This window comes from Sphingobacterium thalpophilum, assembly GCF_038396785.1.
GTDB classification, from domain to species: Bacteria; Bacteroidota; Bacteroidia; order Sphingobacteriales; family Sphingobacteriaceae; genus Sphingobacterium; species Sphingobacterium thalpophilum_A.
Genome location: NZ_CP151087.1, coordinates 3,979,336 through 4,037,006 on the forward strand (window position 1 = coordinate 3,979,336; position 57,671 = coordinate 4,037,006).

Genomic DNA, 57,671 nt, shown 5'->3' on the forward strand with positions numbered 1-57,671 from the left:
AGTATTCTTGATCTCATGAAATAAAACGTTAGCGTTTTTTAAAATTTTTGCAAAAATAAGAATGATATATCATTGTAACAATAGTATTTAAACAGTAGCGAAATCTAGTTGTAAAAAATGCCATTTTTCACCCACATCTTGTCGGTTGGTGGCGAGAGAAATTGGGCGGCTTAACCATCAGGATGTCAAATGGGTAAATAATTATTGTTTATGTCTTTAATTGTATTGCATATAAAAAGCAATTTATCTAAGTTTGAGGTGAAAAGAAAAAGGAAATATGATTAAAAACCTATTTAGAATTACTGTTGTTACGTTTGCACTAACAACAGCGGGGTGTGCTTTGTTTGCCCAAAACACCAAATTTGATTGGAAAGAAGCATCTGAGGGGGGGTACACCTACAAGTACGTAACCAACGATCCTACACATTCACGGTTTTATAAGCTAAAAAATGGCTTAACTGTGATTTTGAGTCCGACCAAAAAAGAACCACGTATTCAAACTTACATTGCAACAAAAGCGGGGAGCAAAACAGATCCGAAAGATCACACCGGTTTGGCCCATTACCTGGAGCATATGTTGTTCAAAGGAACCGATAAATTTGGCTCTAAAGACTGGGCAAAGGAGAAGCCTTTGTTAGATCAGATTGATGCACTCTATGAGAAATACAATGGTACAACAGACGAAACCGAACGGAAGGCAATCTATAAGGAAATCGATAAAGTGTCTGGAGAAGCTGCGAAATATGCCATTGCGAATGAGTATGATAAATTGATGGCATCAATGGGAGCGGAAGGTACCAATGCTTTCACTTCGTTTGAGCAGACTGTTTATCAGGAGCAAATTCCTAGTAATGTAATGGATAAGTATCTTGCTGTACAGGCAGAACGATTTAGATATCCGGTATTGCGTCTTTTCCATACTGAGCTGGAAGCTGTGTATGAAGAGAAAAATATCAGCTTGGATAAAGATAATCGTAAGGCTGTAGAGTCGATGTTTTCAGCAGCGTTTCCCAATAATAATTACGGAAAGCAGACGACAATTGGTACGGTAGAGCACCTTAAAAATCCGTCTTTGAAAGCGATTCGTGAATATTTTCATACCTATTATGTCCCAAATAATATGGGGGTGATAATGTCGGGGGATTTTGATCCTACCGAGGTGGTGAAAAAGGTGGATAAGGCCTTTGCTTTTATGCAGGCGAAAGAGATTCCAGCCTATACTTTTGATGCGGAGAAACCAATTTTAACTCCTGTTGTCCGCGAGGTTAAAGGTCCGGATGCTGAATTTATGTTAATGGGGTTCCGTTTTCCTGGCGCTGCGACAAAGGATGCCCGTATGCTTAATCTGATGAGTCAGATCTTGACGAATGGTTCTGCTGGTCTGATTGATCTGGATTTGGTGAAGAATCAAAAATTATTAGGTGCTGGCGCTTTCCCTTATGTGTTAAAAGACTATTCTTTGCTCCTGTTGCAGGGTAATCCTGGTCAGGGACAAAGCTTGGAAGAGGTGCAACAGCTGCTGTTGCAAGAATTGGCGAAATTGAGAAAAGGTGAATTCTCGGATGATTTGATAACAGCCATCGTCAACAATGCGAAGAAAGACGAAATCAAACAGAACGAAAGCTATGGTGACAGAGCTGAATCATTGATGGATGCCTTTACTTCGGGTCAGGATTGGGCGTCTGTTGTGGGATATTCGGATGAATTGAATAAAATCACCAAGCAAGATGTGGTGGATTTTGCGAACAAATACTTGAATGACAATAATTATGTTGTTGTTTATAAGCGTAAGGGCGTTGATAATAATGTTGTTAAAGTTGTTAAACCTGAGATTACTCCTGTAACGGTCAATCGCGACGATCAGTCTGAGTTCTTGAAGCGGGTTGAAGCAATGCCAGAGGATAAAATCCAACCGGTATGGGTCGATTATAACAAAGATATTAAGAAAGCTACAGCGAACGGTTTACCAGTACTTGCTGTAAAGAACTCAGATAATGAGCTATTTTCGCTGTCTTATCGTTTTGATGGTGGAAAATGGAGCAATAAGTTACTTTCATTGGCTGCGGGTTATCTTGAATTTTTGGGTACAAAAGACAAATCCAGTGAGCAATTCAGCAAGGATTTCTATCAATTGGCTTCTGATTTTTCGGTGTCTGCAGGAAATGAGGAAACCATGGTGTCGATTTCAGGTTTGAATTCAAATTTTACGGCTACATTGAGCTTGATTCAGGATTTGTTGCGTAATTGTGTTGCTGATCAGGAGGCTTTCAAAATGTATATTGCCCGTCTTAAAAAAGCGAGAGCAAATGCGAAAGAAAACAAGGGAGCGATCATGGAAGGCCTAAAATCGTATGCTAAATACGGCGCTAAAAATCCGTTTAATAATGTGTTTACAGATGCGGAATTGGATGCTTTAAAAGCGGAGGATTTGGTGAAGGCATTGCACGATTTGGCTAATATGAAACATACGATGCTTTATTTTGGCCCGTTAACTGCCTCGGAATTTGCAGCGAAAGCGAAACCTTTGAAACAAGGTGCCGGAGAGTATGTTCAGGCGAAAAAGGCGGTCGTGTTTGCAGAATTGCCAACAAGCAAGAACCAGGTCCTTTTTGCTAATTTCGATATGAAGCAGGCTGAAGTGTTTTGGTATAGAAGTTCAGGAATATACAACAGTGCCTTAACACCGACTGTTTCATTGTTTAATAATTACTTTGGTGGCGGAATGGGAAGTATTGTCTTCCAGACTATCCGTGAATCAAAAGCATTGGCTTATTCAACTTATGCTTATTACGGACAGCCTTATAAAAAGGAAAATCACTATACCGTTGGAGCCTATGTTGGGACGCAGGCTGATAAATTTAACGATGCGGTTAAAGGCATGAATGAGTTGCTGGATGTGTTGCCTGAAAGTGCTAAGGGTCTGGATATTGCGAAAGTAAGTCTGGAAAAATCAATTGCCAGTGAACGTGTATTGAATGCTTCTATCTTAGGTAGTTATCTGGCTGCACAACGTTTGGGGAATGCAACTGATATTCGTAAAGTTGTCTATGAGCAAGCACCAAAATTAACCTATGGCGACCTAAATACTTTCCACAAGAAAGAAATGAGTCAAAAGCCGTACGTTTACTGTATTGTAGCGAAGGAAGAAAGTCTTAAGCCAGAAGATCTTGCGAAACTGGGCGAGGTTAAAAAGCTGGATCTTAAAGAGATCTTCGGCTACTAGATATCGGATTGCTTGTCTTAAGAATTAGATTAGCGTATGAAATTAAGAAGCCTCCGGTGTTTGCCGGAGGCTTTTTTTGTATCAGGTTTTGTGATGCCCTTTGTTTTTTTTATGCTTGTTCACGCTACGGAATCCTTGTTTCACTGTTCGTGAGTAGGATTAGTTTTAGGGTGAATTCGCTATCATGGCTACTAAAACTAGCGTATTAAAACCGGATAATCTCCTCAATCTGTTCGTTGATAAATTGCAGCGTATCTTCTTTGAATAACTGCCCTTCATCATTCAGTTCGTTCTGAACATTGGGTAGAAAGATCTTGAGGGGAAGCACGTGCATTCTTAAGTAGTGGCATATGCCGGTCAGATGATCGATGCCACGGAGGTTGCCATAGCGTCCCGAAGATAGTCCGACCAATGCAACTTTCTTGTGATAAAAGCTGATCGGAAAAGTGCAGCAATCGATAAAAAGCTTGAGCGCTCCTGGTATACTTCCGTTGTATTCTGGTGCGATAAAAATAAACAGATCCGCTTTACTGATCTTTTCTTGGATAGGTTCAAATGCTGTACTTCTTTTGCCATAAAGATCTGTTTCTAAAATGTTTGCTGGTAGATCTTCCAACGAAAAGATGTCACTTTCAATTGACTTACGGTCAAGTAATTGCTGGTAGCACTTTGCTATTTTTAACGTCTTACTATTGGGACGGTTTGTTCCGGATATTATTAAAATCATTGTGTTGTTGATACTTATAAAAAGCGCAGTTTCAAAGTGGATACATATCTTGATTTTTTGTATCTTAGCATCCTGAGGATATGTGCTTTCGATCAATCAAAAGTACGAAATATGCTGAATTTGTTTTGTTAATTTGAATTACGGATAAAAAATTTGGCAAATTGATCTTCAAAAAAGTGAAATGTAGTATAAAAAGACATTTTAATTAAGAAAGGTTTTCATTCAAGATGGGAAAAGTAATTGCAATCGCAAATCAAAAGGGTGGGGTCGGAAAAACCACAACGTCAATTAATTTGGCGGCTAGTTTGGCGGTTTTAGAATATAAAACATTGTTGGTCGATGCAGATCCCCAAGCAAACTCTACTTCTGGGATTGGCTTTGACCCTCGTACAATCAGCGCAAGTGTATACGAATGTTTGGTAAATGATTTGGATCCTCGTGAGGCGATTCAATCAACAGAAACACCAAATTTGGATCTTTTACCCGCTCATATTGATTTGGTTGGGGCAGAAATTGAGATGATCAATATGCACGAAAGGGAGTACAAGATGAAAAAGATCTTGGATCAGGTGAAACAGGATTATGATTTTATTATCATCGATTGTTCGCCTTCCTTAGGCTTAATTACAATCAATGCACTATCTGCATCGGACTCAGTCATCATTCCGGTACAGTGCGAATACTTTGCCCTAGAAGGACTTGGTAAGTTGTTGAACACAATTAAAATCGTTCAAAACCGTTTAAATACAAGTTTGGAGATCGAAGGAATTTTGTTGACCATGTATGATGTTCGTTTAAGATTGTCAAATCAGGTGGTCGAGGAAGTAAAAACACATTTCACTGATTTAGTTTTTGATACGATTATTCAGCGAAATACCCGTTTGAGCGAAGCTCCAAGCTTTGGAATTTCTGTTATCATGCATGATGCTTCCTGCAAAGGGGCAATTAATTATTTGAATTTGGCACGCGAGATTTTACAGAAAAACGGGCATCTTAATGAAATGAATAAAACAGTAACCGCATAATATGGCAGCACATCAGCGTAAAACAGGACTGGGAAGAGGTTTAGGTGCGCTATTAAACGATAGTGTAGAAGTTCCTGCTAAAAGTAATCAGCAAGTGGAAGAGGCTCCTCTAGTTACATCAACTGCTGTAAAAACAACAAAAGAGAATGGCAGTATCAGCCATGTTCGTGTAGAAGAAATATCTGTCAACCCTTTTCAGCCGCGTACGGAATTTGATCCGGTTGCCTTACAGGAGTTATCGGAATCAATTATTTTACAAGGATTAATTCAGCCGATTACCGTACGTAAAATTTCGGACGGTAATTATCAGTTGATCTCCGGGGAGCGACGTCTCCGTGCTTCTCGCTTGGCCGGTATCACCGAAATCCCAGCGTATATCCGTACCGCCAACGACCAGCAGATGCTGGAAATGGCCCTGATTGAGAATATTCAGCGGGAGAACCTAAATGCGATTGAAGTAGCCTTGAGCTTTCAGCGCATGATTGAGGAATGTAATCTAAAACAGGAAGAATTGGGGGAGCGAGTCAGTAAAAACCGTTCTACTGTTACAAATTATCTCCGTTTATTAAAACTCCCACCCGTCATTCAAGCGGCAATACGTGATGGAGCATTGACCATGGGACATGCTCGTGCCTTGATTAATATTCCTGAGGTTGATAAACAGCTTTATATCTTTAAGTTGATTATTGATCAAGGTTTATCCGTTCGTAAGGCGGAGGAGTTGGTTCGTGAGTTACAAAAAGGCGGTAAGAAAAAAGCCGGGAAAGATAAAGCTCCGATGTCTTTTCAATTGCAGAAGATTGAAGATGATCTGGCTTCGAAATTTTCTTCTCGCGTCAAATTGAATCTGAAGAGCACAAAAGGAAAAGGAGCAATTGAGATCCCTTTTGAATCGGAAGATGATTTAAGTCGCATTCTTGAATTGTTAGATTGGTAATATGGCCAAGTTAATAAGCTTGATATTTGCGGTGTTTACACTGTCGGTGGTACATGGACAGACTGTGGATACAATTCCTAAGAAACAAATAACACCCGTCAAAATAGATAGCATAAAGCAAAAATCGGTACAGGATACCGTAAAGAAGGAATCTCGGAAGGAACGTAAAAAACGGGAGAAGGAGGAGGCTAAGGCGAAAGAGAAGGTTGTATTCAAGGATTCGACACGCTTGGCTATTGAAGCAAAAAATAAACAGGCTTGGGAACGTTCTTTGGTTCTTCCAGGCTGGGGACAATATACCAACGGTGGCGTTTGGTGGATAAAAGTGCCTGCAATCTATGGCGGCTTAATAACAACCGTACTTGTTTTTGATTTTAATAACCGTTATTATAAGGAATTACTGGGGGTGTTACAGGACAAAGCTCTTGGTAAGCCTATTGATCCTTATTACATCGGAATCTCAGACCAATCTATCATCCGAGCAAAAGATAATGCGCGGCGAAATCGAGACCTCATGGTGCTGCTTACTTTAGGTGTTTATGGCCTGAATGTCGCAGAGGCTTATATTGACTCGATGCTTAAATATCGCTGGAGCATTGGCGACGATAAACCCAAAAAGACTGCTTTCTTAATTGGACCTACTTTAATGGATGCGAGTCTCGCGTCGGGAACTTATTCATTGAAACCTACTGTAGGACTTAAGTTGACCATGAAATTCAATTAACTCCCGTATTCCTAAGGTGATATTTCGATTGGAAATGATTGTTGATCAGGGGTTATCTAATTTGTCTTTTAGTGAATATTGCATATACACTGCTCGTTCAGATTGATGTTTGTGGTTTTTAAACATGGGTATTTCATTGGAATTTTTTAATTTTAAAAATAAACTATACTTTTTTTCTAAATATATGAACATCATTCTCTTGGGATATGGCAAAATGGGGCAGATTATCGAAAGATACGCGCTGAAAAGAGGCCATCAAATTTTTTTAGTTGTCGATGAACATAATCGTCCTAACCTGACTGCTGATGATATCAAAGGGGCTGATGTCGCAATAGACTTTAGTGTACCTTTCGCGGCACTGGATAATATGAATCTTTGCCTTGAGGCAGGTGTACCTATTGTCGTCGGAACAACCGGTTGGTATGATCAACTGGAGGAAGTTAAGACGAAGTGTTTGGAGTCTGATGGTTCCATTTTGTATGGATCTAACTTTTCCATCGGAGTGAATGTATTCTTCCATATCAATAGAATGTTGGCGAAGGCCTTACAGCCGTACAAACAATATGATGTCCAGGTAGAGGAGATACATCACATTCACAAACTGGATGCACCTAGTGGTACAGCAATTACGATTGCTGAGGGGATATTGGATAATAGCGATGTGAAAACCAACTGGGTGAATACGGTTATTGGTGATCAGGATGAAATTATTCCAAAACCACAGGAGCTTTTAATTGAAAGTCATCGTATCGAAGAGGTTCCAGGAACACATACGGTACTTTATAGTTCTGAGGTTGACCAAATAGAGTTTAAGCATACCGCACATAGCCGCGATGGATTTGCCTTAGGAGCTGTAGTTGCTGCTGAATGGTTGAATGGCAAAAAAGGTTTCTATCAGGTTACTGAAATTTTTGATTTTAATAAATAGTATTAATAAGTAGATTATGGGCTTAATTATATTTGCGGTTTTAACAGCAATATCGGGATATGGACTGTGGCAATTGTTTGTTAAAGCGGGCAGAAATGGCTGGGAAGCAATCGTACCTTTTTATAGCCAGTATATTCAGGCGAAATTGACAGGAAGACCTACATGGTGGGTAGTTTTATTGCTCGTACCGATTGTCAATGTCTTTGTTTTCTATAATCTTTACCTTGATTTTATCCATTGTTTTGGAAAACGCCGTTTTTGGGAGAATGCTGCTGCAGTTTTAGTACCTTTTATTGTTCTGCCAATGTGGGCAAAGGACAATAACGTACGTTTTTTGAATGGCTTATATGCTAAGAATTTAAAGGCTGCAAGCCAAGAAGGTCTTGAATTGACTGAAGAGAAGCGTGCCGAAATTGCACTCGAATCTTATAAAGAATATAAAATTAAATATCCGTACAAGAAATCGATGGTACGCGAATGGGCAGATGCCATTGTATTTGCAACCGTAGCGGCATCGCTTATTCGTGGCTTCCTGATCGAAGCTTATATGATTCCAACAGGATCTATGGAGCGTACCTTGTTGATCGGGGATTTCTTATTTGTGAGCAAGTTAAATTATGGCCCCCGTGTTCCTAATACGCCGATTGCCTTTCCTTTTGCGCATCATACGATGCCCATCACTGGCGGAAAAGCGTATTCTGAATTGATTGAGCTTCCTTATAAACGTTTGCCAGGATTTCAAAAAATTGAACGTAATGATGTCGTTGTTTTCAATTTTCCTGCGGGTGACACTGTTGCGCTTGAAAACCAAAATTCAAGTTATTATGATCTTGTTCGAGTTTATGGTTGGCAGACTATCAATTCTCAGTTTACAATCCAGGCAAGACCTATCGATAAGAGGGAGAACTATATTAAACGCTGTGTTGGATTGCCTGGCGATAAAATTTTCATGAAAGATGCCAAACTCTTTGTGAACGATCAACCAGGATTTGATCCTCCAGAAAGCCAATTGGACTATCTCGTATTAACGGATGGTACCCCATTAAATATGGATAGGTTACGGGAGTTGAGAATAGAAGCGGTCGGTAGCGATCAGCAGCCTGGTGTTTATCAGTTGTTCATGACAAAAGATGAACTGGCCATTGTAAAATCTTGGTCGAATGTCAAAGAAATCAGAAGAAATCCTGTTGGAGAAGGAGCTTATCCGTATGATCCACAATACAAATGGAATTTTGATAATTTTGGACCGATTTTAATCCCGAAGAAAGGATGGACAGTGGCATTAAATGCACAGACTCTGCCCATTTATGAAAGAGCTATCCGTGTTTACGAGAATAACAAGTTAGAAAAACGTTCGGATGGGATCTATATCAATGATGTGAAAGCAGACCATTATACGTTTAAAATGGATTACTTTTGGATGATGGGTGATAATCGCCATAATTCTTTGGATTCAAGGGGCTGGGGATTTGTTCCCGAAGATCATGTTGTCGGAAAGGCTTTATTTACTTGGATGAGCTGGGATGACATTGGTACCGGACTTTCGAAAATTCGTTGGAACCGTATCTTTAAAGGAATTCATTAATAATTGCAAGGTCAGCAATAGTACCGCTATTTAGGGGGGAATAAAAAGGGCTTTCGTGTAAGAAAGCCCTTTTCTATTGATGCATTTTTGTGCAATTCGCTAGATCACAAGAAGCTCATTTATAAAGTTAGCGCTCTTCGCAGAACATGCTATTATTTCAAACAAGCCAGATAACGTTTGATGGTTTCTTCTAATCCTAGGTATAGTGCATCAGAGATGAGGGCATGGCCAATACTTACTTCCAGGAGTTCGGGGATATGTTGGTTGAAATATTGCAGATTGTTGAGATCTAAGTCATGGCCCGCATTTAGACCTAAACCGACTTCACGTGCTTTTAATGCAGCTTTGAAATACGGTTTTATAGCGAGTTCCTTGTCGAAGCCATATTCCGTGGCAAAACCTTCTGTGTAAAGTTCAATGCGATCTGTTCCTGCTTCTGCCGCAGCCTCTACCATTTCTTCAACCGGATCAACAAAAATAGAAACACGTATACCTGCATCTTTGAACAATTTGCACATATCTTGTAGGTAGGCTTTGTTCTTAATGGTATCCCAGCCATGATTCGAGGTCAATTGTCCTTCGATATCTGGCACTAAGGTTACTTGTGCTGGTTTATTGGCCAATACAAGGTCAATAAATTTCTGTTCCTGGCAATTTCCTTCAATATTGAGTTCGGTCTGGATTTCTGCTTTTAAGTCAAAGACATCCTGATAGCGAATATGTCTTTCATCAGGTCTCGGGTGGACAGTGATGCCTTGTGCTCCAAAACGTTCACAGGCTAATGCTGCAGATACTAGATTAGGATTATTGCCACCTCTGGAATTTCTGAGCGTTGCGATTTTATTGATATTTACTGAAAGTCTAGTCATTTTCCTGTATGTTATGTTGTAAAAATACAAATAATATCTATTTTTTTTTAACTTGCATATATGGATGGAATCGACTATAGCCTGTTTAGCGGCTTTCGCCTATTGGACGTTATTGATATCATATTGGTAGCGATTATTATCTACTATATCTATAGTTTGATTAGAGGGACCATTGCTGTTAATATCCTGATTGGTGTAGCACTGTTTTATGGTGTTTATATAGTCGTTAAGCAGATGCACATGCGTTTACTGACCGAGATATTCGGCGGTTTTATATCTGTAGGGTCCATCGCATTGATTGTCGTGTTCCAACAGGAAATCAGGCGATTCTTACTGCACGTTGGAAAGAACATATCCATGAAACGGAAAAAAGTTTTTTGGTCATTTATCGGGAATAAGAAAGCTATACAAAAGGATTTGACGGAAGACTTAAAACCGGTTATTGAAGCTTGTAGAAGCATGTCGCGTACACGGACAGGTGCTTTATTGGTTTTTTCAAAATATTTTGATGAGGAGTATTATCAGAGCAGTGGTGAGTATATCGATGCCCATATATCGAAGCGCCTGATTGAAAGTATCTTTCATAAAAATAGTCCTTTGCATGATGGAGCAGTCGTTATTGTTGATTTTAAGATTATGACAGCATCTTGTGTGCTACCATTGTCGGATAGTGAGGATTTGCCGCTGCAATTCGGACTACGCCATCGCGCTGCTATTGGGGTGACGGAAATCTCGGATGCGATTGCTGTTATTGTCTCTGAAGAGACCGGAGAGATCTCTTTTGCGAAAGACGGAAATGTCAATATGAACGTTTCACCAGAAGAACTTGAGCAATTGCTAAAAGACGAGCTATAAAACTAAAGGCCGAGTTATAAAAAAGGCTTTAAATGCAATGCCCCCAAAAAGTGAGATACTTTCTGGGGGCATTTTTAGCTATAAATACCTATTTCTTTGCAGCGTTGATAACTTGGGTGTTCAATTTGATGTATTCACTATTTTTATCTGCTGTGGCAACTTCAAGACCTTTCGTTGCAGTTTCTATTGCACCTTTTTTATCTCCAGCTTTTAATTGAGCTTTTGCTTTCCAATAAAGGACGTGAGCAGCTTTGGGTTGAGCTTTGGCGGCTTCGTCATACCAGTTTAGCGCTTTATTTAGATCTAAGTTATTACTGAAGTAATATTGGGCTGCGGCAAAATAAGGTTTTTTCTCGCCCTTCATAGCTTCGTCGATGGAGGCTAATATTTTAGCCTGTTGATTGACTTTGAGATCAACCTTTACTGACGTTTTTTCCCAAGCCAAACTCAATACAGCACCTGTAGGCGTAACATTGTCGAAAGAAATGCTGAAAGTTTCTACTGGATTTGCTAGGGTATGAGGTTTCACATTGAAGCGTAAAGCATCTTCACTTTGTTTATAGGTATAGGCGCCCCATTGTTTTGTGTTTTTACTGATGATGATGGTCCACTCTGATTTGTTCGGGATCGTGAAAAGAGCATAGGTTCCGGCGGAAAGTTTGTGTCCATTCAGCTCAACATCACCTTCAAAAGATAATGTGGTATTTGTATTTGCACCTGTGCGCCATACTTCGTTGTAAGGAACAAGATCACCAAAAATCTTACGACCGTTCATGCTAGGTCTGCTGTAATTAAGGGTTACGTTTTCAATACCTAATCCTTGTGTAACTGTCTGTGAGCTACTTGCTGCAGGTAGTTTTAACTGAGCAAAAGATTCGTTGGCCGTAAACATCATTGTTGCGGCAATGGCAATTGCAAAAAGATTCTTTTTCATCTGTATTATTGTTTGTTTGTTGTTGTATGCTTAATCTTGTTGCTCAATATGCGCTTGAAATGCATTTGATCATGCTTTCCATTTCTCCTGTTGAAAAAACAGAAAATCTGATTATAGTATGGCTGTATATTTAATGGCTCTTACAGCATCTATCTCCTAAAAATAGGAAGAATTTTAAGAAAAAAAGGCATCTATTTTTAGATGCCTTTTTTTCTTAAAATATAAGATGGATTTACATTAATTCGTTTTGCCAACTTTATGACCTACTATAGAGAAAAACATAATGTATAGATAGCCCGGAATCATTGCATATAAGAATGCGTGTTGAAAATCAATATGTAAATGATCTTTTAATAATCCGTAGATCAAAGGCCATATAGCACCACCTGCAATACCCATAATCATGATAGCTGACCCTGTTTTCGTGAACTTTCCGAGGCCTTTAATTCCTAGCGGGAAGATAGCTGGCCACATGAGGGAGTTAGCGATTCCTAACAAGGCAACGAATATAAATGAAGTTGTACCAGTCGTAAAAACAGAAATAATGGTGAATGTGATGCCAATGATTGTGCAAATGCGCAGGGCCATTTGTTGTGATACAAATCTCGGAATAGAAATAATACCAATAATATAACCGATCAACATACAAGCGAGTGTAAATGCTGTTGCATAGGTTGTAAAGAAGGGATCAACTTTCAGTTCGCGTGCATAGACGCCAATGATATCGCCTGCCATAACTTCGACGGCCACACAGAAGAAAATTGCCAAAGCCCCCAAGAACAAATGTGGATATTGAAATATCGATGTTTTCTTTGCTGCCACAGTTCCGCTTTCTGCGCTGGTTTCTTCTTCGGCATCCACATCGACCTCAGGCAGGTGTGTGAACTTTAAGAATATTGCGAAGGCAACGAATATAATTGCAAGAGAGATGTATGGAGTGTGCACGCGTTGAAGAAGATCATCTAATATCGCATTCTTTTGGACAAGATCCGTTGTTGCTTCTAATTTTGCTGTTACTTTTTGAGCATCTTTTAAAAAGAGTGTTCCAAAAAGGATAGGTACAATGATACCAGCCGATTTATTGAAAAATCCAGCTATTGAAATACGTTGTGCAGCGCTATCAATGGGACCAATAATACTTAAGTAAGGGTTAACGGCTGTTTGTAATAATGCCATTCCTGAACCTTGGATGAAGATTCCTGTTAAAAATAGGCCGTAGCTTCTATTATCTGCCGCAGGAATAAAGATCAAAGATCCTAAACCTAATATAATAAGACTGACAACTAAACCATTTTGGAAACCAATTTTTTTAATGATGACTGAACTGGGAAGTGCTAGGAAAAAATAAGCAATATAGGAAGCAAAGGTTACGAAGAAAGCTTGCAAATCTGTTTCGAGGTTACAAGCAATTTTTAAGAATGGAATTAGAGTTCCGTTTGCCCAGGTAATAAAACCGAGGATAAAAAATAAACCACAGCAGATGGCCATAGGGCGAAAAGCTGTTTTACCAACGTTAGGATTAGTGGTCATGTTTTGTTTTATTATATTTAGTTAAGTTATCGTTCGAGGATTGGTAAATCAGTAGGAATAAGGAATGAACAAACGATTGCGCTTCATAATTACTGATTTTTAAAGTATCCATCCTACAAGACTACTTAAATTTCTTGAATATCGGAAATAAATAAAGGCATATTTTTGGGGGATTTTGATAATTAATTGACAAAAAAAAGAAGGATAAATTGTGAAATTTATCCTTCTTTGCGTATAAATATTGTCGAATTGTAATTGGAGCGAGGTGATAAATCGAGTTAGCAAGAGTCGTATAGTTATCGTTATTTTGGAACGATAGCTACTGTAAGTCTTGAGATACAATTTAATTTGTTGAAGCGATCGTACATTTTTATTTCCCAAATATGTGTGGATCGACCAATGTGTATTGGGCTACATTTTGCTGTTATTACGCCGCTACTTACCGGACGTATATGATTGGCGTTTACTTCAAGTCCAACTCCGCGGTATTTTTCTGGATCAACCACGAGATTAGATGCTATACTTCCCAAAGACTCCGCTAGAACGACAGAAGCGCCGCCATGTAAAATACCATGTGGTTGTTTGACTTTATCTGTCACGGGCATGGTCGCCGTGATGGAGTTGTCATCAATTTCTGTCGCTTGAATCTCGAGCAGACCCGATAGGTATTTGTTGAAAAATACGTTTATTTCCTCAATGCTGTAATGCTGAAACCAAATTTTTGACATCGTCTGAGTTTAAATAACGTTCTTGGATAATGATGCGATGATGATTGAGGTGGCCAGCAATGACATACAAGAGCGCTTTTACACTTGTTAGCCGTTCAGATGCCATCCCTTTACGTTCTAATTCGACCTCATTAAAACTATTGAAAAGCATCATGTTGGCTTTGCGAAGAAAAGTAAATTCTTTACTCAGGCTTTCTAAGGTGCGATCATTGTAACGGGAATACTGAATGAGGTAGTCTTGGTCGTATCCTGCTAACTCCTTAAGATCGTTACGTGAAAAACGCAATGCCCGGTAAGCCATGATACGCTCATTATCGATGACGTGGCCAACAACTTCTTTGATTGTCCACTTATCTTCGGCGTATTTAAAATTACCTCTTTCCTCTGGGATCGTGTCCAGGAATGCTGGAAAGGAGAGCGTTTGTTCTTCTAGTGCATCAAACACGTTATCGACAACGGTCTCAATATAAGGCGCGTAGACTGCTGGATATTCGTCAGATTTGAGTGGCTTCATATTTTAAATTGCTTTTTAAGATTATTCGAAATGTTGTTCCTTTACCTACTTCAGATTCTTTTACAAAAATTTGCCCCTGGTGGTACCGCACCATTCTTTTTGTCAGACTAAGGCCAAGCCCCCAACCTCTTTTCCGTGTTGTGAACCCCGGCTGGAAAACAGATTCAAAATTAGATCTCGGAATTCCTTTGCCCGTATCACTAATGTCTATAAAAATTTCTTCTTTCGCAATATTTTCTGAAATATTAACAGTTATCTTCCCTTCTGTACCAATGGCATTTACTCCGTTTTTCAATAAATTTTCGATAATCCAATCAAAGAGTGGAATATTTAGCTGTGCTTCAAGATGGGTGTCTCCTTTTAATTCGAAAGCAATTTTATTACTGGTTCGTATGCGAAAATAATCCATGTAATTTTTGATGACATCATACAGATTATGGTTAGTCAGCACGGGAGTAGATCCTATTTTTGAAAAGCGGTCGGCGACGATTTCAAGTCGCTTAATGTCATTTTCCATTTCATTTAGGGTGTCATCTTCTTCGGCATCAAATTTTATGCGAATCAATTCTAACCAGCCCATCAACGACGAAATAGGGGTGCCTAATTGATGTGCCGCTTCTTTGGTGAGCCCTACCCAAACGAGATTTTGTTCGGATTTCCGGATAGAATTGAAAACGGTATAAGCAATAATGAGAAAGAGGGCAATCAGCGATAGTTGCACATAAGGAAACACCCTTAACTGTTGTAAAAACCATGAATCTTTATAATACACATGCCATTTTTGCCCATTTTCCAATTCCAACGTAATAGGCGGATGGCTTTTCTTCATAAACGCAAGCTGTTTTTGAAAATAAACGGGATCATAATCGAGATGTTTTGTAACACTGTCGTTGTGTCCGGGTTTAATATTTGTCTTTGTTGAATCGAGGTTACGCCAAAAAATAATGTCTTCTTTGTCGTCAGTAATAATTGCGGGTAAATTTAGACTGTCTCTTACGGCGTAAATAAATGTAATGAATTCATCATCAACGTCGGGCATGGTCATGATATTTTTGGTACTCATGGCCCATACCTCAGCCTTCGAACGTTCGGCATGTGCAAGATTTCGAACGAGGTAATTGGTGTAAACCAGGGAGGCGACAGCAATGACTGCTGCAAAGATAAGCAAGATAAATTTCCAGCGTTGCTGGCTAATCTGATAGGGTTTCATGATTCCGTATTCGTGTCCTTCATTTGCAAATTACTGAATAAATGTCTGTTTTCTGCACTTTTATTTCATTGAAGAAGTTATCGTGCCGCCCAAATCAAAAATTTTGTGGTAATTTTGCGACATGAGTTCAGAAAGAAAAGTAAGAGTGCGTTTTGCACCAAGCCCGACAGGTGGTCTTCACCTTGGTGGGGTACGTACAGCTTTGTTTAATTTTCTCTATGCGCGTCAGCATCAGGGAGATTTTATTTTACGTGTCGAGGATACGGACCAAACTCGTTTTGTCCCAGGTGCTGAGGAATATATCAACGAATGCTTAGCATGGTGTGGTTTGACTCCAGATGAAAGCCCTTTAAAAGGAGGCGAGTACGGACCTTACCGTCAAAGTGAGCGAAAACCATCTTACCGGAAATATGCTGAACAGCTGATCGAGAATGGTTATGCTTACTATGCTTTTGACACAGCAGAGGAGCTGGATGAGCAGCGTAAGTTGCAGCCTAATTTTCGATATAGCCACGAGAACAGACTTCAATTACGTAATTCATTGAGTTTGTCTGCCGCTGAAACTCAACAATTATTGGATGCGGGCACGCCGCACACCATCCGTATAAAGATTCCAACAGATGAAACAGTATCATTCACTGATATGATCCGTGGAAAGGTTGCTTTTGATACAAATCTTGTCGATGATAAGGTATTGCTTAAGGCAGATGGCATGCCGACTTATCACCTCGCTGTTGTTGTAGATGATAAGGCCATGGAAATATCACATGTATTCCGTGGTGAAGAGTGGTTGCCTTCGGCACCTATCCACATCTTATTGTGGGAATACCTTGGTTGGGGGGATAGCATGCCAGGCTGGGCGCACCTTCCATTGATCCTTAAACCAGATGGAAACGGTAAACTAAGCAAGCGTGACGGTGATCGTTTGGGTTTCCCTGTTTATGCTATGAACTGGACCGATGCTAAATCTGGCGATACAACAAAAGGATTCCGCGAGATGGGCTTCTTGCCTGAGGCTTTTGTTAATATGCTCGGCGTGTTAGGTTGGAATGATGGTACCGAACAGGAACTTTTCTCCTTAGATGAATTGATTCAAAAATTTAGTGTTGACCGTATCAGTAAAGCCGGTGCGAAATTTGATTTTGAAAAAGCAAAATGGTTCAACCATGAATGGATTAAACGCTCGTCGACAGAATCCTTGTTGCCAAAGATCAAAACAGTATTGGAACATCATCAAGTAGATGCCGATGAAGCTTACGTGAGCAGGGTATTGGATGCTGTGAAAGAGCGTTTAACTTTTGTTGAGGACTTTTGGAGTCAGGCGTCGTTCTTCTTTTTGCAACCTGCGGAATATGATTTGAATGCTGTGAAGCCTAAGTGGACTGCTGAAAAAACAGCATTTTTTGAGGATATAAACCAGTCATTCGAAGGATTTGATACGTGGAAAGCTGCTGAATTGGAGCCTTTCTTTAAAGATGCGATTCAGGCATCGGGAATGAAAATGGGCGAGCTGATGATGCCATTCCGAATTATGTTGGTAGGCGGTAAATTTGGACCAGATGTCTTTCAGATTGTTGAATTGCTCGGCAAAAACGAGGTAATAGCACGTGTGAAAAAAGCTCTTAAAGAATTTGATGCTTAAATAGATTAAGTATGAGATACCAAAAAGGGGTTGTCTGCATTGATTTGCAAACAGCCCCTTTTTTTGAAAGAACCTGTTTAGTTGATTCATATTGTTTTTATTAAGGCATCAATGAGCTCGTGATACTCGGTTTATTAGGCAGAAGGAATCTCCGGTTCGCTTTCATTGCTGTTGCTGCTTGCGAAAGCATGAAAGTTGTATATAGGAGATTTAGCTGCCTCATTTACAAGTATGGCATCCTTAGGCGCATGAAAAGTGTTTTGGCTGGGCCGAATAAAAATATTAGCCCTGTTACCAGCATTCCCAGGATTCCCAGATAAGTAAATATCTCCATGTTACTGATTAGAGATGCTTGCTGACTTAGGGTTCCCGAAATACTTTTGCTTGCAATACGCCCTGCTATGTGATCGCTATATATTCCGGTATATTTGTCCATTAATGTATTCCAATAGTTTATTGTCAGTGGGTTGCTTGTATTCAGTGTCTGTTCGAGTTGAATATAATGCTTTTGATTTAGTGTATAGCTAGCATTTTGAATAAGTGCAAATCCGACATTCGTACCCCAAAACCGAACGGTTGTGCCCATGAGGCCTGCATTGCCAGCATGATGGGATTCTACACCTGTCAAAATATAAATAACCAGTGGTGTAAAAAGCCATCCTTGTCCGATTCCTTGAATAAACAAAGGAAGCCCGATTGCCCAGATTGTGGTATCAGGGTAAAATATAGGTACAAATAAAAAACATGAAGTCGCCAATATCAAAAAGCCAAAACCAAAGATATATTTAGGAGATACATCGCGGAGGAGTAAGAATCCTGAACTGCCAACACCCAGTATTGTACCAAGGACATTGATGTACTGTACATCAACAATATAATGCCAGGGCCACTTCCATACGGTAGCCATCACTGTGTATACATTATTGAGACAGCTGCGAATAATATAAAAGAGAAAAAATAGGATAACACCAAAGATCACATTTTTGTATCTGAGGATCTCAAAATGAAACAGCGGTCTTTTGACAATCCGCTGTTTAATGATGAAAAGTGCTCCGAAAATAAGGAAAAGTGCGAAGTTGATGGTGATCGTGGAGCATTCAAACCAATAGTATTTGCGACCATAAATTAAAACGTAGGCCCCGCAGCTCAATGATATCAATAAAAATAGACAGCTGGCCAGATCCAGTTGATAGAGTGGGAACTTTTTACCCAAGCGATTATTGTTGAGTAACAGCAAGGCTATTGCAATCACTATCAAATGCCAATAGAGTACGACATGGATCATATCTTGCCATCCATAGTCCATTATGCTTTCTTTGAGTAAGGATGTCGTCAAAGTTGATCCTGTAAGCATAAAGGTATATAGGAAAAAATAGGCGATCGTTCGGCTTTTGGTATGCTTAATCTGCATCATAAGCAGTGGAAGAAAGCATGCACCTTCCAGTACACAGAAAATACCTTCGATCACGCGGAGAATGCCAATAAGGAAGGGGTCTCTTGTAAGTGAAATACCGAGTAGAATCAGGATGGAGAGGCTACAAGTCAAGAGTATGTATGTCCTTACTCTAAAAAACGAAAACAGCCGTTGAAATATGAGTAAGGTAACGACAATGGCGCCATACATCAAGGATAGAAAATACTGAATATCCTCAGCTTCAATATCCAGTGCCGAAGCGGTAAATGCCGTATTGGAATGGAAGAGCGACATTAGCATGAGATGTGGGAACATCGCTACGATCATTAGCGGGAGTTTTATCCATTCGGGTACCCAGCTGTAGTATAAAGATTTGTTTGTACTCATGGGCGATTAGGATTGATGGGCGGCATGGACAACGACATTCATACCTGCGCGTAATTTCTTGAGGTCCTGTTTTGGATCAAATACAATTTTAATGGGAATCCGTTGCTCAATCTTTACGAAATTTCCGGTTGCATTGTCTTGTGGTATCAGGGCAAATTTGGAACCTGATGCTGGAGAAAATGAGTGGATTCTTCCTTTAAAACTGAGTTTGGGAAAAGCGTCGACCTGTATAGTAACGATAGTGTCTTCTGCAAGATTTTCGAGTTGAGTTTCCCTAAAGTTAGCGTTGATCCATTTCTCTTCACTAATGACATTGGCAAGTGTCTGACCTTCCTTTACATACTGACCTGCTTGGATGGTTCGTTTTCCAACAAAGCCATCATAAGGTGCTGTAACTACGGTATACGAAAGAAAAAGCTGTGCATTTGTTTTTGCGGCCTTTTTAATATTGATATTGGCTCTTGCCGGTAGTTCGCTTGCTTTTTCTTTGTTGGTGTTTAGTTGGGCTGAATTATATTCTTCGGTTATGGTGTGCAGTTGTGCCAATGCTATATCATATGCTGCTTTGGCATTATCGTACTGTTGTTGGGTCGCAGCCTCTGCTTCAAATAAATTCTTGAATCGCTTGTAATCCTGTTCGGTCTGCCATACACTTACTTTTGCCGCTTCTAATCTTGCCTTTTGAACAGAAATGCTATTGGCTATTGCATTGGCTGTTTTGCTGATTACCTCAGCATTGCTCTGGCTACTTTGGAGTTCGGCATTCGCCATATCAACCTTGGTTTGATACTCACTGGCGTCTATAATTAATAAGGTATCGCCCCGATGTACATATTGGTTTTCCTCAAATCGTACCTCCTTGATAAAACCAGAGACCCTACTGGCAATAGGTGTCAAGTATTGATCAATTTGTGCGTCATTTGTTGTTACATATTGATTGGTAAAAATAAGGTGTCTGACTAAGACGCCAATACCGGTCAATAATAATAGGCTGGCAAATATGACGAGCATTTTATTACATCCTTTTGTTTTGTCTTTTTTATCTTCTTTATTCATTGTTATTTTGATTGCGTAATTTTAATAGTCTGCTTTATGTGTTTATAGTGTGTCAACACAGGCGAACTGTGTACTTTTAGCATCATCTAAATTTACAGTTGAGCCTTTTTATTTGATCCGATGTTGTAGGAGACTTTTAAAAATTTAATTAAAGTCTGTTGTGCCAGTATTCAGTTCCGCTTATGATGTACTCGGAGTAGCAATTTTTCTGTGTTACTTAATCAGAATTAACCGGAATACGAGCAAACTTCCTCTGAGAGCATGAGCATATGGCTGTACAAAGATACTGTGGAATAGAAACGTTTTGTTTTGTATAGTCGGACGGATATATGTTCATTTGCGCCATGTTGTAGGAAAAGTGTAATTTTAAGTTATGGAAGAGGAAAAACTTGTAGCTATTGATGCTGACCAATATGATTTTTATGTAGACCATATGTATGTCGATCGTATCGATTCTCGTGAGTACAAACATAAAAAGGCGCGGCTGCTCTATGCTGACGGTGGTATTATTCATGTGTTTACAACAACAAAGCACTGGTATTTGCCAGCAAGGTTTTATATGTGGATTCCGGCAAATACAACTTATCATCTGGAAAGTACAAGCTCTCGTATTCAGCTATATAGTTTTTATTTCAAGGAGAAGCAGCATATGCCGTCCGTACTTTCAACGCCAAATATATTTCTAAGCAATGATCTGGTGCGTGAAATGTTTTTATTTGCTCAGGATTGGAGCGGAGGGATCAGCAAAACGGCTGATTATTCAAAGTACTGTCTCTTGCGTGCGATGATGGCGATTATTCCGGATACGAGTTCACCAATAGATGCTTTTCCGATGCAGCATCCTTATCCTAAAAGTGAAAAACTCAGGAGCGTAGCGAGATATCTGAATAGCAATATTGATCAAGCATTTACCATTGAACAGGTTGCTGTGCGCTTTGGTATGAGCAGCCGCTCGTTGTCACGGTTGTTTAAAGAAGATATGGGGATTAGTTATATCCGTTTTTTAAGAGCCATACGAATTGCGAAAGCCCTGGAACTGATGTCTGAGAATAGCTATTCCATTCTAGAAATAGCCATGCGTGTAGGGTACAATGAGCTGTCTTCTTTTAGCAATATTTTTACGCGTGTAACGGGTATCCGTCCATCGATATATATGGCGAAGATTAATGAATATAAACAGTAATGTTTTTATTTAGGCCAAAAGTTCCTGCAAATCTTCCTGTGATAGTGACTTGATGAAGCTTTCTTCTGTCGTGATCAGGCTTTGTGCAATCGACTTCTTTTTATTCTGTAAAGCTAATATCTTTTCTTCGACGGTATCTTTACTGATAAATTTATAGATAAACACGTTGCGCGTTTGACCGATGCGGTGTGAACGGTCTACAGCCTGTTGTTCCACAGCTGGATTCCACCACGGATCCAGAATAAAAACATAGTCAGCTTCAATCAGATTGAGTCCCACCCCACCTGCTTTTATCGATATAAGGAATAACTTGGTATCGTTGTTTTTACGAAATTGGCTGACGGCTTCATCCCGATTCTTTGTGCCGCCATCCAGGTAGGCATAATTTGTTCCTTTATGATCGAAATACTGACGGAAAATATTGAGCTGTTTTACGAATTGGGAGAAAATCAGCACTTTGTTGCCTCTTCGCATGACCATCTCAAGCGTTTCAATGACAGCTTCAAACTTGCCGGAATCACCCGAGAATTTCTCATCCACCATTCTGGGATGATTGGCTAATTGTCGGAGCTTTGTCAGGCCTTGCAACAACGCAATTTGCGTAGATTTAGGCTTGCTGTCCAATTGTCCGTCAAGAATTGCATTGCGATATTCAGATTTGACTTTTTCGTACAACTCGGATTGTTTTTCAGTCATTTCACAATAAAGGATCTGTTCAGTTTTTGGCGGTAATTCTGTTGCCACCTGATCTTTTGTACGTCTTAATATAAATGGTTTGACAATCGCTTGAAGACGCTGTGCTTTTTCTTCATCTTTTTTCTTTTCTATGGGCTGTACAAATTCCTTTTGAAAATAAGTATAGCTGCCTAGTAGTCCTGGATTGGTGAAGTGCATCTGTGCCCAAAGATCCGAAACGGAATTTTCTACAGGAGTTCCACTCAAAGCCAATTTGTTTTTGCTTTTTAGGCTTTTGATGGCTTTAAACGATTTGGAAGTTGGGTTTTTAATATTCTGGCTCTCATCGAGGATAATGTAATTAAAATAAAAGCCACTCAAGGTTTCTTCGTCAATACGCGCAATTCCGTAGGTGGTAATTACCAAATCATATTTGGCGAAAAGAGTAGCATCTTTGATGCGGTTGTTTCCGGTATGAAGGTGGATATTAAGCTGTGGCGCAAATTGCTGTGCTTCTTTCTGCCAGTTGTATACCAATGATGTTGGCAAGACCAAAAGTGAGGTACGGACATCCTGTTCGTCTTGGAGTTGTTCTTTTTGCTGTTGCAATAACGCTAAAGTCTGTATGGTTTTACCTAAACCCATATCATCTGCAAGACAGCCGCCAAATTTATACTGCTTCAAAAAATTAAACCAATTGTATCCTGCTTTTTGGTATGGGCGAAGATTTCCCTTGAAATGTTTTGGTTCGGGAATATCAGCAATCTCTTCAAAGTTGGCTAGATTCTGTAGTTTTCGTGTAAATACCAGTTTTGTATGCTCACTAATTTCAAAGAGTAGACCAATATGTACCTTATTTAGTTTGAGCTCATGTCGGTCTGCAGAAAATTGGAAGAGATGGTTGTATTTTGCAAACCATTCTGCCGGAATCATGGCAATTTCTCCATTTGGTAAGGTGAATTCCTTAATATTATTAAGGATATGGTTGCGCAGCTGAATAAATGGGATCTCATAGGGCCCAAATTTTGCGATAGCACTTATATCAAACCAATCATTGTCTTCATCAATGGAGATATCTAAGGAGGTGTGCCCTATGAAGAAGCGTTTTTCTTCACTATTTTGTATAATGTGGAATCCTAGAGCCTCCAGTTGTTCTTGATGGTTGTTCATCCAGTCAAATACTGAAAGCCGTTTTCCAGTTTGGTTTGCTGGCGTTAATAAGCCGAGTTGGAGATCAACATCCTGTAGTCCCAATTTTTTTAAGCTTTCATGTTGTTGTTCTTCCCATTGCAACGATCGTTTGACACGGTGGAATATATATTGATCATCTTGCGCATTATATTCCATACGAACAGTAACCTTATTCTCGGCTCCCGCGGTAAAGGTATGCGGTCCGTACTTGAATTGCAGTTGTAATTGCGAGGCTCCATCCTCGACATAAATCAAATGGAGGAGTGGAATTGCTTGGTGCTGGTGGGTCTGAATTTCAAATCCTTCGGCATAGACATGATAACGTTCAATCAGTCCACATACAAAGGTTTCGAAATATTTTTTTTCAGTGCTTCTACCGATAGAAATGTAACGTTTATTCAGGAAAGGGCTGAGCTTCTTGCCCTCAAGGGCCTGATCGAAATAATATAGGGTATTGTTTAAAAGTAACCATGCTTGTACATTGGTCAAGACAATGGCATTTTTGAACATAAACTCCAGACGCTGATTTTCGTATTTGATTGTCGGGAAATAACGTGTTTCTTCTTCGTTTCGTCGAAAATGAAATAGAATCGATGCCGCAGAGGTTGCCAATTTAATTTCTTGATCTGCTGGATAACCATCTTTGCTCATCATGAAAAGTGGTTTGTCTCCAATAGCTTCAAAAAATTGGATCATTTTTTCATCTATTTTAGGCCGAAGAAGTTCATACAACTTTTTATCGAAAACTTTGGAAAAGAAATCGACAGGTCTAATTGCTTTTTTATAGTATTTTTTGATGAGATGCGTTTGTTCGATTTCATCGAGCAATCGAATCAGTTTGTAATCTACTTCATCCAATTCCGCGGCGTAAGCATCGACAGTATTGCTAAATATACGCTGATAACGTAGTGAGTAAGTCCCGTTGGGATTGAGTTTGACCATGTGTGGCTCAATAAGATAGCCAAGATAGGGATGCTCACATATAGAATAAACGATTTTATATACTGGAAATGACTTTGACTGTTGCATTAAAAATAGCGGACCTTATAAATAAAGGTTTCTAATATACAATAAAATATACCATTAATTGCAATTTGCACGTTGAAATTTTAAAAATCGATTCCAAGGGATAGCCTCGTTAATATCCTGTACTAACCTTCATTATGAAGTTGTTCACAGGTATCGTTAAATGCCAAAGATAACAGGTCGTCCTTCACGGCTTGATTTACCTGAGTTGAAAATTTGAGTTGTAATTAGCTTGACTCGCTATAGGAGTAAAAATCTAATAGTTTCCTTCAAAGACAAATTGTGCTGGACCTTTTAAGAATACCTCTGAGAAATGGGAGCCCTTCTTATGGAATGAAATATAAAGCTGCCCTCCTAATACGCGAATAGGAATAGTGATATCACCTTCTAAATTTTGCTGCAGGGCAACAGCCATCGCTGCTGCAGTTGCTCCAGTGCCGCAGGCATAGGTTTCATCTTCAACACCGCGCTCAAAAGTACGGAGGAAATAACCATCTCCTTCCGCTTCAATGAAATTTACATTGATGCCTTCTTTTTCATAAGTAGCATTGTTGCGAATTGCGTAGCCATCTTGGAAGACATTTTTATCCTGCAGATTTTTTACAAACTCAACATAATGTGGAGACCCCGTTTGTAATACATAAGCTTCACCATCACGTGTATAATCTTGTACATCGATCATTTGCAGGTTGACAAGGTCTGCTGCTAGCGAGGCATGGTGTATGCCGTCTACTGCCAAAAAGACAGTTTTGTCAGTAATGATGCCTAAGTCGCGTGCAAAAGCAACGATACAACGGCCCCCGTTACCACACATGCTGCCTTCTCTGCCGTCGGCATTATAATAAATCATCTCAAAATCGTAATTTTCCTTGTTTTGAAGCAGCATTAAGCCATCGGCACCAATGCCAAACCGACGGTTACAGAGTTTTTCCACCAATGCTTCATCTGCGCGGTCAAATGCACTGTCGCGGTTGTCTACTAAAATGAAGTCATTTCCTGCGCCCTGATATTTTGAAAATCTTACTTTTGATGCCATTACGTTGATTTGTAGTAACAAAAATACGTTTTTTTGTTACAAAAAACCGGGTAAAAGTTAAGATTTGTTAAAATGATTGCATTTGTCTAGCAATTAACATTTTTTAACGTGTCGGATTTTCCGAAGGCCTTGAAATGGTATTACATTTGAACATATCCGAATAAAATCGGTAATTTTAGGAGCAAAAGTTATCAGCATATATTAGGACATTTTAAAATAGAAATAAGTTTATGAATAAGGTCGGTTTAACGCTATTAACGGCTGTTTTCGGTGGAGCGGTAGCATTAGGTGGTTACAAGCTTATTGAGAATAAGAAGTTGGATGGTATGTCTTTCGAAGACAAACAAAAAGTTTATTTTGCAAACAATCCTACAGGAGTTATGTCTTCAACAGGCAATCCTGATTTCACCCAGGCTGCCGCAATAGTGTCGCCAGGTGTAGTGCATATTAAGACAACCTATAGCCGTAAAGGATCACAGCAATCGCAAGGTTCTCCGTTGGATATGTTTGAAGAGTTTTTTGGCATGCCACAAGGTGGTGGACGTCGTCAAATGCAGGCGCAACCTGTGCAGGCATCCGGATCAGGTGTAATTATCTCGGATGATGGTTATATTGTAACGAATAACCACGTCGTAGAAGATGCAGATAAAATTGAAGTCGTATTAACAGACAAACGTACGTTTGAAGCCAAATTGATCGGACGTGATCCGAATACAGATTTAGCCTTGTTGAAAGTGTCAGGCAAGGGGCTTCCTGTGGTCAAGTTAGGTAACTCAGATAATGTCAATGTCGGTGAATGGGTGTTGGCTTTTGGATACCCGCTAGGGCTTCAATCTACAGTTACCGCAGGTATCATTAGTGCAAAGGGTCGTCAGATCGGTATTCTGAGTGAAGGTCAGCAACAACGTGGTAATCCATTTGGTGGTGGACAGGATCAAATCCCGGTGAGTTCAGCGATAGAATCCTTTATTCAAACAGATGCTGTTATCAATAAAGGAAATAGTGGTGGTGCGTTGACGAATGCTTCGGGAGAATTGATTGGTATTAACTCTGCTATCGCTTCTCCGACAGGAACATATGCGGGTTATGGTTTTGCGATTCCGGTCAATTTGGTGAAAAAGATTGTCGATGACTTTGTCGAATACGGTAATGTAAAACGCGGTTATATCGGTGTTACCTATACCGAAATAACACCTGAACTTGCTAAAGAGAAAGGTTTCACAGATGTTGATGGCTTGTATGTTCAAGACGTTGTAGCTGGTGGTGCCGCAGAGGCTGCAGGTGTTAAAAAAGGAGATATCCTGAGCAAGATTAATGGAAAAGTGATCACAGGTTCACCTGTCTTAAGTGAAACTATAGGTCGTGCGCGTCCTGGAGATAAGGTCAATGTCACCTACAAACGTGATGGTAAGGAAAAACAAGTAACCATGACATTGAAAGGGGAAGAATCCTTGAAGACCGCAAATACCGGCGGTAAAGCTTCTAAAAGTGCAACGGAGATTTACAATAAATTGGGTGCAAGCTTTATTCCTGCTTCAGCTCAGAAGAAAAAAGAGCTGGGTGTCAACTCTGGAGTTGTTGTGACCCAAGTGAATCGTGGTGGCATCTTTGATTACTTCGGTGTAGAGCGTGGATTGGTCATTACTGAGGTTAATGGAAAAGCTGTAAATACAGTAGACGATGTTGAAACTGCGCTTGGCGCAACACAACGTAATATTGTGCGATTGAAAGGGGTATCTCCTCAAGGTGGTGCTGTTCAATTGAGCTTCCCAGTAGAATATTAAGCGTTGAATTAAGAATTGGTTGATTAATATAGTTTAGGTGGTTCTAACCGTAAGGTTAGGCCACCTTTTTTTTCTGAAAGTGTCTGATCTTATTGGCCAGAAAAAACCTTCAGTTTGCTTTCATTGCTGTTGGTGGCTGCGAAGTCATGAAGGTTTTATCCTTTGTATTATGATCACGTTTTTTCATTAAGGGAGTAATGAACTCGCTATGCTTGGTTTACTAAGCATTGTTTAATTTCATTGGCTTTAATGAACTCAGTTATTGGTCAGAATGATTTTTAGGCGGGTTTTTCCGCTGTTTTTGTATGCGAAATCAGGAAAATTTGGTGGAAATGCTATGTCACTTGGTAACATGTAGGTCAATTTTAAGCTGGTTGTTTCCTTAATAATTTTAGTTTAGCTATTTTGCGGAATGAAGAGCCGAACAGCGCCAGTACTTGTTAAGCTGCGTCTTTCTGGCCTGATGATTTATTATATATTTTGCTATCGACAAGAATGAGAGCCTGATTATATGGGCTAAAGGCGTTCTTTGCGTCCTTTAGTTGGATCAGTCAACGGTATCGCGATTGCTTGATAGTTTTTTAAAATTATAGAGATGAAGATTTTAATGGTTTGTTTGGGCAATATCTGTCGTTCGCCCCTTGCACATGGTATATTAAAACAAAAAGTTGCGGATAATCAATTAAATTGGGTCGTTGAATCGGCGGGTACAGGTGACTGGCACATTGGTGAAGCACCCGACCGTAGGGCGATAGCCATTGCAAAGAAGTATGGTGTCGATATTTCCGGTCAGCGGGCCCGACATTTCAAGCCGCATTTTTTTGCCGAATATGATCTTATATTTGTGATGGATAGACAAAATTATGAAGATGTATGCGCTCAGGTGATTGATAAGGAAGACCTGAACAAAGTGAAATTGTTTTTAGGAGATGATGTTGTTCCCGATCCGTATTTTGACGATAATTTGTTCGATCCAGTTTTTCAGATGATTGATCAGCGCTGTGCAGAGGTTATTGCAAAAGGAGGGAATCTAACGGCATAAGTGTATTTATTTATCTTAGTTTGTTTAAAACAAAAAAATGAAGGCAGCAGAAGTAAATAAGAAGTGGAGTATTCTACAGGATGAAATTGCTTCACTATTCGATATGGAAAAGCCGGACATCAAAGTCTGTTTATTCCTCATTGGTGTTCAGGAATTGGGTAAAGGTGCTCAAAAGTTCTCAAAACGGGAAAAAGAAGAATTGATGCACATTGCGACCTGTCGTCTTTTCAGTGCAATGGGATTTTATAATCTGAAAGGTCTGGATGAAGAGGGGTGGCCACATTGGGAATTGGTAAAACCTATTCCTAACTATACGCTTTTGGAACAAGAACTGATTATGAAGTCCTTGATCATAAATTATTTTGAGGAATTAAACGTTATCTAGAAGATAGCACAATTGAAAAAACTGGAAGTTCTAATTGGGAGCATATAATTATTAACAGATGAAATTTTTAAAGGCTAGTTTAATAGCAGTATTCTGCTTTCTGCAGGTTTTGGCATTTGCGGCTAAACCCGAGTTTAAATATGTACAGATCGTTACTGACAAGGGAACCTGTGTGCTGCGGTTGTATAATGAGACACCTAAACATCGGGATAACTTTGTCAAATTGGCAAAAAGTAAATATTACGACGGGACTTTGTTCCATCGTGTCATCCAGAATTTTATGATTCAGGGTGGTGATCCTGATTCAAGAAATGCCGTTGGCGGCGCTCAATTGGGTAATGGAGGACCAGGGTATACAATTCCTGCAGAGATTCAGGATGGTTTATTCCATAAAAAAGGTACTATCGGAGCGGCTCGAGATAATAATCCCGCAAAGGCTTCTTCAGGTTCTCAATTTTATCTCGTTCAGGGAAAGGTATTCACCCCTGAAGACCTCGATCGTTTGGAGCAAACACGAATGAATGGTAAGAAATTTTCGGAAGTGCAACGTCAGGCGTATACGACTATTGGTGGAGCTCCGCATTTGGATTGGAATTATACCGTATTTGGTGAGCTGGTCAAAGGCGTGGATGTCATCGATCAGATTGCAGCTGTGAAGACCGATAAGCACGATAGGCCAGAAGTCGACCAAAAAATGAGCATGCACGTGCTCACAAGACGAGAAGCGTTAAACCTGGAGCGAGAACTAAAAGGTCTAAAACCTCAGACGGGTATCTTTTCTAAAATTGGTGATCTGTTCTCTTCCAAGGATTATTAATGTCGTTATGATTCGCAAATCAGGGGTTGAAGAGCTTTTTCCCTTATTATTTAGCATCTCAATATTCAAAAAATGAAAATAGTAACCTATAATGTGAATGGTTTACGTGCAGCCTTGAAGAAAGATTGGTTAGGCTGGTTGAAAACTGTAAATGCAGATGTCATCTGTCTTCAGGAGATTAAAGCTACACCGGATCAAATTCCTGAAATTGCTTTGTTGGAACAGATGGGCTATGAGCATTACTGGTATCCCGCTCAAAAAAAAGGCTATAGCGGAGTCGCCTTGTTTACGCGTATCACACCTAAGCATATTGAGTATGGTTGCGGCCATGAAGATTATGATTTTGAAGGACGTATTATCCGTGCTGATTTTGATCAGGTTTCCGTGATGAGTACTTATTTTCCATCAGGTACGACAGGAGACGTGCGACAGGATTTTAAATACCGTTTTCTGGCGGATTTTCAGTTATATAGCGATAAGCTTTTGGTCGAAAAACCGAATTTGGTCGTTTGTGGTGATTATAATATTTGTCACCGTGCTATTGATATTCACAATCCAAAATCAAATGCAAATTCTTCGGGATTTCTTCCAGAGGAGCGCGAATGGATGGAGAATTTTATTAATTCGGGCTATATCGACTCTTTTCGCCATTTAAATCCGGATCCGCACCATTACAGTTGGTGGAGTTACCGTGCTGGAGCACGTGCGAAAAACCTAGGTTGGCGTATTGATTATAATATGGTTTCAAAACCTCTGGCAGAGAAAATCAAATCGTCCAGCATAATGCCAGATGCTGTCCATTCCGATCATTGCCCGGTATTGTTGGAGCTTGCCGTCTAATTAGATGGCATCTCACAAAAAAAGGCTTTCATATGCATGAAAGCCTTTTTTTGTGAAGCACGAGGGACATTATTAACTAATTATTTCCCCTGGCTATGGATAATGGAAAGTTGCTGGGCAACTTTCTCTGCAATCGTTAAAAATGATTTCGTTACAGGATCTTCGGTATCTATGGCAACTGGGAAACCATTATCTCCAGCATCAGAAATGCCTTTTAATAAAGGGATTTCACCAAGGAAAGGAACTTTATATTCTTCTGCTAAACGTTTTCCACCGTCTTTACCAAAAATATAGTATTTATTCTCTGGCAGCTCAGCCGGGGTAAAATAGGCCATATTTTCTACGACGCCCAATAATGGAATATTGATGCTATCCATTAAGAACATTCCAATTCCTTTGACGGCGTCGGCCAGGGCAACGTGCTGCGGCGTAGTGACAATCACAGCTCCGGCAATAGGGAATGTCTGCGATACGGTGATATGGATGTCACCAGTGCCTGGAGGCATATCAACGACCAAGTAATCCAGTTCGCCCCAATGCGCATCGTTAAAAAGCTGCTTGATTGCTGAAGTGGTCATTGGACCACGCCATGGAATAGGCTGGTTTGGATCGGTGAAAAATCCTATTGAAAGTAATTTCAGCCCAAATTTTTCAAGCGGTTCAATTTTAACCTGTCCGTCTGGCATTTCTACCGAACCTGGCTTAGCGCCTTCCAATCCAAACATAATCGGAAGCGATGGTCCATAGATATCGGCATCTAAAAGTCCTGTTTTAGCACCTTTAGCATGGAGAGCAAGAGCTAGATTGGCGGCAACCGTAGATTTACCAACTCCACCTTTGCCTGAAGATACCAAAATGATATTTTTAATACCCGACACTTGTGCGCCTTGCTTCCCAATCACATTGGAAGTCATATTGATCTGAACTTCGAGATTCTTGTCGATGAAATGGGCTATAGCGTTTCGACAAGCATGCTCAATATGGTCTTTAAGCGGGCAAGCTGGCGTAGTTAAAATGACATCGAAAGAAATTTTTTGGCCTTCGATTTCGATATTTTGAATCATATTCAATGTTACAAGATCCTTTTTCAAATCAGGCTCTTCAACATAGGATAATGCATTTAATACTTGTTCTTTGGTAACCATCTGTTATTCATTTGTAATCACGGATTACAAAACTACTCATTGCAGATCAATTTCATGTCATTTCTTTGTTTTTAATGGGATTTAGAAAGCTGTATTACACTAAAAGGGATGGGACATTAATCTTCCATAGTTCAGGTTCAAAACATGAAGTGAGTATTCCTATTCTTTAAACGGACCTAATAGGGACCTGATAGGGATCTCATTCGGACTTCATTCGGATGAACCCCTATAAAACCCGTTTTAAATCCCTATAAAATAAGTTGTAAATTCCTGCTAGAAAATAAGCTTATTGGAAAGTTGTCATGCCATTGGTCGGAATGGCTTTTATCATTTTTATCCGTCTATGTGTGCTTAGAAAAACTTCATGTATATTTCCTCAATAAATAAATTCCTCAATAGGCAGAGGAGAGATCGATAAATTACGTATATATGCCACGCAATTAAATTGCATATAAAAGCAAATTTATCTAAGTTTGACTGTTGATATGCACGAATTTGCATTAAGTAATAATTATGTCCAATCGATTTATAACATCTTTTAAGTCCCGCAAATGGCGATGGCTTTATATCGCTTTAGCTGCTATTTTGGTTTTGGCGATCGCAGTAGGCACGTATGCTTATCAGAAAAGAGATGCCATGCTCATGGGAGCAATCAACAAAGCGAAAGCGAAGTTGCTTGAAAAGTATGATATGGAATTGAAGATTCAATATTATGCTTTCCAGGGGATTAATGCCGTACAGTTTAAGAATATACAGCTATTGCCCAAAAATAGAGATCAATTGGCTCAAATCAATGATTTGACAGTGTCTGTAAAATTGTGGCCTTTGTTATTTGGGGATGTGAAGTTAGGACAAGTTCTTTTAGATAATGGGAAGGTTTCTCTTGTTAAAAAGGATTCGATCAGTAACTACGATTTCCTGTTCAAGAAGCAGAAAAAGGATACTATTGAAAATGATAACCCAAAGCAGAATCTGGCGGCCTTGGCAGATCGATTGTTGAAAAATGTATTTTTTAAGATTCCAAATGACCTCGATCTCAAGAACCTTGAGCTTTCCTATCGTGACGACAGTACTTCACAACGCATTGTAATTCCTTCTGCTGTGATAGACGGCGGAGATATGGAAACCAAGTTTCTGTTAAATGACCATGAGGCGGCCTGGAATCTGACCGGAACGATTGATTCAGATAATCAAGAATGTGACCTTCGTCTTTTTTCCGATAAAAAAGAGGTAAATCTTCCACTATTACAGCGCAAATTTGGTCTCGCGGTAAGTTTTGATGAAATATCCTTCCGATTGGACAAGGCTCATCGAAGAAATAAGGAGTTGCTGGAGTTGCATGGGCAATGGGGATTTAAAAATCTGAAAGTAAATCACTGGCGTATTTCTAGTAAAGATGTTATTTTTCCTGAGGCCATCATGCAGGGGGCATTGAATATTGGAGCATCATCGATTGAAGTGAGCAAAGAAAGTACCGTTCAGGTCAAAGATTTCGTGTTTTCTCCTTATATCAAATATGTGCACAAGCCGGAAAAAGAACTCTTCCTCGCCATTCATACCGATAGGATAGAGGCTCAGCACTTTTTTGATGCCATGCCAGTTGGATTATTTCCTGGCTTAGACGGTATTCAGGTGGAGGGGCATATTCAATACGATCTAAACTTTGCGCTCGAAATAAAAAAGCCCGAAAAGCTTCTTTTCTCTTCCAAAATGGATGATAGGGATTTAAAAGTCGTTAAATGGGGAGAGGCTGATATTGCGATGCTAAATACGCCTTTCACGTATACAGCTTACGAAGATGGTAAGCCGATGCGGGAGATTGTGGTGGGGCCTCAAAACCCTAATTTTACACCGCTAGATCAAATATCCCGTTATATGCAGATTAGTTTGATCAATACAGAAGACCCCTTTTTCTTTAAACACAAGGGCTTTGAGGAGAAGGCTTTTAAGCTCTCCATTGCTACAAATATCAAGGAAAAAGGGTTTAAGCGTGGGGCGAGTACGATATCTATGCAACTGGTAAAAAATGTTTTTCTAAATCGGAATAAGACCGTTGTGCGGAAGCTGGAAGAAATTTTGCTGGTATGGCTGATGGAGCGTTCACAGCAAGTCAGCAAACAACGCATGTACGAGGTTTACCTGAATGTCATCGAATGGGGAAATAATGTATATGGTATTACCGAAGCTGCACGCTATTATTTTGGGAAAACACCAGCGCAATTAGGGCTTGGAGAAAGTATATTTTTGTCGAGCATTGTTCCACGGCCTAAAAAGGGACTCAACTTTTTTGACTGGACAGGACACCTGAAAGGGAATATGTTGCGCTATTTTAATACCTATGGTCATATTATGACCAAAACAGGGCAGATTAGTGTGGATTCAACAACTTCAAATTATGGTTTTTATGAAGTTGTTCTGCAACCGCATCTGCGGGCAGCTCGACCAGCTGTGGTAGATTCGGTTGATGTATTTGATATGGGAGATGATCCATTGTTGTTCGATCGTCTCGAAAGTAGCTCTCCTGCCGATAATCTTGAAAGTGTATCTGTTCCAAAGAAGCTAAAACAAATGGATCTAACGGAAAAGAAAGATGAGGAGGCGACTGAACCAGAGAAACCAAAACGATCGCTATTTGACAAGATATTGGGACGTAAAAAAGAAGAAAAACAAAACGACGCACACAAATAGTGTCTGTGACGAAAGAAGGATATTAACATGAAAAAGATAGAAATTGACGGATTGCTTTTCGAACCTTTATTTGAAGAAGAACAAATTCAGAAGCGAGTGCGGCTAATGGGGATTGATATAAGCCGGCGTTATGAACACAAACTGCCTGTTTTTATAGGTGTCTTGAATGGATGTTTTATGTTTATGGCAGATTTGCTTAAGCAAATTGATGTTCCTTGTGAGATGTCCTTTATTAAGTTGGCATCTTATATTGGAACGGGACAATCTGAATTAAACGAGCTTTTAGGCCTTGGTATCGACCTTGAAGGCCGTGATGTGATTATTGTAGAAGATATTGTCGACTCCGGGCATTCACTTAAATACACCTTGGATGCAGTAAAAAAATTAAATCCAGCCAGTGTGATTGCCTGTGCACTTCTGGTGAAACCTGAGGCACTGCAGTATCATTTCCAGGAATTAACTTATGTTGGCTTTGAAATAAGTAAGGAATTTGTAGTTGGGTACGGTATGGACTTTAATGGTCTTTGTCGAAATCTCCCCGATATTTATAAAAACGTAGCAATCTAATGTGCTATCAAGTGATCGTTAGATTTTAATGGTAGAATTTCGCTCTATTCAAGCGTTTGATCGCTGTATAATGCTTTCAGATTGATGAGCAAAATTTCCAGATCAGACAAGGGGAATTTAGAGACAGTTTCAAACATTTCCTTTTCATCAAATTTAATGACCAAGACACCTTTATGATCTTCTTCATAGCCCGCTTTTTGTATTGTAAAGTCTATCTTTTCAAAATCAAATTCTTTTAGACTTCCTTTAAACCATTGGTAGCTAGCTGCGTAATTAAATTTGTTTTTTTGAAAATGAATAACTTCAGTGCCATAGGTATTCCATAGTGAAACCCGGATCATATACCATGCTATTAATCCGAATATACCATAGAAGACAACACTCATAAGTGTTACCCCGTCATTGAGAACATTGGCAATGAAGCCGCCTAATGGGAGAATTATCGTCATTATGGTCAGTAAATAGATGAATATTCTGGCAACTAGCGGTCCCTTTTTTTTCTTTTAATACCAATTGGTTTTGTGTTAGGTCGATTTGATTCATAGCTGGCATTTCTGTTCTTAAAGGTTCGTTTTTTATGGGGTAGAACACTTGTTTTGATTCTTTCAAATTGATTTGCGAAATCGATGCGCATTTTACTGGCTAGCCTATTTAAACGCACAGGTTTCGATATGGTCGTTCACCATTCCAACGGCCTGCATATACGCATAACAAATGGTAGAGCCGAAAAATTTGAACCCCCTTTTCTTCATGTCTTTTGCTATCTTATCAGAAATAGCTGTCGTTGCAGGTACCTGTTGTAAACTTCTCCAGTGGTTGACAATCGGTTGTTTTTCGGGCAAAAAGCTGTATAAGTAGTCATAGAAGCTACCATATTCTGCTTGGATTTTCTTGAAATGTTGCGCATTGGTAATGGTGGATTCAATTTTATTCCTGTGTTTGATAATTCCCGAATCGACCAAAAGTCTAGCAACATGTTCGTTGGTATAAGCAGCGACTTGATCAACATCAAAATTGGCAAAAGCTTCTTGGTATGCCTTTCTTCGCCGAAGAATCGTAATCCAGCTTAAGCCAGCTTGTGCAGACTCCAGGATCAAAAATTCAAATAAAGTTTTGTCATCGCGGACTTGTCGCCCCCATTCTTTATCGTGATAGTCTACATATTGCGGATCAGAACCGCACCATTGACAACGTATGATTTCTTTGTACATGTTCTCTGAAGATTTTTTGAATGCAATATAACTTTTTATCCTAACTTTACGACCAAAATTAAAGAGTTTCGAATAGAGACGGTTCATGAGCATTTCATTACCGTTAAGAGACAATTCATTTTAATGAGCGTAACTATCTTCAAATATCATATTCTATTTGTAGTACTACTGCTGTTTTCAATTACGGGATTGAATGCGCAGCGGCGGACTTTTCGGACGGTTGTACAGGACAGCAGTACAGTTAGTACTGATAGTCTAAATATCGTAAAGGATTCTGTTGAATCGCCAAACCAGAAAGTTTTGGCATCCTTGAATCCTGCGTTACAGAATCAATATCGGATCGTAACAGTGAACGGGGAAGGTTTAAGGATTCATAACATTTATAATTTTGATGTTCAGCAGTATTTTCAGAGCAAATTAAGAAGTAGCAATTTGGATCGGCAATATGGAACGCTCAAGGCTCATCGTGAAAACTGGATTTTATTTACAGTTCTCGCATTAATTTTTGGTGTTGGGTTGATTCGGGTATTTTTCCCTTCTGATATTAAATTGGTTTTTCAGGGGTACTGGGATGATAGGGTCTTATTGTCTGTAAGCAAAGAGGATACGATCCTGACATCTTGGCCATTTATTTTTCTATTTATATTATTTTCTGGGGCAATAGGCTTATTTGTAAGTCTATTTTATGCATATGAATTAAATAGATTCGATTTTATTACTTTTCCCAATTATATGAAGACTGCGGGAATGGTTGGTGCTTTGTTTGCGTTAAAAATCGGATTTATCCGATTCCTATCCTTTGTTTTTCAAATTAGAAAGTTGGTAAAGGAATATGTGACCGTGCTGTATCTGATTTATTTCAATACACTTTTTTTAATGCTTCCTGTACTATTAATTTTGAGTCTTGTGCCTTTGACATCGGTCGGAGTTGTACTGCATTTGGCTATTGTTGGAGCGGCCTTACTCTTTTTCTATCGGTTTCTTAAGACAGCGACTCATATTATGTCTATGTATAAATTTTCAATTTCCTATTTAATTTTGTACCTTTGTTGCCTAGAAATAGCACCAATATTAATACTGTTAAGATTATTGAGCTAAAACTGGTTAATATGCAAACTTCAGACGTAGAAAGAGCAAAGAAGGTAAAAAGTGTACTGGTGACTTTACCAAAACCTGAAAACGATAAGTCCCCTTATTATGATTTAGCAAAGAAATACGGGTTAAAATTAGACTTTCGAGGTTTTATACACGTAGAAGGAGTTCCTGCCAAAGATGTGCGTAGGGATAAGGTTAATTTAGCAGATTATTCTGCTGTAATATTTACGAGCAGAAATGCTGTAGATCATTATTTTAGAATTTGTGAAGAGATGCGATTTGAAGTGTCTGCAGAAATGAAATATTTCTGTATTTCAGAGACGATTGCCCTCTATCTTCAAAAGTATATCCAATATAGAAAACGGAAGATTTTCTTTGGTAAACAGACCGCGAAAGACCTTGAAGAGGTATTGAAAAAACACAAAGGGGAGAATTTCTTGTTCCCTTGTTCGGATGTAGCCAATGAGGAAACAAGTAATTGGTTACAACAAAACGGCTATAAATTTACACCGGCTGTGCTTTTTAGAACTGTTGTAAGCGATTTGACTGATTTGAAAGATGTTTTCTACGATGTTATCGTGTTCTTTAGTCCTTCAAGTGTACAGTCCTTATATGATAACTTCCCTGACTTTAAGCAGAATAATACAAGGATTGCAGCATTTGGTGCTTCTACTCAACAGGCTCTTTTAGATCACGGATTGATTTTAGATATCCCTGCTCCAACACCAAAAGCGCCTAGTATGACGATGGCTGTTGAAGAATATATCAAAAAGGTAAATAAGTAATAGCCTAACATAAGGTAAATAACAAAAAAAGGGTTCTTAAGACCCTTTTTTTGTTATGTGTGCAGTTTAAGATCGGCAAGGATCTGTAAAGACTTTTACGGGCGTTGCTGTTGAGTTTTATCATTCCGAATCGGGAATGGTACGATGACAATTTTACGAATTGGCCGGATGATCAATTTGTGGGGTATGTTCATCTTGTATGAAAGATAGATGAATCGTATTTTTATCTGTAGGGGTATAGAAATGGTGGCGAGTCGAATCGATGATGTTAAAATGTAATAAAAGTGACGATGGTCATTGAGATTTTAAGTATATTTCTATTAAATTGCTTGGAGTAATTTATTCCAATTAAAAATAAAGCATAGGCAGTATTTTTAAAATTTGATAGAAATATTTTTTTTATGTTTGTAATTAAGCAAAATTAGTCAGTCGTGAAGTTAAAGCAAGTTGATAAAATTTCGGGCATTCAATCAGAGGACTTTTTAAAGAATTATCTGAAACCAGGTTTTCCTGTAATCATATCAGATTTTATCAGTGCAGAAAGTCCAGCGTGGAAGAAATGGAGTTATGATTACTTTAAGGAAATCGCAGGAGATATAAAGATAGATGTCTATGGAAAAGAGGAAGAATCAATGGACCGTGCTGCCAGTGCTCCTGTTGGCCATATGACATTTGCAGAATATTTGGATCTGATCACAAAAGAGCCTACAGAGTTACGGTTGTTTTTGTTCAATCTACTCAAGATACGTCCTGAACTGAAACACGATGTTATTTATAACGATGTTACAGGCGGTAAGGTATTGCAATGGTTGCCGTTTATGTTCTTTGGTGGAGAGGGGTCAAGTACCCGTAATCATTTCGATATTGATATGTCACACGTGTTTATTTCTCAATTTCAAGGATTAAAACGTATTTGGCTTTTTCCGAATGATCAATCTGATTTGATGTACAAATTGCCATACAATTTTCATAGTATTGCAAACCCCAAATATAGTAGTGAAGAGGAATATCCCGGGATAAAGTACCTAGATGGTTATGAAGCTGTCATTCATCCTGGAGAGACCTTATATATGCCAGCAGGCTGGTGGCACTATATTCAGTATGAGACAGAGGGCTATTCGATTTCTGTTAGGGCGTTAGCAAATTCGATCAGTGAGAAATTGCAGGGGGCGCGTAATCTGTTTATCACAAGGCATTTTGACAATACGATGCGAAAGATCTTCAAAGACCATTGGTTCCATTATAAAATTAATACAGCAAAGCGTCGAGCCAATAAAGCAATTAAAAGAAACAAACGTTAATATAGAAAGGGGACAGTAAAATGTCCCCTTTTGTTTTTTAGCGTATTTTATGTATCAAACCTAGCTTACCCTCACACTGCAATAAGGCTTTTTTATTCTTCTGTATCGTCCCATTTGCTAGCTTCCCGGTAGAATAGTGTATAAGGGTCGCTTGGATAAACTACCGTGTCCGGATTATGTCGAAATGGAATAGCCGGATTAAAGATTTCCTGAAGAATATCTCGCAGGAATCTGACAAAATTTTCTTTCTGGAAAGCAAGGAATTCATCAGTCAATATTCCCGATTTACCACTGAATAATGTCCCTTCTTCCCGCATTTTACGGGCGACATAGAGATGAGGTTCGAGTTGTTTCCTTCCTGTCTTTTGTTCGAATACATAGGCATAGAATAGCGTCTGCACCATGGCTTTATTTTCGGTATTTGGCGCAAATACCTGGTCGATTTCTTTGAATATGATCGAGTCTCCACCAGTCTTGTAATCAACAATTCTACTGATAATACGATCGTCGTGTGTTACGACCTCATCTACACGGTCAATAATACCGTAAAGTGTGACCTGTTGTTCTTCTCCATTGATCTCAATAGGAAAGGGCAGTACATAATCGTTGTCATTCTCGAGTTCAATAATCCGAAATGCTTTGTAGTTGTTGATGTCATATTCAAGATACATCTTGACATACTCGCAGGCAATCTTCAGCATGATCCGCTGCAGGCTGTTTAAGTCATGTGTTGTCTTTAATTCGATCTGATATTGCAGGCCTATTTCACGAATCACCTGTGCTTCTATTTTGTCGATCTCGTGCCGTAAGACAGTTGTCGGTGTAAAGTCCTGCTGCCCCTTGAAAGGTAGGAATATCTTCTCCATGACATTATGGATGACAGTTCCCAGTTTATTCATCTCAAATTCCTGAGAGATTGAAGGTGGTTCTTTGATACCGGCAATATGTTTTAAAAAAAACTGTAGCGGGGATTGCAGGTAAGTTGTTAGTGCCGTTGCAGATATCCGTTTCTGGTTGACGATAAAGTCCTGGTACATCTTTTCCCAAACCTCGCCACGCTTCTCAATAACAATCTCTTGCGCCTTATCCGCAAATTGGATGGTCTGTTGTTGAATTTTTCGGTCAAACTGAAATTTACTTTCAAACTCCAGCTGTTTGATAAAGCGACTTTCTTCGCCGGTAGAGCTTTCGTCTACTAAGCCATTGTAGAAAATATGTATTCCTTCACTGTATTGAAAATGGCGATAGAATAAATAAGCTGACAGTGCATCCTGATTCTCCAATATGGGAAGGCCATAAGCGCTTCTCAGGCTATTAGGTATAAAGGTCGGTGAATTGGACGTTTTGGGTAGAATGCCTTCATTTGCGCCTAAAATATATACGTTGTCAAAATTTAAACAACGGCTCTCCAAGAGTCCCATAATCTGAATTCCTTCTAGCGGATCTCCTTCTATCGCTGAATTTATTGGAGCGATTGCTTTTTTAATCAGGCCAATCTGGAAGCTGATGCTTAAGGGCGCAACTGTTTCAACGCCCAGTAGCAGCTGATTTAACGTTTTCTTTGTTTCGATCAAAAGGTTGTTGTCAATTTGGCGGATGCGCTCCTGAGAAGAGATGCTATGCAATAGGTCATCGACGATCAGAATGAGCGCAGGGATCAAATGTGCCGAATTTTCGATTGGCACAAAAAACTGAGGCAGGGAGCTTTTGAGATGAAGTTCCTCCAATGCGATCTCAAAGAGCTGTTTGTCGGCAATCTCTTTTTGGATCTGAAGTTTATCTGCTAAAGAAACCATGCTGAGCGGATGGTTGATAAAGGTCTCTATGACCTGATAAGGAATCTTCCGCCTCTTGAACTGTGATATCTCCAAATGTACATCCATCCATAGGTCCAGGATACCGAAAATGGGAGACTGCGTCAGTGGATATCCCGTTGTGATGTTGGGGTTGACATCGGGTAGACTCTGTAGCAAAGGAACCAGTAGGTTTTCATCTGCTAGAAGAATGGCAGAGGTCTGTTCCGCTTTATGGTGCTGTTCGAGGATATCATAGAGCAATTTTGTTTGGCTGATTTTTCCGGTGCTGGCATATAGATTTACGGTTGAGGTTCTATTGCCTATAATGTTCGGGCTATCGCCAAGCGCATTGACCAAACCTGTTTGAAAAATATTTCGACGGATAAAAAGTCCCGCCTCCTGCATAGTGTCCTCCAGGTAATAGGCATCGGCATCAAAATAGAATAGTGCGCTGCCTTTGTCCTGCCATTGTCTAAATAATTTTGCCTCAACTTTATTTAAAGCATTGAAACCGACAAAAAGGATATGCTGAAAGGAAGATGCAAACTGCTGATTTGTAGCCTTGCCTTCAACCAGATCACGGTAGATTGTTGGATAGTTGGTTTGGCCTTCTGTTTTAAGCTTTTCTTTGAATCGATCATATAATACCGGCAGTCTTTTCCAAAGTTGAAGAAAGCGCTCTTGTACTCCACTATGCCCCGCAATAGAAAAAGACTGCCAAAATTGACGGATAAACCCTTGCTGTTCTTGCGTGAGATGTTGGAAAGCAATGTCGATTTTGGTATTGTCATAAAGTTCTAAATAGATCTGCTCGATGGGAACGAGATCATAATCCAGTTGACCGAAGTCACTCAATATAATTTCGGCAATGGGATAGAACTCTTCCAGCGTTTCTGGTTGCCTGCCCTCAGCTACCAATAACTCATTATGAATATTAAACAGATGAAAAAATTGGGTTAAAGGACTGGCTTCGGTATCATCGGTCGAAAGTCTGAAAAATTCCTGAATCGTAAAAAACTGCGGCGACCAGATCGCCTGGCCATACACTTCAGAGAGATGTTTTTTGAGGTAGGTAATCGGCCGTTTATTATTAAACACGATGGCAATTTCACTCAGATCGTTTCCAAAACGTTTTTGAATGTCTGCTGCTACTAATTTTAGAAAGGCTGTCTGCATCGTGCTATTATTTTACTTCAGTTAATTGATTTGATTTCGCATAATAGAGATAGGCTTTAACGTTGTTATAACCAAGGTTCTCCAAATTCTTTTTATAGTTGTCGACTTGGTACTTGTGCCCAATATAGTCTGTCTGTGTGAATTTAAAATCCAGAACGATTGTTTCTTCCACGGAGGTGAAGACCTTATCTGGACGAATGGTCTCACCCTTGGCGGTAATAATGCTTGCTTCATTCCAGATTTTATAGTTCCCGGTGAGCCATTTATTGATTAGGGGGTGCTTCCAGATCTGATTGATCTCCTGCATGAGAAAAGGCTCTTCCTCTTTGGAAAGGATTCCTTCCTGGATCAGTTGGCCTACCAGTTTATGGATGTCTTCTTCCTTTGAAATTTGAGCCATAATATCGTGGGCCAATATGCCGTACTGCGCGGCTTTTTCCAGCATCATAATATCATTGATGTTACGCGTACTCGATTTTTCTAAGGCCATTTCCAATTCTTTGGAAATGGGGTAATGGCGAAGGGAAATAATATTGTCTTTCTGAGCCTGATGTTTTTTTTGTTCGATCGTTTGATCGATGTGTACACCTTTTTCTTCCAGTGCAAACGGAGCTATGGGGCTATCCAAGACTTGATAGAGCACATCGCTGATATATTCGTCTTTAATATCATATCCTGTAATTTCACCCGTTTTTTTGTCAACAGATTCTTTAAAGGAAGGAGCCGTAATATAGAGGTGTTCAACAGCACGTGTTGTTGCTACATAGAATGTGTTGAGGGCGTCCATGTAGTTGAACAGCATCTCTTCAAAATATTGCTTGAAAAATACAGATTTGCCGACTGTAGATGTATATTTTATTGGAATTTTTCCCAATTGGGCAAAAGGAGTATCCGAGGTCTCTATCCAAAAATCGCCATTGATCATGCCATCGAGATCCCAGGAACAGAATGGAATCATCACAACGTCATAGGCTAGACCTTTTGATTTGTGGATTGTTGTTACCTCGATCGCATTAATTTCTCCGTTGGAAGGGAGCACCGCCCGGTTGCCATCTTCTTCCCAAAACTCCAGGAACTGTATAATGCCACGTTCGCCATTGGTGGAGAAAGCTGAGATCATATCTTTGAACGCCAGGAGGTAAGGGAGGTGGATATTGTCTGTGGTTGTGAAACCGTAGATTTCAATGAGTTTTTCAATTAAATGAACTAAAGGCTGTTTCTGCGCCATTTCCCAGGAGTCAATCAGCGCCTCGGGGAGATAATCTTTAAGTGCGCGGATGTCATTGCCGGCAAATTTTAACCATGCATTCTGATCGATTGTCTTGTTTTGAATATGCTGGTAGAGATAGACCATCTTTGCTTTATGGATGGTATGTTTATCCGAATTATAGACTAAAGCCTTCAACGTTTCGATCAACAATAGTACAGCATCATTGCTTGCTAAGGATAATGCATCACCAGATATCACTTCAAATGTAAGCTGCTGCTCTTTTTTGAAGTCCATGAGCTTTTGGATGACCAATTTAGCCTGCACATTACTCCGTACCAGGATACCGATCTGCTGCGCCTGATATCGTCCACTACCGAGCCAGTCGCCTATTTTTTGACATAGTTGTAGTAGCGATTCTTCAATAACCTGATTTCTTCTGTAGCGTCCATCAGTGACAGGAATGTAGGAGATTTCGATAGATCCTAATTGCTCAAGTTTCCCTTTTTTATGTTCAGGTATTTCCTGTTGGCTGTTTTCATAAGCTTTGACCAGCATCGTGTCATTGCCAGTAGAAATCCACCACTGTTTACCTTCTTCATCAAGGCTTTCGAATACTTTTTCATTCAATACCTGTTGCAGATGCTGGGGAATACTGCTAAAGAGGTAATTGTTTAAATGGATGATATTTGGAAGACTTCTAAAATTGGTGTCAAGGCTTCCGTTTTCGATAAAGGTGGTTTTGCTATCCTCGTCTAAGTGAAAGGTGTGACCAACCTGTTGTTCTACCTGTTGCAGGAGTATACGCCAATCCCCATTTCGCCAGCGATAAATACTCTGTTTGACGTCCCCAACGATCAGGTGTTCGCTGATTGTGCCTTTGGCATCTGCCAATGCATTGATCAGTAGTGGGCTATAATTTTTCCACTGAATACGCGAGGTATCCTGAAATTCGTCAAACAAAAAGTAGTTAAAACGATTGCCGATTTTCTCCCAGATAAATGTTGGGTCGCTATTTTCATCAAGTCCGAGTTTGTTTAATAAAATCTGCGAGTCGGAAATTAATTGAGCGCCATTGTCCCGCCGCCATTGCGTCAGTAAGTCGCTCATTTCCTTAAGCAGGCGTAGGTAATAGAGATTACTTTGTACCGCTTGATAAGCAATGTAAGCCGATAGATTATCGTGTAGCTTTTGGAACGATGCCAGAATGGGGCTGAGTGCGGCGATAAGATCATGCCGTATATTTTTGTCACTATCTGTAAAAGCATCTTCATTGTCGATCAACTGGAGATACTTTTCCAGTACCTTGGCAATTTCGGAAGCGCTCAGCTTTTCCGTTTTTTTATTGGTTTTGCTAGCGGAGATTATTTTATTGCGCGATTTACCTTTCAGGTCACTTTCGGAGATATTAAAATTCCTGAATGTTTCACTAAAGGCTTCAATTGTCATGGAGAGTGCTTCCGTGAAGGAGTTTATCTTCTGTTCAACTTCCTGATTGAGGAGATTAAAAACCTCCTTTGGATTGGCAGAATTGATGTAGCCATCAAATTCCTGAAAATTTTCAGAGAAAATAAGACTTGCCAAACCCATTAGTTGTTGGCGGTAGTTCCAATTTTCATTTTTTGCTATTTTCTTTTCCGCATAAGCGATAATCCAATCCAGTAGGTCGGGTCGTTCATCCAGCAATTGATTAAGCATGACTGTCAGGTCATTTTTCACTTTATTGACATTCATTTCAATCTTATAAGCAGCATCAAGATTGAGTTCATACGTAAATGCGCGAATAACTTTTTGGGAAAATCCATCAATTGTACTTATGGTAAAATGACTGTAGTCATGTAGGATACGTCGATACACCCGAAAAGCTTTCTCTTGTACCAGATGCGGATTCCAGTCTGGCTGCTGCTGGAGTAAAAGCTTTCTGAAATCTTCAATTTTAGGGTTAGGATCGCCTGTTGCCAAGCCATGGAGTACCGAGAGGATACGTTCTTTCATCTCGGCGGTTGCCTTATTGGTGAATGTCACCGCCAAAATCTCCTTATAGCTATTCTCGTTGGAGAGTAGGAGTGTGAGATAGTGTAAAGTCAAGCTAAAGGTTTTTCCCGAACCGGCCGAAGCTTTTAGTATTTTTAATGGCGCAACAGATTTCATAGAATGAAGGTAGAAAGTAAAAAGTGAATTGGCAAAAATGTCGATGACTATTTCGAAGGTACTGTACCCAAACGGTTCATCCTGCTTACCGATTTGGTAAAGATGTCCTTTTGAAGGAAGGAACTGTTTTTTGTCTTGATTTTTGAAAAGTTTGTTGTAGCTTCCGTATGGAAGCAAGAAAAGATGAAGGTCTAAGGGGCAGGTATTACGGTTGAAAGAGCTTGTTGAAAGAGCTAACCCTGTCGTTTTCAGTGAAGTTTTATTAAATTATAATGATGATTAGAAAAAAATAACTATCTTTGCATCCCCTCTAGTATGAAGCTCGGGGGATATGTTGAATACATAAAATAAAATTAAAAAATGGCAACTAAAATCAGATTGCAAAGACACGGTAAAAAAGGACGTCCTTTTTACCACGTAGTCGTAGCGGATTCTCGCGCTCCACGTGACGGTAAATTCATCGAACGTATTGGTTCTTACAACCCAAACACAAATCCAGCAACTATCGTTTTGGATTTTGAAAAAGCTTTGGATTGGATGAATAAAGGTGCTCAACCAACTGACACTGCTCGCGCTATCCTTTCTTACAAAGGTGTTCTTTACAAAAAACACTTGCAAGGTGGTGTGAAAAAAGGTGCTTTTGATGAAGCTGCTGCTGAAGCTAAATTTACAGCTTGGACTGAAGCTAATGATGCAAGAATCTCTGGTAAAAAAGATGGTTTAGCACAAACTAAAGCTGAAGCTAAAAAAGCTGCTTTAGTGGCTGAAGCTAAGAAAAAAGAAGAAAAAGCTGCTGCTGTAGCTGCTAAAAATGCTCCTGTAGCGGAAGAAACTGCTGCTGAAGAGACTGAAGCTCCTGCATCAGAAGAAACTGAAGGTTAATTCTTTCATAAAGTATTCGAGAAAGCCGACTCAATCTTGAGCCGGCTTTTTTTGAAACAGCCAATAGGCTAATGGTTTGCCAAATCATGTCTCACAGCTAATCGCTAAATACGAAATATATGACTATTGATCAAAGCTTTTACATCGGTTACATCAGTAAAACAAGAGGTCTTAAAGGAGAAGTACAACTATTTTTTGAATTCGAGGAATACGAGAGTTTGAATATCGATGTTGTCTTTGTGGAAGTGAACAAAAAGCTTGTTCCTTATTTTGTTGATACCATTAAATTTCAAAAAAATAGTACAGCGTATGTGACATTTGAGGATGTGGATCATATCGATAAGGCTCAAGTACTTGTACGTAAAAAGCTATATCTTTCCAATGATAAGATGCCCGAGCGCGATCCAGATGATTTTAGATATACTGATTTAATCGGTTTTTTAGTGATTGATGAAAACCATGGTGAATTGGGGCAAATAACAGATGTTCAGGAATTCCCACAGCAATTTGTCGCTTCGGTAAATATGGACGGTAAAGAACTGATGTTCCCCTTGTCCGATGATTTAATCTTAGGAATCGATGGCGAAGAGGAGATCATTGAAGTTGAATTGCCAGAGGGCTTGGTGGATCTTTATAAAGAATAAGCATATCCCCAAGCTTATTCAAATAAATAGCGGTATACGAACTATTGCAGTAATTTCTTATCTTGGTCTGTATATTATTACTGGCCATAATTATTGATTTATTTTGAAACCGTTATTACTGCTGCTATTCCTATTCTCGTTGTCTTCTTGTGCTTTCTTTGGGAAGAAAAAGGACTTTCCTGAAGGCAATTACCAAATGATATTGGGCTATTCAAATGAGGAGTATCATAAAGTAAAAAGAGAATCACCCCAAAATGTGGAGGCAGATGTCTATGGTAATGACCCGACGATATATCGGTCCTTTCTCTCCCTCCGTGATAAAGATAAGTTTGTGATGGCGATCGATGATATCTTACTCTACGGTAAGTATAGATTTAACGGCGATCGATTAGAATTGACCGATGAGAAAAAGGGTAGTCTCGCTTTGGATATTGTTAAGGTAAAAAACGATTTTGTTCAGCTGAGAGGTGATTTTTCACAGTTTAGCTCAGCACGTGTACCCACTAGCGAAAAACTTTATATCAACTTTGTGTTAGATAAAACCCCTATCCGGGAGACTCCGAGCAAATTTGATAGCCAGGTAAATCTATGGCGAAATGCCCCTGTAAAATCAGAAAGTGAAGAGGAGATAAAAGCCAGGGCATTGAATTTTGTAGATTATTCTATCGCTTATTTCCAACACATATCAAGTTCAGGCACACATCACGATTATCGAATGGATGGTGTTGAATCACCCATTATGTATGCTGAGAATGGCATTGTGCTCAAGGCATGGGCAGATGTACCCGATTCTTGGAAGGAATTATTTTACAACGAAAAAAATGCATTAGTCGCCTACCAATATTTATTTGATGGTTTTAAATATGGATCGAAAGAGGAGTACCATGTTAGGGGACTCTTATTGATCACGTTTTATCTCAGAAATCTGCGGAATTCCCTAGCAACGAATCTTTAGCCAATCCTGTTGTGGCGTAGTCAGTCTCTTCGCGGTCGATGATCCTCGATCGTTAATTTTATCTGTTTTTTTAGAGCCTTTTATATTTGGTGGAGCCTAAATTCCTGTTGTTGAATGGGAATGAATCCGAAGCCGTATTTATTGCAGTCTTTTTGTCGCTATTTTTGCCTTTTCGAAAAAATATTTTTGTCGTTTGATTTTTTAAAACGATATTAGCAACGCTTATAGAGAAAGGCCGAGGGACTAGACCCGTTGAAGCCTTAGCAACCTGTATTGTTCAAGGTGCTAAATTCTACCCTACTCCATGTGGGAAAGATAAGTTACATGTAGATAAACGATTCCTCGACGTGTGCGTTTCGATGTAAGCCAACCAAACTAAAAACAGTTTTTTAATGAAGATTATCGATCATATCCAGAATGCCAAAGGAAAAACATTGTTTTCTTTTGAGCTATTGCCACCGGCGAAAGGGCAGGGCATCCAAAGTATTTTTAAAACCATGGATGAACTGATGGAGTTTAAACCTCCTTTTATCGACGTAACCTACCATCGGGAAGATTATATCTATAAAGAGCATGCGAGTGGATTACTGGAACGCGTTTCCTATCGTAAACGTCCTGGGACAGTGGCGATATGTGCTGCAATCATGAATAAATATAAAGTAGATGCGGTGCCCCATTTGATATGTGGTGGTTTTACAAAAGAGGAAACTGAAAATGCATTGATCGATTTGAACTTCCTGGGGATAGATAACGTCTTGGTATTACGGGGCGATGCACGTAAGGGCGATGCCGATTTTATACCGACCGATGGTGGACATGCCTTTGCAACAGATCTATTGGAACAGGTAACTGATATGAATAAAGGAAAGTATCTGCATGAAGACATTATCACATCGGAAAAGACTGATTTTTGCATCGGTGTAGCGGGTTATCCCGAAAAGCATTTTGAATCGCCAAATTTCAATACTGATTTTAAATACCTGAAACAAAAAGTCGATATGGGAGCAGAGTTTATTGTGACTCAGATGTTCTTTAATGTTGAAAAATACAAGGAGTTTGTAACAAAATGTAGGGACAACGGAATCCATGTCCCTATTATTCCAGGGTTAAAACCACTGACAACGAAAAAACAGTTGGTGACCTTACCAAGGATATTTCATTTAGATATTCCGGAGGAACTGAGCGATGCTGTTTCAGCATGTAAAACGAATGCCGACGTCAGACAAGTAGGTGAAGAGTGGTTGGTGCAGCAATGTCAGGAGCTAATTAAATTTGGCGCTCCGGTTTTACATTTCTATACGATGAGTAATCCTGGTCCAACAAAGAAGATTGTTGAAAAACTAGCCTAACTCATAAAAATAAAACGAAAAGGGAGCGCATAAGCTCCCTTTTTTTATGGTAGTATTCGTTGTGAAAGCCTAAAATATGTCCAGAATTTTGATCGTGTGGTTTAGGTCGATCGCTATATTTAGGGTTTAATAGCCTGTTTATAGTCAGATACTTGTGTTAAATAGTGTTAATTAACTTATTGGAGTCAGGATAACTTTTTAACTTAAAGTGCTAAAAAAGATTTTAACAATAGACCAAATTGACCTTATGACGTACACTAGATTAAATTCTCTACTCGGCTTTGCTTGCGGACTAATTGCTACATGTGTATATATCTCCACCGTTGAAAAGACGGTAAGCTGGTGGGATTGTGGTGAATTTATTGCCTGTGCCTACAAGCTGGAAGTGGCACACCAACCGGGAGCACCATTATTTCTTCTTATTCAGAATATATTTTCCAACCTGGCTTTGGGTAATGCAGGTAAAATCGCCTATTGGATGAATATTGGATCCGCAATCTGCAGTGGGCTTACTGTTACATTTTTATTCTGGACAATAACAGCAATTGCCAAAAAGATACTCAACAGGCAAGAGAAAGTTCAATTATCGAATTATTTCCAAATTTTTGCTGCGGGCTTAGTTGGTGCAATGGCTTTCTGCTTCAGTGATTCATTTTGGTATTCGGCTGTTGAATCCGAGGTATATGCGATGTCTTCATTGTGTACTGCGATTGTTTTTTGGGCAATTTTAAAGTGGGAAGTCCGTGCAGATGAGGAAGGTAGCGATCGTTGGCTGGTTTTTATTGCTTTTGTTATGGGCCTTTCGATCGGAGTGCACCTATTAAATCTGTTGGCAATTCCGGCTATAGCGATGGTTGTCTATTTCAGAAGAGCAGGACAGGTTAATGCGAAAGGTACAATAAAAGCTTTCTTGGTAGGAGTGCTGATCTTGGGGGCTGTTTTGTGGGGAATTATTCAATGGTTGGTCGTTCTCGCAGCTAAGGTAGACCTCTTATTTGTAAATTCATTAGGTTTAGCCTTTGGCTCAGGTATCTTCTTCTTTTGTCTGCTGTTGGGGTGCTTCCTCATTTATGGGCTATATTATTCTTATAAAAAGCGGCAATACACACTGCATACCGGGTTACTGGTCTTTTGTTTTATTCTATTTGGTTATAGCTCCTATACTATGGTTTTAATCCGTGGAAAAGCCAATCCGTCGTTAAACAATAATGCGCCGGACAATGTGTTTTCTTTTTTGGGTTATCTGAGCCGGGAGCAATATATCCGGGAACCTTTACTCAAAGGGCCCAATTATGATTCACAAGTCGTTGGTGTAGAGAGTAAAACCGGTTATCGCAAAGATGAATCAGGGTATATTCCTTTTAGTCAGGTCGATAAGTATAAGTTTGATAAGGAAACTTTCTTTCCCCGCATATATAGTCAAGATGGAGCCCATCAGGCTTATTATAGGAGTTACCTCAATTTGAAGGAGGGGCAGCAGCCACAGTTCTCGGATAATTTTAAGTTCTTTTTTAATTTTCAACTGGGTGATATGTACACCCGATATTTCTTGTGGAATTTTGTCGGTAGACAGAATGACAGGCAGGGGTATGGGACCTATAGTGACGGCAACTGGTTGTCGGGGATTAAACCATTGGATAATTGGCGTTTGGGAGGGCAAGATAAAATATCCCAATCACAGGAGCATGACCCGAGCCGGAATACCTATTTTTTCCTTCCATTGCTACTGGGAATAGCCGGAGCGATCTGGTTGTATCGAAACAATAAACCTTATACCTTGGTCTTGACCTTACTGTTTGTGTTTACGGGAATAGCGATCGTTGTTTATCTTAACCAAACTCCTATGCAACCTCGGGAACGAGATTATGCTTACGTAGGATCTTTTTATGCGTTTGCGATCTGGATCGGACTGGGAGCAATAGCATTTGTTCGGTTTCTCAATCGTTTTGTACAAACACGGTATGCGTTAGCGACAGGTATTTCTTTCGCTTTATTGGGCGGTCCCATTATTTTGGCCCATCAAAATTGGGATGATCATAATCGTTCTGAAAAATCGCTGGCAAGGGATATGGCACGTAATTATTTAGAATCCTGCGCTCCAAATGCTATTCTATTTACCTATGGAGATCATGATACATTTCCTGTATGGTATTTGCAAGAAGTGGAAGGAGTACGCCCGGATGTTCGGGTTGTGGTATTAAGTTATCTGACTGGCGATTGGTATATGCAGCAGGCGAAGCAGCCGACGTATCAAGCGGCAGGTCTTCCCGTGACGATCCCAGCTGAAAAGACAAAAAAAGGCGTTCGTGATTATATCCCTTTTGTGGATAGACAGCTTGATAATGCGGTGGATATACAGCAATTATTGCAGTTTGTCACATCGGATGATCCGGAGTATAAAGTTCAGCTGAATTCAGGTGATATGGAAAACTATTTCCCTTCCAAGAAAGTCCAATTGCGCGTTGATAAAGAGGAGGTGGTTAAGAAAAATGCGGTTCCGGCTTATTTTCAGGATGCTATTGTTTCTGCAATGGAATGGGAAATTCCGAATGATCATCTGACCAGGGCGGATTTAACCCTGTTATCGGTGCTTGAAAATAACCATTGGGACAGACCGATATATTTTTCGAACATGTTGCCAAGTGACATTAAATTGGGTCTGGATAAATACCTGGTCAATGAGGGCTTTACTTCCCGATTGATGCCTGTTGCTGCTACAGATCAGTCGACAGGAAAACGAAATGAGCAGGCCGGGCTAGTTAATATGGAAGCATTATATAACAATATTATGCATACGTATCAGTGGGGCAATGTTAAAAATGCACAGTATTTGGATACCGATTCGTTTCGCTTTACAAGTATGTACGCCCGTGATATATTTGGAAAAGCCGCCCGGATACTCTTGGCCAATGGTCAGGTCAAACAAGCTGGGGAAGTAGCGAAAAAAGCATACGATCAATTACCCGATCGCGTATATGCGATGTCAGATGCCATCAATTATGCCGATATTATCGATAGTCTATATCGTTCGGGACAACCGCAGCTAGCCAACAGGATGATGGACCGAAACCTTGATTATGTGGCTGAAAATATGGAGTATCTACATCAGTTGGTGACGGATAAGAAAAACCTGAGCTTCGAGTGGAATGATATTCAGACCGGTTTGGATTCTGTAGACCGGTACCAGGCTATTTTATTGGAAGCAAAAGATACCAAGCGATTGGCACGTGTTGAGCGCTTGAGACAGCAATATCAAAATTGGTACGGAGTAGAATAATGTTGATGACACACTGAACCAAATTTACGCAGTCTGCCTAAACGGCAAATTGACTGCTATGCTTGAGGTGAAAAAACCAGATGAGGCCTCTTCTAAAATATTGGAAGAGGCCTCGATACATATAGGATAGGGAATGAGCCAAATGATTAGAATTTCATGCCGACTCCAAAGCCGAGCAGGAAGGGATTGATGTCAACTTTTGCCGGTATGGATAAGTTAGGTGCAAGATTTGATGCATCAACATTGACATCGGTTTTTAAAAGAATGTACTTCGCATCCAAATTCACGAAATATTTTTCAGATAGCTTAAAATCAATTCCCAGCTGAGTCGCAAAACCGAAAGCATTATCGTATTTTACATTTTTTACCGTTTGTCCCGCGTTGACGCTATAGAATATGGTATAATTTATTCCTGCACCTACATAAGGTTTAATGGCACCATCGGGGAAGAAATGATACTGAGCTGTCAGTGTCGGAGGAAGGAGCCATACACTGCCAAGATCGACATTGCTGGATGAACTACCACCAATGGCAGTTAAATTTGAACCGGTTGTATTAACTTTATGTTTTGTAGTCCCAAGGATCAATTCCGCAGCAATGTTTTTTGTGAAGAAATAGGTGAAGTCCAGTTCAGGGATAAATTTCGTATTGATGTCGACGTCTCCGCCTATGGTATTAATATTGGCCGATTCGTTTGGCATGACTGTCACACCTCTGAGTCTCATTTGCCAGCGTTGATTAGGGATTGTTTGTGCCTGTAAACTTAGTGCGCCTAGGGTGAGTGTCAGTGCAATTAAAAGTAGCTTTTTCATATCATTAAGGGTATTTTGTTTGCTGTAAAACTATTGCTAAAATCACGGCAAAAGAGTGACGATAATCAGGTTGAAAAATGAATTATACGATGTTTTTCTTATTGCAGATGATGTACCTTTATAAATTACTGCTGTAAAAAAAAGAGAAGTACGGGAGGGCATAAATCGGCTGTTGTAGTTTTTCAGTTCGAAGAAAGTAAACGGGCAGGCAGTTTTCAAGCAGTTATCTGGATTGAGAACGAGCTAACCTGATAAAAGGTGGTCATTTTCGAGCAGGAGTGGATTCTTTGGGAAGCTTTATCTATGAGAGCTGATGTTCCAAGAGGTTGACAGAGCTGTAGTTTAGCCAGATTAATGGGGATATAAATCCAGCATGTTGGAGAATATTTGGGATAGGAATATACTATAAAAAGAAGAGGTTGGAATCACTTCCAACCTCTTCTTTTATGGGTTACGGTTTTACGCGTTTTTCTTTACTTCTTTACCCCAAGAGTCTTTTAATGTAACCGTACGGTTAAAGACTAAATGAGCTGGAGTTGAATGTGTATCTAAGGTAAAATATCCCAATCGTATAAATTGATATCCTTTCCCCGGGGTTGCATTTGCAAGATCCGGTTCAATGTAAGCACGTTCAATAATATGTAGGCTTTCAGGATTGATCGATGCTTTAAAATCTTCTGCTGCAGCAGGATTTTCATCATTGAACAATCTGTCGTACAATCTCACTTCAGCTTCTTTTGCATGTGGAACCGAGATCCAGTGGATTGTTCCTTTTACTTTTAATCCCGAAGTGTCTTCTCCCGATTTTGAGTTTGGAACATACGTACAATGAACTTCCGTTACATGGCCATTTTCATCTTTCACAAAATCATGACAGGTGACGATGTAAGCATGTTTCAAACGTACAGAAAGTCCAGGGCCTAAACGGAAGAATTTTTTTGGTGCATCTTCCATAAAATCATCGCGCTCTATCCAGAGCTCCTTTGAAAATGGAATGGAGCGTGAACCTTCACCACCTTCGACTTCTGGATTGTTCTCGCCAAGAAGATCCTCTACCTGACCATCAGGATAGTTTGTGATCACCAATTTGATTGGATCAAGAACAGCCATTCTGCGCCATGCCGTTTTGTTGAGATCCTCACGGATACAAAATTCCAAAAGACTGACATCGATCATGTTTTCACGTTTTTGAACACCGATTTTTTCACAGAAGTTGCGGATACTCGCAGGTGTATACCCTCTTCTGCGCAATCCTGAGATCGTAGGCATACGCGGGTCGTCCCAGCTTTCAACAAACTTATCATTGACCAATTGTAGCAATTTACGTTTACTCATGACGGTATAAGTCATATTCAAACGTGCAAATTCGTATTGTTTGGAAGGGAAAATCTCCAATTTATCAATACACCAATCATAAAGTGGACGGTGTGGAATAAATTCCAGCGTACAGATCGAATGTGTAATTTTCTCAATGGAATCTGATTGTCCATGCGCAAAATCATACATCGGGTAGATACACCATTGATTCCCTGTTCTGTGGTGATGTGCATGTTTGATGCGGTATAACAAAGGATCACGCAAATGCATATTCGGGCTAGCTAAATCAATCTTTGCGCGTAGCACTTTTTCACCATCTTGGTATTTACCGGCACGCATAGCCGCGAATAAGGTTAGATTTTCCTCAATAGACCTATCGCGATAGGGCGTTGGAACACCCGGTTCTGTTGGGGTACCTTTTGCTGCTGCAATTTCTTCAGCAGTACTGTCGTCGACATAAGCTAGACCTTTTTTAATTAGATCAACGGCATAACTATATAGTGTCTCGAAATAATCTGAAGTATATAATTCCTCTGCCCACTGGAATCCAAGCCATTGAATATCTTTCTTGATACTTTCAACATACTCAGTGTCCTCAGTGACAGGGTTAGTGTCATCAAAACGTAGATTAGTCTTGCCATTATACTGCTGTGCTAATCCAAAATTCAAGCAGATGGATTTGGCGTGACCAATGTGGAGGTAACCATTTGGCTCAGGAGGAAAACGTGTCAATACACGTCCGCCATGCTTCCCTGTACGAAGATCCTCTTCGACAATTTCCTCGATAAAATTTAATGATTTTTCTTCACTCATAATACAAAGTTAATTATTCGCCGTGAAATATTAGCTAGGAGATCGTAGATATTCGGCTTAGCATGAGCGGTTGAATATTGCAGCTGTATCTGTTGGAATGGAGAGACTTAATAACGTTGGGATATCAAATAAAAAAGGGACGAAATTTCGTCCCTTTTTACCGATTTTTGTTACTACTCTATTTATAAGCGAAGACTTCACCTAGCTCATCATTATTGGTAAAGGTACAGTGTTGATCGATCAATTCTCCCGTGCCGATATTGATAATCATTCCATGTACCGCAAGATCATTACGCTCTTTCCATGCGTTTTGGATAATCGACGTCGCACAAAGATTGAAAACCTGTTCTTGTACGTTGAGCTCGATTAAGCGATTTACTTTTTTATCATGTTCCTGGATCGCATCGATCTCTGCACTATGTAAGCGATAGACATCCTTGATATGGCCCAACCAGTTGTCGATAATACCATACTGCTTACGGCTTAAAGATGCCGCAACACCACCGCAGCCATAGTGACCAGCGATAATCACATGTTTTACTTTCAGCACATTCACGGCATAGTCTAATACGGAAAGCATACTCATATCCGAGTGAATGACCATGTTGGCAATATTACGGTGAACGAAAACCTCCCCCGGCTTTGTACCGGTCAATTCATTTGCGGGCACACGGCTATCTGCACAACCGATCCAAAGAATTTCCGGATTTTGACCTTTAGCAAGTTGTTGGAAGCGTCCCGTAGCGTCATTCTTTACGAATTCCATCCACTCTTTATTTCCTTTTATGATATTGTCAAATCCTATTTTTAAATCTTTATTTTCCATATTCTTCTTATTTCACTCTTGCCCAAAGGCATCGTTTCGATTTTATTATAATAATACAAATGTCTAAATTCATTGTTTACTTCAAACAACTTATTTTTTATTGAAATCTGTTCTTGATGTTCAATAATCCTTCATCTTGTTTCAACCAACGGTGCTGGTAGAACGATGGAAGGTAATGGCTTACGCGATACGTCGAAAGCCTTTCCCTTATGAGGAGGGTTTTTTATAGACAACCTGCAAAAGCTCGATGTCTTTTCCCTTACTTCTCGCGTTCTGCTCAAAATCTTTTATGACTTCGATGACATCCTTGTCTATAAATTTACTGAATGTTCCATCGATGCGGATCTTACTGATCGATTTTGGTAAACTGTATAATTTCTGTTGGATCGGAACCTTGTTCAAAAAGGATACCTCCTCCGCTAATGTAATGACAGCCTTATCTTCTTCATTGTCTTTTTCAATATTATATTTGAAAGCATTTTTCATATTTGCTCTCAAAATATAGAATGTCGCCACGACAATGCCTATTCCTACACCCATAAGAAGGTCGGTAAACACGATCGCTACAATGGTGACAAAAAATGGAATAAATTGATCTAAGCCTTTTTTGTACATTGAGGTGAATAGACTTGGTTTAGCCAATTTATACCCTGTATGGAGAAGGATAGCCGCTAGGCAGGCCAAAGGAATCATATTCAGCATTGTTGGGATAGCAAGCATAGCGACCAATAGCCACATACCATGCATGATAGCAGACTGTCTCGTTTTTCCACCTGCATTGACGTTTGCTGATGAGCGTACGATAACGGATGTTAAGGGTAGACCGCCTAGAAGTCCACTGGTCATATTACCGATTCCTTGTGCAACGAGTTCACGGTTGGTTGGCGTGTTTCTTTTGTAAGGGTCTATTTTATCGACCGCCTCGATGCTCAATAAGGTTTCTAGGCTTGCAATAATTGCAATCGTAAATGCAGCTATCCATACATCTTTGTTGACAATCTGTGTGAAGTCCGGTAGGGTAAATAATCCTGTGAATTCAGCAAAAGAACCGACAATAGGGACCAAAACAAATTGTTTATCATACAATTGAAGCGCTGAGCCGTTGAAAAAATAAGCTAAGCTTACGCCCAGAATCACGACAACCAATGGGGCCGGAACCTTATTAAGCTTTGGAATAGATGGCCAGAAGATGAGGATTGCCAATGATAGTGCACAGATGATCAATGCACCGAAGTTGATCGCGGAGGCGATCGTATCAAAATAGGCGCCAATACCATGTCCATTGTCCATTTCGAAGGCATGTGTTTCCACTAAGCCCAATGCCAAAGGAATCTGCTTCATGATAATTGTGATGCCGATCGCGGCAAGCATACCTACAATGACCGCTGAAGGGAAATAATTGCCGAT

Annotated in this window: 45 protein-coding genes and 1 riboswitch (2 of these 46 only partly in view); of the genes, 24 read left to right on the forward strand and 21 right to left on the reverse strand. The window is 39.7% G+C overall.

From position 1 onward, the window contains the following. On the reverse strand, positions 1-17 hold the start of the coding sequence (locus AACH28_RS17655) for an acyloxyacyl hydrolase (protein WP_341831123.1). Its footprint begins 1,165 nt before the window's first position; the window shows 17 of its 1,182 coding nt (coding positions 1-17); its start codon is at positions 15-17; its stop codon lies beyond the left edge, outside the window. A 260-nt stretch (positions 18-277) separates the two neighbouring features. Here AACH28_RS17655 and AACH28_RS17660 point away from each other — a divergent pair, with 260 nt between their 5' ends. After that, positions 278-3,223, forward strand: coding sequence for an insulinase family protein (locus AACH28_RS17660; protein ID WP_341831124.1), 2,946 nt, complete (start codon positions 278-280; stop codon positions 3,221-3,223). 205 nt (positions 3,224-3,428) lie between these two features. On the opposite strand, the gene AACH28_RS17665 is transcribed toward AACH28_RS17660, so the two are convergent. Beyond that, the gene (locus AACH28_RS17665) at positions 3,429-3,950 is read right to left on the reverse strand and encodes an NADPH-dependent FMN reductase (protein WP_088163207.1); all 522 of its coding nucleotides are present in this window, start codon (positions 3,948-3,950) and stop codon (positions 3,429-3,431) included. Between the two features lie 227 nt (positions 3,951-4,177). On the opposite strand from AACH28_RS17665, the gene AACH28_RS17670 reads away from it, so the two are divergent. From AACH28_RS17670 to lepB, 5 genes are all read left to right on the forward strand, one after another. Next, positions 4,178-4,975: a ParA family protein gene (locus AACH28_RS17670; RefSeq protein ID WP_070561294.1), complete on the forward strand. Its 798-nt coding sequence runs from the start codon at positions 4,178-4,180 to the stop codon at positions 4,973-4,975. 1 nt (position 4,976) lies between these two features. Then, entirely contained in the window at positions 4,977-5,912 is a 936-nt protein-coding gene (locus AACH28_RS17675; protein ID WP_075994480.1) for a ParB/RepB/Spo0J family partition protein, read from the forward strand. A 1-nt stretch (position 5,913) separates the two neighbouring features. Next, complete coding sequence (locus AACH28_RS17680; RefSeq protein ID WP_341831125.1) at positions 5,914-6,636, forward strand: DUF5683 domain-containing protein; 723 nt, start codon at positions 5,914-5,916, stop codon at positions 6,634-6,636. Between the two features lie 184 nt (positions 6,637-6,820). Further along, entirely contained in the window at positions 6,821-7,564 is a 744-nt protein-coding gene (gene dapB / locus AACH28_RS17685) for a 4-hydroxy-tetrahydrodipicolinate reductase (protein WP_341831126.1), read from the forward strand. A gap of 16 nt (positions 7,565-7,580) precedes the next feature. Beyond that, complete coding sequence (lepB, locus tag AACH28_RS17690; RefSeq protein ID WP_075994477.1) at positions 7,581-9,149, forward strand: signal peptidase I; 1,569 nt, start codon at positions 7,581-7,583, stop codon at positions 9,147-9,149. A 152-nt stretch (positions 9,150-9,301) separates the two neighbouring features. Here lepB and AACH28_RS17695 read toward each other — a convergent pair whose 3' ends face one another. Continuing rightward, positions 9,302-10,018 (reverse strand): pyridoxine 5'-phosphate synthase, encoded by a 717-nt coding sequence (locus tag AACH28_RS17695; RefSeq protein ID WP_341831127.1) that lies wholly within the window; start codon positions 10,016-10,018, stop codon positions 9,302-9,304. A 60-nt stretch (positions 10,019-10,078) separates the two neighbouring features. Here AACH28_RS17695 and cdaA point away from each other — a divergent pair, with 60 nt between their 5' ends. Next, positions 10,079-10,873, forward strand: a complete 795-nt coding sequence (gene cdaA / locus AACH28_RS17700) for a diadenylate cyclase CdaA (RefSeq protein ID WP_046672648.1) — start codon at positions 10,079-10,081, stop codon at positions 10,871-10,873. An 88-nt stretch (positions 10,874-10,961) separates the two neighbouring features. On the opposite strand, the gene AACH28_RS17705 is transcribed toward cdaA, so the two are convergent. The 5 genes from AACH28_RS17705 to AACH28_RS17725 form a co-directional block, all read right to left on the reverse strand. Then, positions 10,962-11,807: a DUF2911 domain-containing protein gene (locus AACH28_RS17705; protein WP_341831128.1), complete on the reverse strand. Its 846-nt coding sequence runs from the start codon at positions 11,805-11,807 to the stop codon at positions 10,962-10,964. Positions 11,808-12,044: 237 nt separating this feature from the next. After that, positions 12,045-13,337: a glucose/galactose MFS transporter gene (gene gluP, locus AACH28_RS17710; protein ID WP_075994474.1), complete on the reverse strand. Its 1,293-nt coding sequence runs from the start codon at positions 13,335-13,337 to the stop codon at positions 12,045-12,047. 302 nt (positions 13,338-13,639) lie between these two features. Further along, positions 13,640-14,065: a hotdog fold thioesterase gene (locus AACH28_RS17715; protein ID WP_046673622.1), complete on the reverse strand. Its 426-nt coding sequence runs from the start codon at positions 14,063-14,065 to the stop codon at positions 13,640-13,642. Continuing rightward, a complete protein-coding gene (locus AACH28_RS17720; RefSeq protein ID WP_317669254.1) occupies positions 14,031-14,579 on the reverse strand; it encodes a DinB family protein in 549 nt (182 codons plus the stop codon). The genes AACH28_RS17715 and AACH28_RS17720 overlap by 35 nt, the downstream gene beginning before the upstream one ends. Continuing rightward, entirely contained in the window at positions 14,560-15,789 is a 1,230-nt protein-coding gene (locus AACH28_RS17725) for a HAMP domain-containing sensor histidine kinase (protein ID WP_075994471.1), read from the reverse strand. Before AACH28_RS17725 ends, AACH28_RS17720 begins: the two co-directional genes overlap by 20 nt. Positions 15,790-15,910: 121 nt before the next feature. On the opposite strand from AACH28_RS17725, the gene gltX reads away from it, so the two are divergent. Next, positions 15,911-17,431, forward strand: a complete 1,521-nt coding sequence (gene gltX, locus AACH28_RS17730) for a glutamate--tRNA ligase (protein ID WP_341831129.1) — start codon at positions 15,911-15,913, stop codon at positions 17,429-17,431. 223 nt (positions 17,432-17,654) lie between these two features. Here the strand turns inward: gltX and AACH28_RS17735 are convergent, their stop codons facing one another. Then, complete coding sequence (locus AACH28_RS17735) at positions 17,655-19,232, reverse strand: MFS transporter (protein ID WP_341831130.1); 1,578 nt, start codon at positions 19,230-19,232, stop codon at positions 17,655-17,657. A 6-nt stretch (positions 19,233-19,238) separates the two neighbouring features. Then, the gene (locus tag AACH28_RS17740) at positions 19,239-20,288 is read right to left on the reverse strand and encodes an HlyD family secretion protein (RefSeq protein ID WP_341831131.1); all 1,050 of its coding nucleotides are present in this window, start codon (positions 20,286-20,288) and stop codon (positions 19,239-19,241) included. Positions 20,289-20,661: 373 nt separating this feature from the next. Here AACH28_RS17740 and AACH28_RS17745 point away from each other — a divergent pair, with 373 nt between their 5' ends. Next, positions 20,662-21,471 (forward strand): AraC family transcriptional regulator, encoded by an 810-nt coding sequence (locus AACH28_RS17745; protein ID WP_341831132.1) that lies wholly within the window; start codon positions 20,662-20,664, stop codon positions 21,469-21,471. Between the two features lie 9 nt (positions 21,472-21,480). Here the strand turns inward: AACH28_RS17745 and AACH28_RS17750 are convergent, their stop codons facing one another. Then, a complete protein-coding gene (locus AACH28_RS17750) occupies positions 21,481-24,366 on the reverse strand; it encodes a DEAD/DEAH box helicase (RefSeq protein ID WP_341831133.1) in 2,886 nt (961 codons plus the stop codon). A gap of 253 nt (positions 24,367-24,619) precedes the next feature. Further along, positions 24,620-25,399, reverse strand: a complete 780-nt coding sequence (gene dapF / locus AACH28_RS17755) for a diaminopimelate epimerase (RefSeq protein WP_286752738.1) — start codon at positions 25,397-25,399, stop codon at positions 24,620-24,622. A 230-nt stretch (positions 25,400-25,629) separates the two neighbouring features. Between dapF and AACH28_RS17760 the strand changes: the two genes are divergently transcribed. The 5 genes from AACH28_RS17760 to AACH28_RS17780 all read left to right on the forward strand — a co-directional run bounded on the left by AACH28_RS17760 (position 25,630) and on the right by AACH28_RS17780 (position 30,267). Then, on the forward strand, positions 25,630-27,183 hold the full coding sequence (locus tag AACH28_RS17760; protein ID WP_341831134.1) for a Do family serine endopeptidase: 1,554 nt from the start codon (positions 25,630-25,632) through the stop codon (positions 27,181-27,183). 595 nt (positions 27,184-27,778) lie between these two features. Continuing rightward, the gene (locus tag AACH28_RS17765) at positions 27,779-28,225 is read left to right on the forward strand and encodes a low molecular weight protein-tyrosine-phosphatase (protein ID WP_070561279.1); all 447 of its coding nucleotides are present in this window, start codon (positions 27,779-27,781) and stop codon (positions 28,223-28,225) included. Positions 28,226-28,262: 37 nt separating this feature from the next. Further along, positions 28,263-28,610, forward strand: coding sequence for a hypothetical protein (locus AACH28_RS17770; protein ID WP_046673634.1), 348 nt, complete (start codon positions 28,263-28,265; stop codon positions 28,608-28,610). Positions 28,611-28,668: 58 nt separating this feature from the next. Next, positions 28,669-29,427: a peptidylprolyl isomerase gene (locus AACH28_RS17775; RefSeq protein WP_046673635.1), complete on the forward strand. Its 759-nt coding sequence runs from the start codon at positions 28,669-28,671 to the stop codon at positions 29,425-29,427. Between the two features lie 72 nt (positions 29,428-29,499). Continuing rightward, positions 29,500-30,267 carry an exodeoxyribonuclease III gene (locus AACH28_RS17780; RefSeq protein WP_070561278.1) on the forward strand — a complete coding sequence of 256 codons (768 nt, stop codon included), beginning with the start codon at positions 29,500-29,502 and terminating at the stop codon, positions 30,265-30,267. A gap of 80 nt (positions 30,268-30,347) precedes the next feature. Here the strand turns inward: AACH28_RS17780 and AACH28_RS17785 are convergent, their stop codons facing one another. Beyond that, on the reverse strand, positions 30,348-31,412 hold the full coding sequence (locus tag AACH28_RS17785; RefSeq protein WP_046673637.1) for an Mrp/NBP35 family ATP-binding protein: 1,065 nt from the start codon (positions 31,410-31,412) through the stop codon (positions 30,348-30,350). Between the two features lie 513 nt (positions 31,413-31,925). Between AACH28_RS17785 and AACH28_RS17790 the strand changes: the two genes are divergently transcribed. Both AACH28_RS17790 and hpt read left to right on the forward strand, forming a co-directional pair. Then, positions 31,926-34,100: a biosynthetic peptidoglycan transglycosylase gene (locus AACH28_RS17790; RefSeq protein ID WP_341831135.1), complete on the forward strand. Its 2,175-nt coding sequence runs from the start codon at positions 31,926-31,928 to the stop codon at positions 34,098-34,100. A gap of 27 nt (positions 34,101-34,127) precedes the next feature. Then, entirely contained in the window at positions 34,128-34,667 is a 540-nt protein-coding gene (hpt, locus tag AACH28_RS17795; RefSeq protein WP_341831136.1) for a hypoxanthine phosphoribosyltransferase, read from the forward strand. 44 nt (positions 34,668-34,711) lie between these two features. On the opposite strand, the gene AACH28_RS17800 is transcribed toward hpt, so the two are convergent. Both AACH28_RS17800 and AACH28_RS17805 read right to left on the reverse strand, forming a co-directional pair. Then, positions 34,712-35,116, reverse strand: coding sequence for a hypothetical protein (locus AACH28_RS17800; RefSeq protein ID WP_341831137.1), 405 nt, complete (start codon positions 35,114-35,116; stop codon positions 34,712-34,714). 198 nt (positions 35,117-35,314) lie between these two features. Continuing rightward, positions 35,315-35,878, reverse strand: coding sequence for a DNA-3-methyladenine glycosylase I (locus AACH28_RS17805; RefSeq protein ID WP_341831138.1), 564 nt, complete (start codon positions 35,876-35,878; stop codon positions 35,315-35,317). 123 nt (positions 35,879-36,001) lie between these two features. Between AACH28_RS17805 and AACH28_RS17810 the strand changes: the two genes are divergently transcribed. The 3 genes from AACH28_RS17810 (at position 36,002) to AACH28_RS17820 (ending at position 39,059) form a co-directional block, all read left to right on the forward strand. Continuing rightward, on the forward strand, positions 36,002-36,976 hold the full coding sequence (locus AACH28_RS17810) for a DUF4271 domain-containing protein (RefSeq protein WP_145329025.1): 975 nt from the start codon (positions 36,002-36,004) through the stop codon (positions 36,974-36,976). A gap of 11 nt (positions 36,977-36,987) precedes the next feature. After that, positions 36,988-37,758: a uroporphyrinogen-III synthase gene (locus AACH28_RS17815; protein WP_075994453.1), complete on the forward strand. Its 771-nt coding sequence runs from the start codon at positions 36,988-36,990 to the stop codon at positions 37,756-37,758. A gap of 431 nt (positions 37,759-38,189) precedes the next feature. Then, positions 38,190-39,059 carry a cupin-like domain-containing protein gene (locus AACH28_RS17820; RefSeq protein ID WP_075994452.1) on the forward strand — a complete coding sequence of 290 codons (870 nt, stop codon included), beginning with the start codon at positions 38,190-38,192 and terminating at the stop codon, positions 39,057-39,059. 92 nt (positions 39,060-39,151) lie between these two features. Here AACH28_RS17820 and AACH28_RS17825 read toward each other — a convergent pair whose 3' ends face one another. Next, entirely contained in the window at positions 39,152-42,031 is a 2,880-nt protein-coding gene (locus tag AACH28_RS17825; RefSeq protein ID WP_341831139.1) for a PD-(D/E)XK nuclease family protein, read from the reverse strand. 7 nt (positions 42,032-42,038) lie between these two features. Further along, entirely contained in the window at positions 42,039-45,389 is a 3,351-nt protein-coding gene (locus AACH28_RS17830) for an exodeoxyribonuclease V subunit beta (RefSeq protein WP_145329029.1), read from the reverse strand. Between the two features lie 360 nt (positions 45,390-45,749). Here AACH28_RS17830 and AACH28_RS17835 point away from each other — a divergent pair, with 360 nt between their 5' ends. From AACH28_RS17835 to AACH28_RS17855, 5 genes are all read left to right on the forward strand, one after another. Then, on the forward strand, positions 45,750-46,271 hold the full coding sequence (locus tag AACH28_RS17835; protein ID WP_075994449.1) for a 30S ribosomal protein S16: 522 nt from the start codon (positions 45,750-45,752) through the stop codon (positions 46,269-46,271). A gap of 119 nt (positions 46,272-46,390) precedes the next feature. Continuing rightward, positions 46,391-46,915, forward strand: a complete 525-nt coding sequence (gene rimM, locus AACH28_RS17840) for a ribosome maturation factor RimM (protein ID WP_075994448.1) — start codon at positions 46,391-46,393, stop codon at positions 46,913-46,915. A gap of 103 nt (positions 46,916-47,018) precedes the next feature. Next, positions 47,019-47,870, forward strand: coding sequence for a hypothetical protein (locus AACH28_RS17845; protein ID WP_145329031.1), 852 nt, complete (start codon positions 47,019-47,021; stop codon positions 47,868-47,870). 219 nt (positions 47,871-48,089) lie between these two features. Continuing rightward, positions 48,090-48,192, forward strand: a riboswitch (SAM riboswitch). A 70-nt stretch (positions 48,193-48,262) separates the two neighbouring features. Further along, the gene (gene metF, locus AACH28_RS17850) at positions 48,263-49,219 is read left to right on the forward strand and encodes a methylenetetrahydrofolate reductase [NAD(P)H] (RefSeq protein WP_088163184.1); all 957 of its coding nucleotides are present in this window, start codon (positions 48,263-48,265) and stop codon (positions 49,217-49,219) included. 247 nt (positions 49,220-49,466) lie between these two features. Then, a complete protein-coding gene (locus tag AACH28_RS17855; protein WP_145329033.1) occupies positions 49,467-52,496 on the forward strand; it encodes a DUF2723 domain-containing protein in 3,030 nt (1,009 codons plus the stop codon). Between the two features lie 146 nt (positions 52,497-52,642). Here the strand turns inward: AACH28_RS17855 and AACH28_RS17860 are convergent, their stop codons facing one another. The 4 genes from AACH28_RS17860 to AACH28_RS17875 all read right to left on the reverse strand — a co-directional run. Continuing rightward, positions 52,643-53,308: an OmpW family protein gene (locus AACH28_RS17860; RefSeq protein WP_088163182.1), complete on the reverse strand. Its 666-nt coding sequence runs from the start codon at positions 53,306-53,308 to the stop codon at positions 52,643-52,645. A 459-nt stretch (positions 53,309-53,767) separates the two neighbouring features. Then, positions 53,768-55,438 carry a glutamine--tRNA ligase/YqeY domain fusion protein gene (locus AACH28_RS17865; RefSeq protein ID WP_183043963.1) on the reverse strand — a complete coding sequence of 557 codons (1,671 nt, stop codon included), beginning with the start codon at positions 55,436-55,438 and terminating at the stop codon, positions 53,768-53,770. Positions 55,439-55,616: 178 nt separating this feature from the next. Further along, positions 55,617-56,264 (reverse strand): carbonic anhydrase, encoded by a 648-nt coding sequence (locus tag AACH28_RS17870; protein WP_075994442.1) that lies wholly within the window; start codon positions 56,262-56,264, stop codon positions 55,617-55,619. Positions 56,265-56,471: 207 nt separating this feature from the next. Then, a protein-coding gene (locus AACH28_RS17875) for a SulP family inorganic anion transporter (RefSeq protein WP_145329051.1) crosses the window boundary here: on the reverse strand, positions 56,472-57,671 show its 3' portion. The gene runs 345 nt beyond the window's last position; only the last 1,200 of its 1,545 coding nucleotides appear in the window; its start codon lies off the right edge, out of view — the gene reads right to left on this strand; the stop codon is at positions 56,472-56,474.

What these genes read in the sequence shown, in the direction of transcription:
- AACH28_RS17660 (WP_341831124.1), top strand. Translation starts at nt 278, where the DNA reads ATGATTAAAAACCTATTTAGAATTACTGTTGTTACGTTTGCACTAACA.
- AACH28_RS17665 (WP_088163207.1), bottom strand. Translation starts at nt 3,950, where the DNA reads ATGATTTTAATAATATCCGGAACAAACCGTCCCAATAGTAAGACGTTA.
- AACH28_RS17670 (WP_070561294.1), top strand. Translation starts at nt 4,178, where the DNA reads ATGGGAAAAGTAATTGCAATCGCAAATCAAAAGGGTGGGGTCGGAAAA.
- AACH28_RS17675 (WP_075994480.1), top strand. Translation starts at nt 4,977, where the DNA reads ATGGCAGCACATCAGCGTAAAACAGGACTGGGAAGAGGTTTAGGTGCG.
- AACH28_RS17680 (WP_341831125.1), top strand. Translation starts at nt 5,914, where the DNA reads ATGGCCAAGTTAATAAGCTTGATATTTGCGGTGTTTACACTGTCGGTG.
- dapB (WP_341831126.1), top strand. Translation starts at nt 6,821, where the DNA reads ATGAACATCATTCTCTTGGGATATGGCAAAATGGGGCAGATTATCGAA.
- lepB (WP_075994477.1), top strand. Translation starts at nt 7,581, where the DNA reads ATGGGCTTAATTATATTTGCGGTTTTAACAGCAATATCGGGATATGGA.
- AACH28_RS17695 (WP_341831127.1), bottom strand. Translation starts at nt 10,018, where the DNA reads ATGACTAGACTTTCAGTAAATATCAATAAAATCGCAACGCTCAGAAAT.
- cdaA (WP_046672648.1), top strand. Translation starts at nt 10,079, where the DNA reads ATGGATGGAATCGACTATAGCCTGTTTAGCGGCTTTCGCCTATTGGAC.
- AACH28_RS17705 (WP_341831128.1), bottom strand. Translation starts at nt 11,807, where the DNA reads ATGAAAAAGAATCTTTTTGCAATTGCCATTGCCGCAACAATGATGTTT.
- gluP (WP_075994474.1), bottom strand. Translation starts at nt 13,337, where the DNA reads ATGACCACTAATCCTAACGTTGGTAAAACAGCTTTTCGCCCTATGGCC.
- AACH28_RS17715 (WP_046673622.1), bottom strand. Translation starts at nt 14,065, where the DNA reads ATGTCAAAAATTTGGTTTCAGCATTACAGCATTGAGGAAATAAACGTA.
- AACH28_RS17720 (WP_317669254.1), bottom strand. Translation starts at nt 14,579, where the DNA reads ATGAAGCCACTCAAATCTGACGAATATCCAGCAGTCTACGCGCCTTAT.
- AACH28_RS17725 (WP_075994471.1), bottom strand. Translation starts at nt 15,789, where the DNA reads ATGAAACCCTATCAGATTAGCCAGCAACGCTGGAAATTTATCTTGCTT.
- gltX (WP_341831129.1), top strand. Translation starts at nt 15,911, where the DNA reads ATGAGTTCAGAAAGAAAAGTAAGAGTGCGTTTTGCACCAAGCCCGACA.
- AACH28_RS17735 (WP_341831130.1), bottom strand. Translation starts at nt 19,232, where the DNA reads ATGAGTACAAACAAATCTTTATACTACAGCTGGGTACCCGAATGGATA.
- AACH28_RS17740 (WP_341831131.1), bottom strand. Translation starts at nt 20,288, where the DNA reads ATGAATAAAGAAGATAAAAAAGACAAAACAAAAGGATGTAATAAAATG.
- AACH28_RS17745 (WP_341831132.1), top strand. Translation starts at nt 20,662, where the DNA reads ATGGAAGAGGAAAAACTTGTAGCTATTGATGCTGACCAATATGATTTT.
- AACH28_RS17750 (WP_341831133.1), bottom strand. Translation starts at nt 24,366, where the DNA reads ATGCAACAGTCAAAGTCATTTCCAGTATATAAAATCGTTTATTCTATA.
- dapF (WP_286752738.1), bottom strand. Translation starts at nt 25,399, where the DNA reads ATGGCATCAAAAGTAAGATTTTCAAAATATCAGGGCGCAGGAAATGAC.
- AACH28_RS17760 (WP_341831134.1), top strand. Translation starts at nt 25,630, where the DNA reads ATGAATAAGGTCGGTTTAACGCTATTAACGGCTGTTTTCGGTGGAGCG.
- AACH28_RS17765 (WP_070561279.1), top strand. Translation starts at nt 27,779, where the DNA reads ATGAAGATTTTAATGGTTTGTTTGGGCAATATCTGTCGTTCGCCCCTT.
- AACH28_RS17770 (WP_046673634.1), top strand. Translation starts at nt 28,263, where the DNA reads ATGAAGGCAGCAGAAGTAAATAAGAAGTGGAGTATTCTACAGGATGAA.
- AACH28_RS17775 (WP_046673635.1), top strand. Translation starts at nt 28,669, where the DNA reads ATGAAATTTTTAAAGGCTAGTTTAATAGCAGTATTCTGCTTTCTGCAG.
- AACH28_RS17780 (WP_070561278.1), top strand. Translation starts at nt 29,500, where the DNA reads ATGAAAATAGTAACCTATAATGTGAATGGTTTACGTGCAGCCTTGAAG.
- AACH28_RS17785 (WP_046673637.1), bottom strand. Translation starts at nt 31,412, where the DNA reads ATGGTTACCAAAGAACAAGTATTAAATGCATTATCCTATGTTGAAGAG.
- AACH28_RS17790 (WP_341831135.1), top strand. Translation starts at nt 31,926, where the DNA reads ATGTCCAATCGATTTATAACATCTTTTAAGTCCCGCAAATGGCGATGG.
- hpt (WP_341831136.1), top strand. Translation starts at nt 34,128, where the DNA reads ATGAAAAAGATAGAAATTGACGGATTGCTTTTCGAACCTTTATTTGAA.
- AACH28_RS17800 (WP_341831137.1), bottom strand. Translation starts at nt 35,116, where the DNA reads ATGACGATAATTCTCCCATTAGGCGGCTTCATTGCCAATGTTCTCAAT.
- AACH28_RS17805 (WP_341831138.1), bottom strand. Translation starts at nt 35,878, where the DNA reads ATGTACAAAGAAATCATACGTTGTCAATGGTGCGGTTCTGATCCGCAA.
- AACH28_RS17810 (WP_145329025.1), top strand. Translation starts at nt 36,002, where the DNA reads ATGAGCGTAACTATCTTCAAATATCATATTCTATTTGTAGTACTACTG.
- AACH28_RS17815 (WP_075994453.1), top strand. Translation starts at nt 36,988, where the DNA reads ATGCAAACTTCAGACGTAGAAAGAGCAAAGAAGGTAAAAAGTGTACTG.
- AACH28_RS17825 (WP_341831139.1), bottom strand. Translation starts at nt 42,031, where the DNA reads ATGCAGACAGCCTTTCTAAAATTAGTAGCAGCAGACATTCAAAAACGT.
- AACH28_RS17830 (WP_145329029.1), bottom strand. Translation starts at nt 45,389, where the DNA reads ATGAAATCTGTTGCGCCATTAAAAATACTAAAAGCTTCGGCCGGTTCG.
- AACH28_RS17835 (WP_075994449.1), top strand. Translation starts at nt 45,750, where the DNA reads ATGGCAACTAAAATCAGATTGCAAAGACACGGTAAAAAAGGACGTCCT.
- rimM (WP_075994448.1), top strand. Translation starts at nt 46,391, where the DNA reads ATGACTATTGATCAAAGCTTTTACATCGGTTACATCAGTAAAACAAGA.
- metF (WP_088163184.1), top strand. Translation starts at nt 48,263, where the DNA reads ATGAAGATTATCGATCATATCCAGAATGCCAAAGGAAAAACATTGTTT.
- AACH28_RS17855 (WP_145329033.1), top strand. Translation starts at nt 49,467, where the DNA reads ATGACGTACACTAGATTAAATTCTCTACTCGGCTTTGCTTGCGGACTA.
- AACH28_RS17860 (WP_088163182.1), bottom strand. Translation starts at nt 53,308, where the DNA reads ATGAAAAAGCTACTTTTAATTGCACTGACACTCACCCTAGGCGCACTA.
- AACH28_RS17865 (WP_183043963.1), bottom strand. Translation starts at nt 55,438, where the DNA reads ATGAGTGAAGAAAAATCATTAAATTTTATCGAGGAAATTGTCGAAGAG.
- AACH28_RS17870 (WP_075994442.1), bottom strand. Translation starts at nt 56,264, where the DNA reads ATGGAAAATAAAGATTTAAAAATAGGATTTGACAATATCATAAAAGGA.